Origin of the sequence: Sphingomonas sp. CFBP 13728 (assembly GCF_014841895.1) — a bacterium.
Classification (GTDB): Bacteria; Pseudomonadota; Alphaproteobacteria; order Sphingomonadales; family Sphingomonadaceae; genus Sphingomonas.
Genome location: NZ_JACYUS010000002.1, coordinates 673354 through 729022, shown reverse-complemented (window position 1 = coordinate 729022; position 55669 = coordinate 673354). Strand labels below are relative to the sequence as shown.

General features: G+C 66.2%; 55 protein-coding genes and 1 riboswitch (2 of these 56 running past the window's edge). Of the genes, 29 read left to right on the top strand and 26 right to left on the bottom strand.

The features are described from left to right. Positions 1 to 320: the 5' portion of an NADPH-dependent FMN reductase gene (locus IFT67_RS12325; protein ID WP_192238527.1), read on the bottom strand. The gene continues 304 nt to the left of window position 1, outside the view; 320 of the gene's 624 nt are visible here — the first part of the coding sequence; it begins with the start codon at positions 318 to 320; its stop codon lies beyond the left edge, outside the window. A 202-nt stretch (positions 321 to 522) separates the two neighbouring features. Between IFT67_RS12325 and IFT67_RS12320 the strand changes: the two genes are divergently transcribed. From IFT67_RS12320 to IFT67_RS12310, 3 genes are all read left to right on the top strand, one after another. Continuing rightward, positions 523 to 2676 (top strand): transglycosylase domain-containing protein, encoded by a 2154-nt coding sequence (locus IFT67_RS12320; protein WP_192238526.1) that lies wholly within the window; start codon positions 523 to 525, stop codon positions 2674 to 2676. A gap of 232 nt (positions 2677 to 2908) precedes the next feature. Next, on the top strand, positions 2909 to 3910 hold the full coding sequence (locus IFT67_RS12315) for a threonine aldolase family protein (protein WP_192238525.1): 1002 nt from the start codon (positions 2909 to 2911) through the stop codon (positions 3908 to 3910). Then, positions 3907 to 4827 (top strand): EamA family transporter, encoded by a 921-nt coding sequence (locus IFT67_RS12310; protein ID WP_192238524.1) that lies wholly within the window; start codon positions 3907 to 3909, stop codon positions 4825 to 4827. The genes IFT67_RS12315 and IFT67_RS12310 overlap by 4 nt, the downstream gene beginning before the upstream one ends. On the opposite strand, the gene IFT67_RS12305 is transcribed toward IFT67_RS12310, so the two are convergent. Continuing rightward, a complete protein-coding gene (locus IFT67_RS12305; RefSeq protein ID WP_192238523.1) occupies positions 4740 to 5576 on the bottom strand; it encodes a Rossmann-fold NAD(P)-binding domain-containing protein in 837 nt (278 codons plus the stop codon). The genes IFT67_RS12310 and IFT67_RS12305 overlap by 88 nt on opposite strands. Next, positions 5573 to 7279 (bottom strand): M28 family metallopeptidase, encoded by a 1707-nt coding sequence (locus IFT67_RS12300; protein WP_192238522.1) that lies wholly within the window; start codon positions 7277 to 7279, stop codon positions 5573 to 5575. Before IFT67_RS12300 ends, IFT67_RS12305 begins: the two co-directional genes overlap by 4 nt. 106 nt (positions 7280 to 7385) lie before the next feature. Between IFT67_RS12300 and pepN the strand changes: the two genes are divergently transcribed. After that, positions 7386 to 9974: an aminopeptidase N gene (gene pepN / locus IFT67_RS12295; RefSeq protein ID WP_192238521.1), complete on the top strand. Its 2589-nt coding sequence runs from the start codon at positions 7386 to 7388 to the stop codon at positions 9972 to 9974. A gap of 153 nt (positions 9975 to 10127) precedes the next feature. On the opposite strand, the gene IFT67_RS12290 is transcribed toward pepN, so the two are convergent. Both IFT67_RS12290 and IFT67_RS12285 read right to left on the bottom strand, forming a co-directional pair. Further along, on the bottom strand, positions 10128 to 10556 hold the full coding sequence (locus IFT67_RS12290) for a nucleoside deaminase (protein ID WP_192238691.1): 429 nt from the start codon (positions 10554 to 10556) through the stop codon (positions 10128 to 10130). 60 nt (positions 10557 to 10616) lie between these two features. After that, positions 10617 to 10835, bottom strand: coding sequence for a hypothetical protein (locus IFT67_RS12285; protein ID WP_055874129.1), 219 nt, complete (start codon positions 10833 to 10835; stop codon positions 10617 to 10619). Between the two features lie 182 nt (positions 10836 to 11017). On the opposite strand from IFT67_RS12285, the gene rpmB reads away from it, so the two are divergent. After that, entirely contained in the window at positions 11018 to 11317 is a 300-nt protein-coding gene (gene rpmB, locus IFT67_RS12280) for a 50S ribosomal protein L28 (protein WP_056053386.1), read from the top strand. A 98-nt stretch (positions 11318 to 11415) separates the two neighbouring features. Here rpmB and IFT67_RS12275 read toward each other — a convergent pair whose 3' ends face one another. Next, positions 11416 to 12441, bottom strand: a complete 1026-nt coding sequence (locus tag IFT67_RS12275; protein ID WP_192238520.1) for an esterase-like activity of phytase family protein — start codon at positions 12439 to 12441, stop codon at positions 11416 to 11418. 156 nt (positions 12442 to 12597) lie between these two features. Between IFT67_RS12275 and IFT67_RS12270 the strand changes: the two genes are divergently transcribed. Beyond that, positions 12598 to 13002, top strand: a complete 405-nt coding sequence (locus IFT67_RS12270) for a glycine zipper 2TM domain-containing protein (RefSeq protein WP_107964196.1) — start codon at positions 12598 to 12600, stop codon at positions 13000 to 13002. A 207-nt stretch (positions 13003 to 13209) separates the two neighbouring features. Here IFT67_RS12270 and IFT67_RS12265 read toward each other — a convergent pair whose 3' ends face one another. The 6 genes from IFT67_RS12265 to lgt all read right to left on the bottom strand — a co-directional run bounded on the left by IFT67_RS12265 (position 13210) and on the right by lgt (position 18817). Then, on the bottom strand, positions 13210 to 13728 hold the full coding sequence (locus IFT67_RS12265) for a phosphoribosyltransferase (protein WP_192238519.1): 519 nt from the start codon (positions 13726 to 13728) through the stop codon (positions 13210 to 13212). Between the two features lie 119 nt (positions 13729 to 13847). Further along, positions 13848 to 15194: a cystathionine gamma-synthase family protein gene (locus tag IFT67_RS12260; protein WP_192238518.1), complete on the bottom strand. Its 1347-nt coding sequence runs from the start codon at positions 15192 to 15194 to the stop codon at positions 13848 to 13850. Between the two features lie 77 nt (positions 15195 to 15271). Then, positions 15272 to 16045 (bottom strand): peptidoglycan editing factor PgeF, encoded by a 774-nt coding sequence (gene pgeF, locus IFT67_RS12255; RefSeq protein WP_192238517.1) that lies wholly within the window; start codon positions 16043 to 16045, stop codon positions 15272 to 15274. 151 nt (positions 16046 to 16196) lie between these two features. Then, entirely contained in the window at positions 16197 to 16709 is a 513-nt protein-coding gene (locus IFT67_RS12250) for a GNAT family N-acetyltransferase (protein WP_192238516.1), read from the bottom strand. Continuing rightward, the gene (locus IFT67_RS12245; protein ID WP_244647345.1) at positions 16706 to 17743 is read right to left on the bottom strand and encodes a class I SAM-dependent methyltransferase; all 1038 of its coding nucleotides are present in this window, start codon (positions 17741 to 17743) and stop codon (positions 16706 to 16708) included. The genes IFT67_RS12250 and IFT67_RS12245 overlap by 4 nt, the downstream gene beginning before the upstream one ends. Positions 17744 to 17881: 138 nt before the next feature. Continuing rightward, positions 17882 to 18817, bottom strand: a complete 936-nt coding sequence (gene lgt / locus IFT67_RS12240) for a prolipoprotein diacylglyceryl transferase (RefSeq protein WP_107964191.1) — start codon at positions 18815 to 18817, stop codon at positions 17882 to 17884. Between the two features lie 37 nt (positions 18818 to 18854). On the opposite strand from lgt, the gene IFT67_RS12235 reads away from it, so the two are divergent. From IFT67_RS12235 to phbB, 4 genes are all read left to right on the top strand, one after another. Further along, positions 18855 to 20543: a class I adenylate-forming enzyme family protein gene (locus tag IFT67_RS12235; protein WP_192238515.1), complete on the top strand. Its 1689-nt coding sequence runs from the start codon at positions 18855 to 18857 to the stop codon at positions 20541 to 20543. Between the two features lie 159 nt (positions 20544 to 20702). Continuing rightward, positions 20703 to 22889, top strand: a complete 2187-nt coding sequence (locus IFT67_RS12230; protein ID WP_192238514.1) for a xanthine dehydrogenase family protein molybdopterin-binding subunit — start codon at positions 20703 to 20705, stop codon at positions 22887 to 22889. Further along, positions 22886 to 23893, top strand: coding sequence for a ferrochelatase (hemH, locus tag IFT67_RS12225; RefSeq protein ID WP_192238513.1), 1008 nt, complete (start codon positions 22886 to 22888; stop codon positions 23891 to 23893). Before IFT67_RS12230 ends, hemH begins: the two co-directional genes overlap by 4 nt. Positions 23894 to 23923: 30 nt before the next feature. Next, a complete protein-coding gene (gene phbB, locus IFT67_RS12220; protein WP_056066403.1) occupies positions 23924 to 24646 on the top strand; it encodes an acetoacetyl-CoA reductase in 723 nt (240 codons plus the stop codon). Between the two features lie 401 nt (positions 24647 to 25047). On the opposite strand, the gene murA is transcribed toward phbB, so the two are convergent. Next, positions 25048 to 26331 carry a UDP-N-acetylglucosamine 1-carboxyvinyltransferase gene (gene murA, locus IFT67_RS12215; RefSeq protein WP_056053418.1) on the bottom strand — a complete coding sequence of 428 codons (1284 nt, stop codon included), beginning with the start codon at positions 26329 to 26331 and terminating at the stop codon, positions 25048 to 25050. Positions 26332 to 26582: 251 nt separating this feature from the next. On the opposite strand from murA, the gene IFT67_RS12210 reads away from it, so the two are divergent. After that, positions 26583 to 27266 (top strand): Crp/Fnr family transcriptional regulator, encoded by a 684-nt coding sequence (locus IFT67_RS12210; protein ID WP_243643303.1) that lies wholly within the window; start codon positions 26583 to 26585, stop codon positions 27264 to 27266. A 146-nt stretch (positions 27267 to 27412) separates the two neighbouring features. Here IFT67_RS12210 and clpS read toward each other — a convergent pair whose 3' ends face one another. The 3 genes from clpS to IFT67_RS12195 form a co-directional block, all read right to left on the bottom strand. Beyond that, entirely contained in the window at positions 27413 to 27751 is a 339-nt protein-coding gene (gene clpS / locus IFT67_RS12205) for an ATP-dependent Clp protease adapter ClpS (protein WP_192238689.1), read from the bottom strand. Positions 27752 to 27943: 192 nt separating this feature from the next. After that, positions 27944 to 28648 carry a TIGR01841 family phasin gene (gene phaP / locus IFT67_RS20925; RefSeq protein WP_206757931.1) on the bottom strand — a complete coding sequence of 235 codons (705 nt, stop codon included), beginning with the start codon at positions 28646 to 28648 and terminating at the stop codon, positions 27944 to 27946. Positions 28649 to 28762: 114 nt separating this feature from the next. Continuing rightward, positions 28763 to 30481 (bottom strand): PHA/PHB synthase family protein, encoded by a 1719-nt coding sequence (locus IFT67_RS12195; protein ID WP_192238511.1) that lies wholly within the window; start codon positions 30479 to 30481, stop codon positions 28763 to 28765. Between the two features lie 351 nt (positions 30482 to 30832). On the opposite strand from IFT67_RS12195, the gene IFT67_RS12190 reads away from it, so the two are divergent. From IFT67_RS12190 to IFT67_RS12180, 3 genes are read left to right on the top strand one after another with little or no spacing between them, the layout of a single operon-like run. After that, positions 30833 to 32041: an LL-diaminopimelate aminotransferase gene (locus tag IFT67_RS12190; RefSeq protein WP_060525995.1), complete on the top strand. Its 1209-nt coding sequence runs from the start codon at positions 30833 to 30835 to the stop codon at positions 32039 to 32041. Between the two features lie 11 nt (positions 32042 to 32052). Continuing rightward, positions 32053 to 32829 carry a sulfite exporter TauE/SafE family protein gene (locus IFT67_RS12185; RefSeq protein WP_121886361.1) on the top strand — a complete coding sequence of 259 codons (777 nt, stop codon included), beginning with the start codon at positions 32053 to 32055 and terminating at the stop codon, positions 32827 to 32829. Position 32830: 1 nt separating this feature from the next. Beyond that, positions 32831 to 33256, top strand: coding sequence for a YbgC/FadM family acyl-CoA thioesterase (locus IFT67_RS12180; RefSeq protein ID WP_192238510.1), 426 nt, complete (start codon positions 32831 to 32833; stop codon positions 33254 to 33256). An 89-nt stretch (positions 33257 to 33345) separates the two neighbouring features. On the opposite strand, the gene IFT67_RS12175 is transcribed toward IFT67_RS12180, so the two are convergent. Continuing rightward, on the bottom strand, positions 33346 to 33768 hold the full coding sequence (locus tag IFT67_RS12175) for a winged helix-turn-helix transcriptional regulator (RefSeq protein WP_192238688.1): 423 nt from the start codon (positions 33766 to 33768) through the stop codon (positions 33346 to 33348). Between the two features lie 182 nt (positions 33769 to 33950). Here IFT67_RS12175 and IFT67_RS12170 point away from each other — a divergent pair, with 182 nt between their 5' ends. The 3 genes from IFT67_RS12170 to IFT67_RS12160 are packed head-to-tail and all read left to right on the top strand — an operon-like array spanning position 33951 to position 37503. Beyond that, positions 33951 to 34280, top strand: coding sequence for a CC_3452 family protein (locus IFT67_RS12170; protein WP_192238509.1), 330 nt, complete (start codon positions 33951 to 33953; stop codon positions 34278 to 34280). 47 nt (positions 34281 to 34327) lie between these two features. Then, entirely contained in the window at positions 34328 to 36433 is a 2106-nt protein-coding gene (locus tag IFT67_RS12165; RefSeq protein WP_192238508.1) for a RelA/SpoT family protein, read from the top strand. Positions 36434 to 36480: 47 nt separating this feature from the next. Then, the gene (locus tag IFT67_RS12160) at positions 36481 to 37503 is read left to right on the top strand and encodes a glycosyltransferase family 2 protein (protein WP_192238507.1); all 1023 of its coding nucleotides are present in this window, start codon (positions 36481 to 36483) and stop codon (positions 37501 to 37503) included. Between the two features lie 359 nt (positions 37504 to 37862). On the opposite strand, the gene IFT67_RS12155 is transcribed toward IFT67_RS12160, so the two are convergent. Beyond that, a complete protein-coding gene (locus IFT67_RS12155; protein ID WP_192238506.1) occupies positions 37863 to 38591 on the bottom strand; it encodes a class I SAM-dependent methyltransferase in 729 nt (242 codons plus the stop codon). A gap of 28 nt (positions 38592 to 38619) precedes the next feature. After that, positions 38620 to 39045, bottom strand: coding sequence for a GtrA family protein (locus IFT67_RS12150; protein ID WP_192238505.1), 426 nt, complete (start codon positions 39043 to 39045; stop codon positions 38620 to 38622). A 124-nt stretch (positions 39046 to 39169) separates the two neighbouring features. On the opposite strand from IFT67_RS12150, the gene IFT67_RS12145 reads away from it, so the two are divergent. Further along, the gene (locus IFT67_RS12145; RefSeq protein WP_192238504.1) at positions 39170 to 40972 is read left to right on the top strand and encodes an AcrB/AcrD/AcrF family protein; all 1803 of its coding nucleotides are present in this window, start codon (positions 39170 to 39172) and stop codon (positions 40970 to 40972) included. Positions 40973 to 41014: 42 nt separating this feature from the next. Here the strand turns inward: IFT67_RS12145 and IFT67_RS12140 are convergent, their stop codons facing one another. The 3 genes from IFT67_RS12140 to IFT67_RS12130 form a co-directional block, all read right to left on the bottom strand. Next, positions 41015 to 41635 carry a MarC family protein gene (locus tag IFT67_RS12140; protein ID WP_107964179.1) on the bottom strand — a complete coding sequence of 207 codons (621 nt, stop codon included), beginning with the start codon at positions 41633 to 41635 and terminating at the stop codon, positions 41015 to 41017. Further along, positions 41632 to 42522 carry a bifunctional methylenetetrahydrofolate dehydrogenase/methenyltetrahydrofolate cyclohydrolase FolD gene (gene folD, locus IFT67_RS12135; RefSeq protein WP_192238503.1) on the bottom strand — a complete coding sequence of 297 codons (891 nt, stop codon included), beginning with the start codon at positions 42520 to 42522 and terminating at the stop codon, positions 41632 to 41634. The genes IFT67_RS12140 and folD overlap by 4 nt, the downstream gene beginning before the upstream one ends. Before the next feature lie 134 nt (positions 42523 to 42656). Then, on the bottom strand, positions 42657 to 42836 hold the full coding sequence (locus tag IFT67_RS12130; protein ID WP_192238502.1) for a hypothetical protein: 180 nt from the start codon (positions 42834 to 42836) through the stop codon (positions 42657 to 42659). Between the two features lie 183 nt (positions 42837 to 43019). Here IFT67_RS12130 and IFT67_RS12125 point away from each other — a divergent pair, with 183 nt between their 5' ends. Beyond that, positions 43020 to 43316, top strand: coding sequence for a hypothetical protein (locus IFT67_RS12125; RefSeq protein ID WP_192238501.1), 297 nt, complete (start codon positions 43020 to 43022; stop codon positions 43314 to 43316). A gap of 81 nt (positions 43317 to 43397) precedes the next feature. Here the strand turns inward: IFT67_RS12125 and IFT67_RS12120 are convergent, their stop codons facing one another. Continuing rightward, positions 43398 to 43994 (bottom strand): hypothetical protein, encoded by a 597-nt coding sequence (locus IFT67_RS12120; protein WP_192238500.1) that lies wholly within the window; start codon positions 43992 to 43994, stop codon positions 43398 to 43400. Positions 43995 to 44069: 75 nt separating this feature from the next. Here IFT67_RS12120 and IFT67_RS12115 point away from each other — a divergent pair, with 75 nt between their 5' ends. From IFT67_RS12115 to IFT67_RS12080, 8 genes are all read left to right on the top strand, one after another. Continuing rightward, on the top strand, positions 44070 to 44882 hold the full coding sequence (locus tag IFT67_RS12115; protein ID WP_192238499.1) for a sterol desaturase family protein: 813 nt from the start codon (positions 44070 to 44072) through the stop codon (positions 44880 to 44882). Beyond that, entirely contained in the window at positions 44848 to 45237 is a 390-nt protein-coding gene (locus IFT67_RS12110) for a DUF2141 domain-containing protein (protein WP_107964218.1), read from the top strand. The genes IFT67_RS12115 and IFT67_RS12110 overlap by 35 nt, the downstream gene beginning before the upstream one ends. 69 nt (positions 45238 to 45306) lie before the next feature. After that, complete coding sequence (locus IFT67_RS12105; RefSeq protein ID WP_192238498.1) at positions 45307 to 46170, top strand: MipA/OmpV family protein; 864 nt, start codon at positions 45307 to 45309, stop codon at positions 46168 to 46170. 205 nt (positions 46171 to 46375) lie between these two features. Continuing rightward, positions 46376 to 47395, top strand: a complete 1020-nt coding sequence (locus IFT67_RS12100; RefSeq protein WP_192238497.1) for a ferritin-like domain-containing protein — start codon at positions 46376 to 46378, stop codon at positions 47393 to 47395. 61 nt (positions 47396 to 47456) lie between these two features. After that, the gene (locus tag IFT67_RS12095) at positions 47457 to 48470 is read left to right on the top strand and encodes a ferritin-like domain-containing protein (protein ID WP_192238496.1); all 1014 of its coding nucleotides are present in this window, start codon (positions 47457 to 47459) and stop codon (positions 48468 to 48470) included. A 78-nt stretch (positions 48471 to 48548) separates the two neighbouring features. After that, the gene (locus tag IFT67_RS12090) at positions 48549 to 49427 is read left to right on the top strand and encodes an outer membrane protein (protein WP_244647343.1); all 879 of its coding nucleotides are present in this window, start codon (positions 48549 to 48551) and stop codon (positions 49425 to 49427) included. 397 nt (positions 49428 to 49824) lie between these two features. Then, a riboswitch (TPP riboswitch) is annotated at positions 49825 to 49933 on the top strand. Positions 49934 to 49972: 39 nt separating this feature from the next. Further along, positions 49973 to 51889 (top strand): phosphomethylpyrimidine synthase ThiC, encoded by a 1917-nt coding sequence (thiC, locus tag IFT67_RS12085; RefSeq protein WP_192238495.1) that lies wholly within the window; start codon positions 49973 to 49975, stop codon positions 51887 to 51889. 238 nt (positions 51890 to 52127) lie between these two features. Beyond that, a complete protein-coding gene (locus tag IFT67_RS12080) occupies positions 52128 to 52658 on the top strand; it encodes a UCP032817 domain-containing protein (protein ID WP_107964170.1) in 531 nt (176 codons plus the stop codon). Positions 52659 to 52727: 69 nt separating this feature from the next. Here the strand turns inward: IFT67_RS12080 and IFT67_RS12075 are convergent, their stop codons facing one another. Together IFT67_RS12075 and ung are read right to left on the bottom strand one after the other, a co-directional pair. Beyond that, on the bottom strand, positions 52728 to 53027 hold the full coding sequence (locus tag IFT67_RS12075; RefSeq protein WP_093398329.1) for an alkylphosphonate utilization protein: 300 nt from the start codon (positions 53025 to 53027) through the stop codon (positions 52728 to 52730). Beyond that, a complete protein-coding gene (gene ung, locus IFT67_RS12070; RefSeq protein WP_192238494.1) occupies positions 53024 to 53722 on the bottom strand; it encodes a uracil-DNA glycosylase in 699 nt (232 codons plus the stop codon). The genes IFT67_RS12075 and ung overlap by 4 nt, the downstream gene beginning before the upstream one ends. Positions 53723 to 53899: 177 nt before the next feature. On the opposite strand from ung, the gene aguB reads away from it, so the two are divergent. After that, complete coding sequence (aguB, locus tag IFT67_RS12065; protein ID WP_192238493.1) at positions 53900 to 54748, top strand: N-carbamoylputrescine amidase; 849 nt, start codon at positions 53900 to 53902, stop codon at positions 54746 to 54748. A gap of 30 nt (positions 54749 to 54778) precedes the next feature. Here the strand turns inward: aguB and IFT67_RS12060 are convergent, their stop codons facing one another. After that, positions 54779 to 55354: a DUF4337 domain-containing protein gene (locus IFT67_RS12060; protein ID WP_192238492.1), complete on the bottom strand. Its 576-nt coding sequence runs from the start codon at positions 55352 to 55354 to the stop codon at positions 54779 to 54781. Positions 55355 to 55422: 68 nt separating this feature from the next. Between IFT67_RS12060 and IFT67_RS12055 the strand changes: the two genes are divergently transcribed. Continuing rightward, a protein-coding gene (locus tag IFT67_RS12055) for an MBL fold metallo-hydrolase (RefSeq protein WP_192238491.1) crosses the window boundary here: on the top strand, positions 55423 to 55669 show its start. It continues 791 nt past the right edge of the window; the window shows 247 of its 1038 coding nt (coding positions 1-247); its start codon is at positions 55423 to 55425; its stop codon lies off the right edge, out of view.

The following is a 55669-nucleotide window of genomic DNA, read 5'->3' as shown; positions in this document are numbered from 1 at the left end:
TTCACCACGCCTGAAATGCTCCCGTGATAGCCGGGGCTTGCGATGATCACCGCCGACGCCTCGCGCACCGCCGCGACGAACGCCTGCTCGTCGGGCGTCCGCGTCGTCGCCTTCGGATCGTATAGCGGCAGGCGCGCCATGTCGGCGCCGCCGAACATCTGCGTGCGATAGCCCTGCTTCTCGACCGCATCGAGCGCGATCCGCAGCGCACGCTCGGTCGACGAGACGCCGCCGATCGTGCCGCCGATGCCGACGACCAGCGGCTGAACGGCGGGAGGAGTGTCGGAAGCGGCCACGGTTTTATCCTGTTCGAACGTCATGCGATGCTCTTTCCCGTTTCGCCGCGCGATGACAACAGCTTCGGTCGGTTCTCATCACGCGGACGTCGTGCCGCTGTCGCTAAGCCCCTGTACACGTTAAGCATGCGCAGGAACGAACGGCGCAAGCACAGACTTGCCCGAGCTGTCATAGAACGATAATACACCTGACGTCCGCCGCTTGGCCGACCCGCTGGAACGACCGATGCGCCCCGATCCCTTCGACACCAACCGTTCCGGCTCCAGCGGCGACCGCGAGCCCTATGCCTATGAGCGCGAGCGGTTGATCACCGAGCGCGAACGCCTGCGCCAGAAATACGAAGCGGAGCGGGACGGCGAAGATTCGGCCCCGTACGATCGCGACTTCGGCGCGGCCTACGCCACTCCCAGCGCGCCACGACGCAAGCGTCCGATCGGTCGGTGGATCCTGCGCGGAGCGGGGATCGGCATCGTCCTGCTGGTGATCGCGATCATCTGGCTTGCGATCACCGCGCCGCTGTCGAAGTCGCTCCAGCCGCCGACGCCGCCCTCGATCACGCTGACCGCGGACGACGGCACGCCGATCGCACGACGCGGTGCGATCATCGGCAAGTCGGTCGACGCTTCGAAGCTCCCGCCGCACGTCACGCAGGCGTTTCTCGCGATCGAGGATCGTCGCTTCTATTCGCACTGGGGCGTCGATCCCCGCGGCATCGCGCGCGCCGCATGGGCGAACATGGGCTCGGGCGGCGTCCGTCAGGGTGGCTCGACGATCACCCAACAGCTAGCGAAGAACGCCTTCCTCGATTCGGACCGCACCGCGACGCGGAAAATCCGCGAGGCGATGATCGCGTTCTGGCTCGAGGCATGGCTGTCGAAGAACGAAATCCTCTCGCGCTATCTCTCGAACGTCTATTTCGGCGACAACACTTACGGGATCAGCGCGGCCGCCAAGCATTATTTCGGCCGCACGCCGGACAAGCTCAACGTCGGTCAGGCCGCGATGCTCGCCGGCTTGGTCAAGGCACCGTCGCGTCTCGCCCCCACCTCCAACCTCGAAGGCGCGCGCAAGCGGGAGGCCGTCGTCGTCGGCGCGATGGTCGATGCGGGCTTCCTCACCAAGGCGGAGGGCGACGCGGTCCAGCCGCAGCGCGTGCTCGGCAGCCGCCCGTCGCAGCTCCCCAACGGCACCTATTTCGCCGACTGGATCCTCCCCGAAGCACGCGACCAGGCTGGCGAGATCAAGACCGAGGCGACCGTCCAGACGACACTCGATCCGCGGTTACAGCGCGCAGCAGAACGCACCGTCGCACGCGCCGGGCTTCGGCAGGCGCAGGTCGCGCTGGTAGCGATGCGCCCCGATGGCCGCGTCGTCGCGATGATCGGCGGCAAGAACTACGCGAAAAGCCCGTTCAACCGCGCGACGCAGGCCCGCCGCCAGCCCGGCTCGACCTTCAAGCTGTTCGTCTACCTCGCCGCAATGCGCCAGGGCCTGACCCCCGATTCGACGATCGAGGACCGCCCGGTGACGATCGGCGACTGGACGCCAAAGAACAGCGACGGCCGCTATCAGGGCACGATCACGCTCCGCCAGGCATTCGCGCGCTCGTCCAACGTCGCCGCGGCCCGGCTGACGCAACAGGTCGGCGTCAAGGCGGTGATCAAGGCGGCGCGCGACCTCGGCATCTCGACGCCGATCCCGAGCGAGGCTACCATCGGCCTCGGCACCTCGACGGTGTCGCTGCTCGAACTGACCGCCGCCTATGCCGCGATCGCGCGCGAGCAATATCCGGTCCAGCCGCGCGGCCTCGCCGACGTCCGCGAGAAGGGCTGGTACCAGTCGCTGACCGGCGGCGCGACCGAGATGCCGAGCAAGATCCACGACGAGATGCTCGATCTGCTGGCGGCCTCGATCCGCACCGGCACCGGGCGCGGCGCGAACCTGACCGTGGACGCGTTTGGCAAGACCGGCACGACGTCAGACAACAAAGACGCGCTGTTCGTCGGCTTCGCGCGCGACCTGGTGGTCGGCGTGTGGGTCGGCAACGACGATAATTCCTCCAACCCTGGCCTGTCGGGCGGCGGTATCCCCGCACGGATCTGGCGCGACTTCATGCAGAGCGCGCTGGGGATCGCCCCGATCGCCGCGCCTGCTCCGGTGGTAGAGGAAGTCGATCCGGACGCACTGCCAGCGGACGACGAGGACAATTCGGTTCTGCCCCTCGGCGGCGAGATCGAGGGGCTCGGCTTCAACCTGAAGATGGGAGAGGACGGCACCATCTCCGTCGGCCCCTCCCGCCGCGACCGCCAGGAAAGCCCGCCCCCCCGCGACGATCGCCGGCCTCCGGAGGAAGAACAAGGACCCGACGAAGGACAGTAGTTCGCTAATCGACGGCACCCGCCCACTCAGCACCACCCCGGCTATTGGGCACCACCCCGGCGAAGGCCGGGGCCCAATTGGAAAGGTCGCGGTAACGACGCGCAGCCCTTCGCCACCTACCGCCCCCAATTGGGCCCCGGCCTCCGCCGGGGTGGATGAGTAGGAATAGGGATTCGCAACTCAGCGAGACGCCCCCGTTGACGCCACCACCGCATCGCAGCATGTCTCACCCATGCGCTTCTTCTCCGACAACGCCGCCAGGATCCACCCGCAGGTCATGGCCGCGATCGCCGCCGCCGACACGCTCGACACCGCCTATGCCGGCGACGCGTGGAGCCAGCAGCTCGACGGCCGCCTGTCGGAACTGTTCGAGACCGATGTCGCCGTTCTCTGGGTGCCGACGGGCACCGCCGCCAACTGCCTCGCGCTTGCAGCACTCTGCCCGCCGCACGGCGGCATCGTCTGCCACCGCGACGCGCACATCCAGAACGACGAGGGTGGCGCGCCCGAATTCTACACGCACGGCGCCAAGCTTTTCCTCGCCGATGGCGACGGCGCAAAGCTCACCCCCGACACGATCCGTACCGTCCTCGACGCGATCCCCGACGACGTCCACCGCGTCCAGCCGCACGCGATCTCGATCACCAACGCCACCGAATATGGCCGCGTGTACCAGCCACACGAGGTCGCGGAGATCGGCGCGCTGGCGAAGGAGCGCGGGCTCGGCTTCCACATGGACGGCGCGCGCTTCGCCAACGCGATGGCACGCGTCGGCTGCTCGCCCGCCGAGATGACGTGGCGCGCCGGCGTCGACGCGCTGAGCTTCGGCTTCGTCAAGAACGGCGCAATGAGCGCGGAGGCGCTGGTCTTCTTCAAGCCCGACCTCGCCGCCGTCACGCAATATCGCCGCAAGCGCGCCGGGCTCCTCCTATCGAAGGGGCGGTATCTCGCCGCACAGATCCTCGCGATGCTCGAAGACGACCTCTGGCTCGCCAACGCCAAGGCCGCGAACGACGCCGCCGCCAAGCTCGCCACCGCGGCCAGCGACCGCCTCGTCCACCCGGTCGAAGCCAACGAAGTCTTCCTCCGCGCCACCCCCGAAGAAGCCGCAGCCCTTCGCGCGAAAGGCTTCGACTTCTACGACTGGGCCGCCGGCGAGATCCGCCTCGTCACTGCGTGGGACAGCCCGGCGGACGCAGTCTGCCTGCTCGCCAACGCCCTACGCGAGCTGTGACCGGCCCCACCGACCCACCACAGTCTACGCGGGCCGCGGTGCTGATCCCGTTCGGCATCGTCACGCTGATCTGGGGCTCGACCTGGCTCGTCATCCGCGACCAGATCGCGGTTGTGCCGCCGAGCTGGTCGATCAGCTACCGCTTCCTCGTCGCCGGCATCGCAATGGCGATCTACGCAGGCATCAAGCGCGAGAGCTTCAGGTTCGACGCGCGCGGCTACGCGTTCGCGGCGGTGATCGGCATCGCGCTGTTCACGTTCAACTTCAACTTCGTCTACCGCGCAGAGCATTACGTCACCTCCGGGCTCGTCGCGGTGGTGTTCGCGCTGCTGCTCGTACCCAACGCGATCTTCGGCCGCATCTTCCTCAAGCAGCGCCTTGGACGGCAGCTCATGGTCGGGTGCGCGGTGGCGATGGCCGGCGTCGCGTTGCTGTTCGTCAACGAGGCGCGGGTCGATCCGCACGGGCCGCGCTCGGCGACGATCGGCATCGTCCTGACGCTGTGCGGCGTGATGGCCGCGTCGGTCGCCAACGTCATTCAGGGTAGTGCGTTCGCCAAACGCTATCCGATGGCGCCGACGCTCGCGATGGCGATGCTGATCGGCGCGAGCCTCGACGCGGCCTTTGCCTGGATCACCACTGGTCCGCCGGTGTTCGAGCCGCGCTTCGGCTACGTCGCTGGCATCCTCTATCTCGGCGTGTTCGCGTCCGCGCTCGCCTTCCCGCTCTATTTCAACGTCATCCGCGCGATCGGCCCGGCCAAGGCGGCCTATTCGGGCGTCATCGTGCCGGTGATCGCGATGCTGCTATCGACGATCTTCGAGCACTATCACTGGTCGACGCTGGCCGTCGCCGGCGCGATCCTGTCGGGCATCGGCCTCGTCATCGCACTCAGCGCGCGCAGGCCGGCACGGTAGTCGGGCCACGCGGGCGTCCAGCCGAGCACGCGCTTAGCCTTGCCGTTCGCGACCCGCCGGTTCTCGTTATAAAATCCGCGCCCCATCGCCGAGAGCTCCTCGAGCGTCACGAACGGCGGTGCGGGCATCCCGAGCAGCATCGCCGCGAACGTCACCACGTCGTTCTGCGATGCAGGTACGTCGTCCGCGAGATTATACGCCCCCGCCGGCGCATCGAACCCGGCGATCACACCCGAGACGATATCGTCGACATGCGCGCGGCTGAACACTTGGCCGGGTTGCTCGATCCGGTGAGCCTTGCCCTGCCGCACCCGGTCGAGCGGCGAGCGGCCCGGCCCGTAGATCCCCGGCAGCCGGAACGTCCGCGCGCCAATGGCCAGCCAGTCCGCATCCGCCGCCGCCCGCGCGCTCCGACGACCGCCACCGATCGGCGCCGTCTCGTCCACCCACGCGCCCTGCGCATCGCCGTACACGCCCGTCGACGACAGATAGCCGATCCAGGCTCGAGTCCGCAGCAATAGCGAACCATAGTGACCGAGCACCGGGTCCGCCTCATGCTCGGGCGGCACCGACGACAGGATATGCGTCGCCGCTGCGATCTCCGCGGTCACCGCATCCGTGTCGTCGAACCGAAGCGTACCCTTGCGCCCGTCCCGCGTCGTACCGACGACGTGCCAGCCATCCGCCGCGAGCCGCTCGGCGAGCCGCGACGCGGTGTAGCCGAGACCAAAGACCAGCAGCCGGCTCATGGCGCCACCGCCGCGCCGGCCATCGGCCCCTTGTACAAAGTCCCGAAATAGTCGCCCGCGTTCCACACCGGCCGCTGCGCGCCATCGGCGATCTCGCGCGCGATCCGGTAGTTCGCATCGACGAACCGCACGCCCTGATCCCACAGGATCGGCTGCGTCAGATCGTCCGACGGCTTGTGATAATTGTTCGCCATGAAATACGCGACCGCCGCCTTGCCCGGCCCCTTCTGACCCGGCCACAGGAACACCGACGGAATCCCCTTCTGGACGAAGCGGAAATGATCCGAGCGGACGAAGATGCCCTCCTCCGGCATCGGATCGGGCGACAGGCCGACGCCGATCGCCGCCACCGCCTTCTGCACGATCGGGCCGATCGTCGAGCGCTCGGCACCGAACACGACCATGTCCTCGAACTTGTAGGTCAGGATCGGCATGTCGAGGTTCACGTCCGCGACGATCGAGGTCAGCGGCACGGTCGGGTGGTTGGTGAAGTAATCGCTGCCGACCAACCCCTTCTCCTCGCCGGTGACGGCCAGGAACATGATCGTCCGCTTTGGCGCCTGCCCGCTGGCCGTGAAACGCTTGGCCTCCTCGATCAGGCTGGCGATACCGATCGCATTGTCGAGCGCACCATTGTTGAGCGCGTCGCCCTTCACTGGCTTGGTGATGCCGATGTGATCGAGATGCGCCGACAGCACGACGACCTCCTTGCCGACCACCGGATCGCTGCCGGGGATCACGCCGACCACGTTGCTGCTCGCGGCAGGCACGAAGCTCGTCTTGGTCGCGACGGTCAGCGTACCGACCAGCGGCACCGCCTTGAACTTGGCATTGTCGCGGTCCGCCTGCTTCACGATCCGGCTCCACGGCGTCTTCGCACCCGCGAACAGCTTGGCCGCACCGGCCATGCTGACCGTGCCGAGCGAGGGCGCGCCGGACGCTTCGACCTTGCCGGTGCCGTCGGGGTTCGCCCACGTCATGCGCGGCGTGGCATAGGAGTCGGCCAGTTTGGCGAAGGTCCGCACCTTGGCCGAGCGTGGGCTCTGCAGCGTAATCACGCCGACCGCACCCTTGGCCTGCGCGATCGCAGCCTTCGTGCCGCCCGACCCGAAGAACGCGCGCTCCTCGCCGCCGAACCGCGCGGGCGAGCCGCCGAAATACGCCACGATCTTGCCGCGCACGTCGACGCCCTTGTAATCGTCCTGACCATATTGCGGCGCGTCGATGCCGTAGCCGACGAACACGACGGGCGCCGAAACGCTCGTCTCCGCCTTCGCGCCGTTCGCGGCCGGCACATAGTCCTCACCGAACACGAGCGGCTGCGCAGGCCCGCGACCCGTCCACACGAAATCGCCCTTGCTCGCCGCCTTGTACGACACGAGCGGCACGGTCTGGAGATACCCGCCCTGGTCGCCACCGGGACGAAGCCCCGCGGCGTAGAATTGCGCGGCGACATATTGCGCGGCGATGTCGAACTCGGGGCTGCCGGCCTCGCGACCCTTCATCGCATCCGACGCGAGAAACAGCACGTGCGCCTTCATCGCCGCCTGATCCGCCGGCAGCGGCGCGGCGAGCTTCGCGTTCAACCCGGCCGTATTCGGCGCGGCCACCGGGACCGGCGCGGGGGCAGCTTGGGGCGCAGTCTGAGCAAGGGCAGAGGTAGAAAGCGCGAGCACCGCGAGCGCGCCGATAGGACGATACATCCGGAAATCCTTGCAAAGGGAACGTGTTGCAGCGGCGTAGCATCCACCGTCCCCCGCGCAAGCTTTGGCTGGCGATAGGCGGCCACGGCCCTATATTCGCAAACATATGCTCGATATCCAGAACAGTCTCGCCCACCCGCTCGTCATTCGCCGCGAGGACTATACCCCGCCCGAGTGGCTGGTCCCCGAGACGAAACTGGATTTCGACCTCGATCCCTCCACCACCCGCGTAACGGCAACACTGTCGGTGACGCGCAACGGCGATCACGCCGCACCGCTCCGGCTCGACGGCGCGGGCCAGAAGCCGCTTTCGGTCACGGTCGACGGCCTCGCGATCAACGACTGGCGGATCGACGGCGAACAGCTCGTCATCCCGCTCACCGGCGCCGCGCATGTCGTCGAGACTCAGGTCGAGATCGCCCCCGATCGCAACACGCAGTTGATGGGGCTCTATGCCTCGGGCGGCAATCTCTGCACCCAGTGCGAGGCGGAAGGCTTCCGCCGCATCACCTATTTCCCCGACCGCCCCGACGTGCTCAGCATCTATTCGGTCCGCATGACCGCGGACAGGAAACACTTCCCCGTGCTGCTCGCGAACGGCGATCCGGTCGCACAGGGCGATCTCGAAGACGGCCGCCACTGGGCGACCTGGCACGACCCCTTCCCCAAACCCTCCTATCTGTTCGCACTGGTCGCCGGCGACCTCGCGGTGAACCGCAGCAGCTTCACGACGATGTCGGGCCGCGAGGTGTCGCTCGGCATCTGGGTGCGCGAGGCCGATCTCCCCAAGACCGACCACGCGTTGAAGGCGCTCGAACTCGCGATGGCGTGGGACGAGACGACCTATGGCCGCGAGTATGATCTGGACGTGTTCAACATCGTCGCGGTCGACGACTTCAACTTCGGCGCGATGGAGAACAAGGGGCTCAACATCTTCAACTCGCGCTACATCCTCGCCGACCCGGATACCGCGACCGACTACGATTACGACGCGATCGCCGCGGTCGTCGCGCACGAATATTTCCACAATTGGTCGGGCAACCGGATCACCTGCCGAGACTGGTTCCAGCTCTCGCTGAAGGAAGGCTTCACGGTCTATCGCGACCAGGGCTTCTCCGCCGACCAGGGTTCGCGCGCGGTCAAGCGGATCGAGGACGTCCGCGGCCTGCGTGCGTCGCAATTCCCCGAGGATTCGGGCCCGCTCGCGCATCCGGTACGCCCGGAATCCTACCAGGAGATCTCCAACTTCTACACCGCGACGATCTACAACAAGGGCGCCGAACTGATTCGGATGATGGCCGCGATCCTCGGGCCGCAGGGCTTCCGCGCGGGCACCGACCTGTATTTCGACCGCTACGACGGCACCGCCGCCACCTGCGAGGATTTCGTCACCTCGATGGAGGAAGGCGGCAACGTCGACCTCACCCAGTTCCGCCTCTGGTATTCGCAGGCGGGCACGCCGCGCGTCTCGGCGAGCCTCTCGCACAGCGGTGACCGCGCGACGCTGCGGCTCGCGCAGCAGGTACCCGCGACGCCCGGCCAGCCGGTGAAGTCGCCGATGGTGCTGCCGCTGCGTGTGAAGCTGTTCGGTGCCGAATCGGGTGCGGCGTTGACCGACGAGCGCCTCGTCCTGTTCGACGACACGCTCGACACGATCGAATTCGAAGGCCTGGCCGAGCGCCCGGTGCTGTCGATCAACCGCGGCTTCTCCGCCCCGGTGGTGGTCGAGAGCGACCGTAGCGCTGCCGACCTCGCCTTCCTCAGCGCGCACGACGACGATCCGTTCGCGCGCTACGAGGCAATGCAACAGTTAATGCTCGATACGCTGGTCGCCTCGGCGGGCGGGAATGCGGATCACGAGGGCGTCATCGCCGCGGTCGCGAACACGCTCGCCAATACCGATCTCGACCTCGCGTTCGTCGCCGAGGCGGTGTTGCTGCCGTCGGAGAGCTTCATCGGCGACCAGATGGCCGTCGTCGACCCTGAGACGATCTTCCGCGCGCGGGAGGCGCTGCGGCGCGATCTCGGCACGCGGCTGGAGGCGCAATGGCGGCAGGCATATGCGCGGGGTGAGGGCCAGTCCTACGCCTATACGCCGGAGGGCAAGGGCCTGCGTCGCCTGCGAACCGTCGCACTCGGCTATATAGCGGCAAGCGGCGCGGCGGATGCGGCGGACCTCGCGTTCGCGCAGTTCGATTCGGCGGACAACATGACCGACCGGATGGGCGCGCTGACGACGCTGGTCAGCAGCGAGTCCGAGATCCGCACCACCGCGCTCGACATCTTCTACAGCCAATATTGCGACAACCCGCTGGTGCTCGACAAGTGGTTCCAGGCGCAAGCGCAGTCGTCGCGCGACGATACCGGCGCGATCGTCGCGGGGCTCGCCGAGCATGCCGACTTCACCCTGACCAACCCCAACCGCGCCCGCTCGCTGATCGGCGCGTTCGGCGCGAACCAGCGGGCGTTCAACAATGCCGACGGCAGTGGCTACCGGTTCCTCGCCGACCAGCTGATCGCGCTCGACCGGTTGAACCCACAGACCGCAGCGAAGCTTCTCCCGCCGCTGGGCCGCTGGCGAAGGTTCGATGCGGGTCGGGCTGGGTTGATGCGCGCGGAACTGGAGCGGATCGTGCGGACGCCGGGGTTGTCGAAGGACCTGTTCGAGCAGGCGTCCAAGAGTCTCGAAGGCTAACCCGAATCTGATCCTTCCCCGCAAGGGGGAGGTGTCTGGCTCTCGCCAGACGGAGGGGGAGGACAGCGACCACTGCTGTTGCGACACCCTCCCCCTCCGTCACCTTCGGTGCCACCTCCCCCTTGCGGGGGGAGGATCACGGACGCGCGGCCCCTACCGGCGGCTCGTAAAGAACTCGCGCAGCATCATCGCAGCCTCGGTCTCCGCAATCCCCGCATAAACCTCAGGCCGATGGTGACACGTTGGCTGCCCGAAAAACCGCGGCCCATGCTCGACCGCCCCGCCCTTCGCATCCGCCGCCCCATAATAGAGCCGCGCGATCCGGGCATGAGCGATAGCCCCCGCGCACATCGCACATGGCTCCAGCGTCACCCAAAGATCGCAACCCTCGAGCCGGTCACTCCCCAACACCAAAGCAGCAGCGCGAATCGCCTGGATCTCGGCGTGCGCAGTCGGATCGCACAGCGCCCGCGGCGCATTGGCCGCCACAGCTATAATAACGCCGTCCTTCACGACAACGGCGCCGACCGGGACTTCCCCAGCCAGCGCCGCATCGCGTGCCGCGTCGAGCGCGCGGCGCATAGGGGCGGGGACGGGGAACATGGCCTCAGGCCCTGCCCCGCGCGTGCCCGCCCGTAAAGATCAGTTCGGCGCTTGGCTGTTGGCCGGCTTCTCGACGTTGATCGTCGGCACCGCCACGGTCTTGTTCTCCGTGCCGAGCGTGACCTTGGCGACGTCGGCCTGAAACTTCGGCGCCTGAACGACGCCCTGGCGGGTCTGGTCGATGTTGATGATCCCGAAATACATCAGGCCGACCACGACCAGCACGACGATCGCGACGAGAGACAAGAGCGTACGCATGGGACATCCCCTTTTATTGAACAGTTCGATAGCGTAACAACGTCGTCGATCGCCGTGGGTTGCACAATGCCCATTGCGAACAACCGCGGGCACGTTCGACGTGAATCGGTTGACGAAAGCCGGCGTGCCAGCTATCCGCGCGCCTTTCCGGGGTTCCTCCCGACACTTGAATAGGTAATCACATGTCGCGCATCTGCGAACTGACCGGCAAGGGCCGGATGGTCGGGAACAACGTCTCCCACGCCAACAACAAGACCAAGCGCACGTTCCTGCCGAACCTGCAGAACGTCACGCTGCTTTCTGATTCGCTCGAGAAGGGCGTCAAGCTGCGCGTTTCGACGCACGGCCTGCGCACCGTCGAGCATAACGGTGGCCTCGACAACTGGCTGGTGAAGGTCTCGGACGACAAGCTGTCGCTCCGCGTTCGTCGCCTGAAGCGCGAAGTCGTCAAGAAGATCGCAGCATCGGCGGTCGCCGCCTAACAGCGACGGCTGGCGGTTGTCGCCTAATAGCGACGTCGTACTGCGATCACCGCGGCCCGCCCTGCACCTAGCAGGGCGGGCCGTCGGCGTTTGTAAGGCTAGCGATCCAGCCGGAACTTCAGCAGCAGCGTGCGCTGGAGAAACATCTGGTTGTCGTCCGACACGATCCACACGATCGTCGCGCCGTTCTCGACCGTCGTGTCGATCCCCTCGAAATTGTCGTGGATCAGCGGCGCATCGATCGTCGCGATCAGCCGGCCGCGCGCGATTCGCCCCGCCGCGACGTCGCGCGCGGCGACCCGTGATATCCGCGCCGAGAACGTAAACGGCAGCCGAAAACCACGATCGAGCACTAGCAGGTCGCCATTCGGCAACGCAGTGACGTCCGACGGATCGTATCGCCCGAACGGTTCGTACGCGAATCGCTCAGGCACCCCCGCCACGGTCGGATCGCCCGCGAAGATCAGCGCCTGCCGCGTGCGCAACCGCTCCCCTTCCGACCCGGACCAGTCCGGCCGACGCACATGCGCCTCCTCGCTGATCACGACGAATCGCCCGCCGGGCAACCGCGCCATCGATTCGGCCCCGCCATTCGCCGGCCATCTCCGCATCGCCTCGGGCGCCACCCGCGCCTCGTACCGTGCGAACCCCGCAGCATAGCGCCAGATCGAATTGCCATCCTCGAAGCCGACCCAGATCTTTCCCGTGACCGGATCGATCGCCATCGATTCGCTGTCACGGTCGCGTTTCTCCCAGCCTATGCCGGGGCCCGCGGGCAGGTTTTCGAACGCGACCCGGTGCGGGAGCCAGTCGGCGCCCATGTCGAACTGGACGATATTGCCGCCGTCGCTCAGCATCGTGAAGCGGTTGCCGGTCGACGCCGGCGCGACGTCGAGCGACGAGAATCCCCCGAACGCCGGATCGCGACTGCCGAGCGCCACCCCGCCAAGATAGGTGAGCCCGTCGACGCGCACATGCCGCGGGTTGGTGCGGTCGAGCATCACGCGCGTCGCGGTCAGTTGCGCGCGCTTGCCGAGCAGGTCGAGCCGCGCTTCGCCCGACCAGGTCGGCACGATCGCGCAGACGCTCACGGCGACGAACAGGACAGTGATCAGGCGCCGCATCGCGTCCCTCATAGGGTGTCCGACGATCCGCGGAAGCATGAACAGCGGATAACGGAGGCATTCAGGCTCGGCTCAATGCGAATCACCCATAAGCGTCTCATCGAGGATGGAAGCACGGCCCCCGCCGCCGCCGAAATCCCCAACGGGAGACGCACGATGTTCAAGACTTTTACACTCGCCGCCAGTGCCCTCGCATTGGGTGCGACCGCCCTCGTTCCCGCTGCCGCCGATGCACAGCGCTGGGGCTCGCGCTACGAGCGTGGCTACGATGGCTATCAGGGTGGCGGCTACCGCGACGGTGGCTACGATCGTGGCTATCGCGGCGACGACCGGGGTTACCGCGAGTATCGCGGCAACGACCGCCGCTACAACGCACGCAGCCGTCGCGGGTGCGACAACACCGGCGGCACGATCATCGGCGCACTCGCCGGCGGCCTGCTCGGTCACACCATCGCCGGTCGTGGTGACCGGACGCTAGGCGCAGTCCTCGGTGCAGCCGGTGGCGGCCTGGCCGGCAACGCGATCGATAAGTCGGATAATCCGGGGTACTGCCGGCGCTAGGCCCGGCAAAGCCCGGGCCGGTGCTCGCGAAAGCGAGCAACCGCCGGCACGGACGGCGGGCAGGCTCAGCCTGACCCGACCGACGACGGCTTTGCCGACGTCGCGCGCGTTTGAGCCACCCAACCAGTTTCCCAGTTCCCTCGCGTAGCGTATCGAGGGCGAGGGCCGGCTTCCCGTACGGGAGCCGGCCCTTTGTTCGTTTGCCGCCTAAGCGATGCGCTCAGGCACTTCGGCCGCATCCTCGGCAATCGCAGCCGCCGGCGCGACCGCCTCCCAAGGAAACACGAACCAGTCCTTCGTCACCGCCCGGTCGATCGTCCGCGCACAATACTCGATCCGCTCGGCCGAACTGACGTTGTCGATCAGCATCGCAAACCGCACCGATCCCGCGACAGCACCCGCCGCCGCCAGCGCACCCCGCAGATGCGTGATGGTCCGCCCCGAATCATTGATATCGTCGACGAACAGCAGCCGCTCGCCCTCCCGCGTCCGCGCGGCGAGCTTCACCAACGGTTCGTCGGCGAAGTCCTTCACCTGGCTCGAATAATCGACCGACAGCGTCGGCAGGCCGATCGCGTGGCTGAGGAATACCGCCGGCACCAGCCCACCGCGACCGATGCCGATGATGAAATCGGGTTTCCACTCGGTATCCTCGACCAGCTTGGCGGCGAGGATGTGCACGGCAGCGACGAACTCGTGCTGCGGGATGGGGGTGAAGGTCGGCATTCTCACATGGTACCGGCTTGCAGTTGTGAGAGCTAGACGTTCTCCTGCGAAAACAGGAGCCCAGGGTCGCGCGTGCAGCGTCGCGTCCCCGGACTCCCGCATTCGCGGGAGAGCATTGCTCAGATCGTTTCCAGCGCCTGCTCGAAATCGGCGATCAGATCGTCCGGATCCTCTACCCCGATCGAGATCCGCACCAGGTTGTCCGTGATCCCCAGCGCCTGCTTCCGCGCATCCGGCACCGACAGATGCGTCATCCCCGCAGGATGGCTAGCCAACGTCTCGGTCCCCCCCAGCGACACCGCCAGCTTGGCGATCTTCAGCGCATCGAGGAACGCGAAGCTCTCGCGCTCGCCACCCTTGAGATACAGCGAGAAGGTCGAGCCCCCACCGGTGCAATGGCGACGATAGATATCCGCCTGCCGCTCCATACCCGGCTCGTCCTCAAGGAAGCCCAGATACGCGACCCGCTCCACCTTCGGATGGTGGCGGAGAAAAGCGCAGACCTTCGCGGCATTCTCGCCCGCGCGACTCATCCGCAGTTCGAGAGTCTCCAGCGATCGCAACAGCATCCACGCCGTATTCGGATCGGTGATCGTCCCGATCGTGTTCCGCATCGTCCGGATCGTGTTGATGTGCTCCTTCGAGCCCAGCACGCCGCCCGCGACCAGATCCGAATGCCCGCCGACATATTTGGTCAGCGAGTAGACGACGATATCCGCGCCATGCTTGAGCGGCTGGAACCACAGCGGCCCGAGGAACGTGTTGTCGATCGCGATCGGCGGCTTCTCGCCCTGGAAGATCGCGTCACGGCTGGCCGCGACCGCCTCGACGTCGACCAGCGCGTTGGTCGGGTTCGCCGGGCTTTCCAGATAGATCAAAGCGACGTTGCCGGTCGCCGCCTCGGTCATCACCGCATCGATCTCTTCACGAGTCGCACCCGCCGGAAAGTCGAGCCACTTGACCCCGAACTTGCCGAGCACGCGGCCGATCAGCGTCTCGGTCGCCGCATACAAAGGTCCCGAATGGACGATCGTGTCGCCCGGCTTGACCATCGCCAGGAACAGCGTCGCGATCGCCGACATGCCCGACGAGAAGGCGAGTGCGTCCTCCGCCTCTTCCCACACGCCGAGGCGATCCTCAAGGATCTCCTGGTTTGGGCCGTTGAAGCGCGAATAGACGAGCCCCTCGGCCCCGCCCGGACGCTTGCCCGTAACGCCTTCGAAGTGGCGCTTGCCCGCCGCCGCGTTGGGAAACACGAAGGTCGAGGTGAGGAAGATCGGCGGCTTCAGCGAGCCTTCCGACAGCGCGGGATCGTAACCGTGCCCCATCATCAAGGTCGACGGCTTCAGCTTGCGCCCGCCGATCTTCTCGACCTCGGGCTTCGGCGCGACGCGTGCCGCTACGCCGGTCAGGTCCGCTTCGGTTTCGGCGGGGACTGCGCCGGCGTTTTCGGGGGTATCGGACATCAATATGCTCCTGCGTGGCCCGTCTTGTGCGAGCCGATGTGCGGAGCCTAAACGACCGGCAAGGGCTTTGGGAGCCGTTACAGGCCGATGATGCTGATCTGACGCCCATAGGAGGGCTCGCCGCGATGGGTCGCGCGCCGATAGCTGAAGAAGCGATCGTCGTCGGTGTACGTGTCGAGCCCGAGTGCCTCGATCCGGCCGATCCCGGCGACCGCGAGCCGGCTAACGACATAGGCCTCCAGGTCGAACTGGTAACGATCGCCCCTGTTCTCGACGGCGCGACCGTCCGCGAAGAAGCGCTCGTTCTCCGGATCCGCCTCGCAGAACCGCCGGATGAAGCCGTCGTCGACCTCATAGCTGGCGCGCGCAATGCACGGCCCGACGGCGACGACGATTCGGTCGCGGTGCGCACCGATCGCCTCCATCGCGAGGATCGTTGCATCCGTGACGCCCCCCAGCGCGCCCTTCCAGCCGGCATGGGCTGCCGCAATGACGCCGGCGTGCGCGTCGGCGAACAAGACGGGTGCGCAGTCCGCGGTGAGGATGCCCAGCGCGAGGCCGGGACGGTTGGTGACCAGCGCATCGGCATGCGGACGGATCGCGTCGTCGAACGGCTCGATCACGGTCACCGCGTCGGCGGAATGGACCTGGTACAGACCGACGAGTGTCGCACCGGGTAGAACGGCTTCGGTGGCGCGGCGGCGGTTCTCAGCGATGGCGGCGGGGTCGTCGTCAGACCCGATGCCAACGTTGAGGCTCGCATACGCCCCGGTCGAGACGCCGCCACGCCGGCCGAAAAAGCCATGCGGGATGTCACCAAGTGCTTTCGCGCGGATCGCTTCGATGGTCATAGCGACCGCCCCTCCGATAGCTCCACCCCGGCGAAGGCCGGGGCCCAATTGGGGGACGTTGCCGACAGGGGACTGCGCATCGTTACTGCGACCTTTCCAATTGGGCCCCGGCCTTCGCCGGGGTGGTACCGATTCGATGCACTATCGACCATCACAACACGAGCCGCATGATCCGGTCATCATCAGGCTGCTCCCCAACCATGAACACATACCGCCCGATCTCGACGAAGCCGTAGCGCTGATAGAACCGGTGCGCCCGGTGGTTATCCACATACACGCTCAGAATCATTTCCGTCCGCCCATCGGCGCGCGCAACATCGATCGCCCAGTCCATCAACTCAGGGCCGACACCCGCACCATGCTGGTCGCCCCGCACGTAAAGCTGGTGAAGCTCGATCGCCGTCGCCGGCCAGTCGCCTGGAAACGCCACCGGGCCGATCTTCGCAAACCCTACGATCTCACCGGCCTCGTTCACCGCGACACGCACCGTGAAGGCAGGATCGGACAGTTGCGCCGGCAACCCCGTCTCACCGAACGTCTGGTCGAGGAAGGCGGCAAGGTTTTCAGGCCGGTACAGCGTACCGAACGTGTCGGTAAACGACCGCTTCGCCATCGCGGCGAGTTCTGCGCCATCAGCGGGCACGGCATCGCGATAGGCGATCATGCAAACGCCGCCGGGGTCGGCCAAGTCGGCGCGGTGATCGCCAGCGCTTTGAAAAGCGTACCCATATCGTCCATCAACCTCCTCCGATCCGCCGCCAATGCTTCCGCCCGCGCAGGCGACGCCTTGGCGAGTGCCGACGTCCGCGAATCGATCCCGAGCGCACCGAGCAGGTCGCGCTGCGTCACCGGTCCCCACGCCACCGCGCCCTCGGCCTGTGCCGCGGCGGCCAGCGTGGTGAAGTCGACATGCGCGGTCAGGTCATGCTCGCCGGGCGCTTCGAAAGGATTGGCGAACGCATGCCCGCGCACCGCCTGCAACGTGTCGCCGAGTGCCGGCCCCTCATAGCCATAGTCGACCGCGATCAGCGCACCACCCTGCGCGGCGATCCGCTTGGCGAGACCGCGGATGATGCTCACGGCGGCAGGCGAGGTTTCGAGGATCGAGCCTGCGGGCGCGTCGCGGAACGGCTCAGGGATGACCGCATCCGGGAGCGGCTTCCCGGCGATCGGCAGGAACAGCAGGTCCTGCGCCGCGACCAGGCGTTCGTGCCACTGCTCGCGCTTCACCAACTGCCGGATCGGCAGCGCATCGAAGAACTCATTGGCGACGACGATCAGCGGACGATCGGTCGGCAGCGTGTCGATGGCATCGTGCCACGTGGCAGCGGGCACCCGCTCGGCCTGCGCGGCACGCAGCGCCGGGCTGGTCTCGACGAAATGCACCGCCGGCTCCAGCCCCGCCTTCGCCATCGCCCGCGCGGCATCGGCGGCCAGAGTCCCGCGACCCGGCCCGAGCTCGACCCACGCCACATCCGGGCGGCCAGCGCGGTCCCAAAGATCGGCACACCACAGCCCGATAAGCTCGCCGAACATCTGGCTGATCTCGGGCGCGGTGGTGAAGTCGCCCCCCGCCCCCAATGGATCCCGCGTCGCATAATAGTGGGCGTTCGCCGCCGCCATATACTGCGCGACCGGGATAGGACCCGCGAGCGCGATCGCGCGGGCGAGGCGTTCGGGGAGGGCGGTGTCCATCATCTAAAACTCTTTACCACCCCGGCGGAGGCCGGGGCCCAATTGGGAAGGTCGATGTAACGACGCGCAACGCATGTCACTATGGACGTTCCACTTGGGCCCCGGCCTCCGCCGGGGTGGTGCTTCTATTCGAAGGAAGGGTCAGGCGACGCTTGCCGTCCCCGCGATCGACTCCACCCGCACGCGCCGCTTCGCAGACGTAGCAACCAGATACGCGCCACCGACGATCATCGGCACGCACAGCCACTGCCCCATGTGCAGCCCGGTATGCTCGGCAAACGCCCGCAGCTGCGAATCTGGCTCGCGGAAGAACTCGACGGTAAACCGCGCGATCCCGTACCCCAGCACGAACAACCCGACGAGCTTGCCCGGGTCATACCGCGCCTTGGTCTTCCAGAACGCGAACCACAGCAGCGCGAACAGGAGGATCCCCTCCAGCCCCGCCTCGTACAGCTGGCTCGGGTGCCGCGCCGGCTCGACCATCCCGAACGGCACGGTGCGCTCGAAGATGATCCCCCACGCGACGTCGGTCGGCTTGCCCCAGAGCTCGCCATTCACGAAGTTCGCCAGCCGTCCGAAGAACAGCCCGAACGGTACGCAGCACGCGATATAATCGTGTACGCGCAACCAGTTGAGCTGGTGCTTCCGCGCAAACAGGATCAGCCCGATCGACGTGCCGATCACCCCGCCGTGGAACGACATGCCGCCGTCCCACAGCCGGAAGATACGCAGCGGATGCAGGAACATCTCCGGCGCGTAGAAGATTACATAGCCGAGCCGCCCGCCGAGGATGATGCCGAGCGTCGCGTAGAACACCAGGTCGTCGGCATGCCGCCGCGCCATCGGTGCGCCGGGCTGGGCAAGCAGCTTCAGCAGATACCACCAGCCGAGCAGGATCCCGCCGATATAGGCAAGGCTGTACCAACGCAGCGTGAAGAACCCGATCGAGAAGACGTCGGGGTGGAGCCCCAAATCCTCGAAGCGGATGTGACTGCCGACGGCAGGCGCTACGGCACCCGCAGCGGCGGTGATGGTCGACAGGATCAAAGGCTTTTCCCCACGCGTTCGCCCCTGCATAAAGGCCGATAACGATAAGACCAAGTAGGAGAGCGATATGCGGACCGAGCTAGACCTAGCTATGGATTCGACGATGGCCGCGCTGACCGTGCCTGACGGCATGCTGGCGCTCGGATCGGTCGAGCGGTTCGGCGTCACGCTGCCGACGATCGCCGCCGCCCCGCCCGCGCTCAGCTATTATTTCGCGCACTACGCCAACGAGCACCGCGACGCCGTCTTCCTCGTCTCCGGCGCCGAACGGCTGACCTTCGGCGAGGTCTACGCCGCCGCCGAGCGCACCGCCCGCGCCCTCATCGGCGGCTACGGTCTCGCCAAGGGCGACCGCATCGGCATTGCGATGCGCAACTCGCCGTCGTGGGTCGTCCTCTACATGGGCATCATCATGGCCGGCGGCGTCGCGACCCTGCTCAACGGCTGGTGGCAGTCGGAGGAACTGGAGACAGCGATCGGCGAGGTCGATTGCGCACTCGTGTTCGCCGATCCGCCGCGCGTGAAGCGCTTGGCGCAGATCGGGGGCCTACGCGCGCCGGTGGTCGAGATCGACGATTCGCGCGAACTCGACGCCGCGCTTGGAGCCGTGTTCGCAAAGGACGATCACACCGCCGACCTCCCGCTGCTCGGACCGGAGGATCATGCGACGATCCTGTTCACATCGGGTTCGACCGGCCAATCGAAGGGTGCGCTCTCCGAACACCGTGCGGTCGTGCAGGGCATCTTCAACTATCTCGGCCAGGTCATGATGATGGTCGGCATCGCCACCGCGCAAGGCAATCCGCCGGTCGGCCAGCCGGTCGCGCTGCTGACGATCCCGCTGTTCCACATCACCGGGGAAGTGCCGGTCTTCCTCCAGAGCTTCGCGATGGGGCGCAAACTCGTGCTGATGCCGAAATGGGATGCAGGCGAGGCAATGCGGCTGATCGAAGCGGAAGGCGTCACCTATTTCGTCGGTGTGCCCTTGATGAGCTTCGAGATCCTCAACCACCCCGATCGCGCGAAGTACGACCTGTCGACCGTCACCGATTTCGCCGCGGGGGGCGCACCCCGCCCGATCGATCACGTCCGCCGCATCGACGAGGAAATGGGGGGAAGCGCACCGCTGATCGGCTACGGCCTGACCGAGACCAACGCGGTCGGCACCGGCAACTGGCGAACCAACTACCTCGCCAAACCCAATTCGGCCGGCCGCCCCGGCGCGCCGTTGGTCGATCTCTCGATCCTCGACGATGCCGGTCACCCGGTCGACCAGGGTCAGCGCGGCGAGGTCTGCATCCGCACGATCTGCAACTTCAAGGAATATTGGAACCGTCCGGATGCGACCGCCGCGGCGTTCACGTCGGACGGCTATTTCCGTACCGGCGATATCGGTTACCTCGACGAGGACGGCTATCTGTTCATCGTCGATCGCAAGAAAGACATCATCATCCGCGGCGGTGAGAACATCTCGTGCCAGGAGGTCGAGGCCGCACTGTACGAACATCCGGCGGTGGCGGAGGCCGCGGTGTTCGGGCTGGCGGACGAACGCTTCGGCGAGGTCCCCGGTGCGGTGGTCGTGCCACAGGACGGCGAGACGCTGACCGCGGACGACCTGACCGCGTTCCTCCACCAGCACATCGCCGCGTTCAAGATACCGCAGCGGATCTGGATTTCGGAGGAACCGTTGCCGAGACTGGGGACGGAGAAGATCGACAAGGTGTCGCTGAAAGCCACGTATAGAGCGCTGGCCTAATATCCCTCGCCCCTCCGGGGAGAGGGAGGGAGGAGCCACTTGGCGACGGAAGGGAGAGGGGCGATGAGGCTCCCGGCACGGCCCCGGAGACCCACTCCCCCTCATCCGACGCTACCGCGCCACCTTCTCCCCGTGGGGGAGAAGGATTAGAGCGCCCCCATGATTAGCAGGCGTGAGATTTTAGTCGGCGGCGGCGCAGGGATCGGCCTTGTCGTCGCCTGGGGTCTCTGGCCGCGCAGCTACGCCCCAAACCTCGTCGCCAACCCCGGCGAGACCCCATTCGGCGCGTGGCTCAAGATCGGCACCGACGGCCACGTCACCGTCGCCGTCCCACAGGTCGAACACGGCCAGGGCGTCTACACGACCCTCCCCCAGATCGTCGCGGACGAGCTTGGCGCGGACTGGCGCACGATCGGCGTCGAGCCCGCCCCCCTCAACCCGCTCTACGCCAACCCGATCGGCACGCACAACCTGTTCGAAGGCCTGTTCGACCGCCTCGCAGCCGGTACCCCGCAACCACCGATGCTCACCGGCGGATCGAGCTCGATCCGGATGTTCGAGCAAGCCTGCCGCCAGGCTGGCGCAGGCGCCCGCGCGCTGCTCTGCATGGCGGCGGCCAAGCGCTGGGACGCCGACTGGACCCAGGTCAATGTCGACGCCGGCTTCTGCACCTACCAAACCAAGCGCATCCGCTTCGCCGAACTCGCCGAGGAGGCCGCGAAGTTCACCCTTCCCGATCCCCTTCCGCTCGGCATCCAGGGCGCGGGCAAGCTGGTCGGCAAATCCGTCCCCCGCCTCGACACCCCGTCGAAAGTCGACGGCTCGGCCAATTTCGCGAGCGATGTCCGCCTCGCCGACATGGTCCACGCCGCGATCCGTCAGGGCCCGGTCGGCGGTCGCCTGACAAGGGTCGACCGCGCCGCCGCCGACCGCATCCGCGGCGTGCTGTCGGTGGTCGAGAACCCGCGCTGGGTGGCGGCCGTGGCTACGACAGGATGGGCCGCACAAAAGGCGCTCGACGCCCTCGCCCCGCGATTCGAGAACGACGCCCCCCTCCCCGATACCAGGTCGATCGACGCAGCACTCGGCGCCGCACTATCCCGTCCCGGCACGCAGATGGCGTCCGCGGGGGATGTCGCCACGACCTTCCAAGGCGCCAAGCTCGTTACCGCAACCTACCGCGCTGGCCTCGGCCTGCACGCAGCGATCGAGACCCGCAGCGCGACCGCCTCCTTCTCCAACGGCCGCCTCGAACTCTGGCTCGCAACGCAAGCGCCGGGGCTCGCCCGATCGGCTGCAGCGCGCGCAGCGAACATCAGCGAAGACGCCGTCGTCGTCCATCCGATGCTGATCGGCGGATCGTTCGGCGCCGCGATCGAGCACGACGTCGCCGAACAGGCCGCCGTGCTCGCGGTAAAGCTAAGACGCCCGGTCAGCCTCGTCTGGTCGCGCGGCGAGGATTCGCTCCACGATCACTACCGCCCACCCGCCGTCGCGAAGATGGCCGCACGGCTCGCCCCCAACGGCGCGATCATGGGCTGGAGCGCGAACATCGCAGCCCCCTCGACCGGCGCCGAGACGGCACGCCGGATGATGCCGGGCCTCGCGACCGAAGCCGCGCTGATCGGCGTCAAAGGCGATCGCTACGCCGTGGCAGGGGCCACGCCCGTCTATCGCATCCCCGCCTATGCGATCGAGCACCACCCCGCCGAAATCGGCATCCCTACCGGCCACCTCCGCGGCGGCGCGCATGGCTACACCGCGTTCTTCACCGAATGCTTCCTCGACGAACTCGCGCGCACCGCGCAGTCCGAACCGATGTCGTTCCGCATCGCCATGCTCGGCGGCGAACCGCGACTCGCGCGCTGTCTCTCGACCGCCGCAGCGCTCGGCGGCTGGGACGGCGGCGTCGCCGGCAGCGGCCAGGGCATCGCCGCCCACGCCTTCCGCGGCAGCTACATCGCCGTCATGGCGGAGGCGCGTATGGGCTCCGACCAGCGCGCGGTGGTCGACCGCCTCGTCGCCGCGGTCGATTGCGGTGCGCAGATCAATCCCGACATCGTTCGCCAGCAGATCGAGGGCGGGCTGATCTTCGGTATGGCCGCCGCGCTCGGCGCATCGACCGGTTTCACCCGCGGCCTCGCCGACACGCGCGGGTTCGACACGATCGGCCTGCCCCGCCTCGCCGACACGCCCGACATCACCATCGAGGTCATCCGCAGCGACGAAGCGCCCGGCGGCGTCGGCGAACTCGGCGTCCCCGCAGTCGCGCCCGCGATCGCCAACGCGCTCTATGCGTCAACGGGCTTCCGCATCCGCAATTTGCCTTTAAGACCAGCGCCATGACCCTGCCCCCCGATCACCCGCCGATTCCGAAACCCAAGATCGGCGTGCTGCTGATGAACCTCGGCACCCCCGATGGCCCCGATGCGAAATCGGTGAAGCGCTATCTCGGCGAGTTCCTGTCCGATTCGCGTGTCGTCGAGATCCCGCAGATCGCATGGCAGCCGATCCTTCGCGGCATCATCCTCAACACGCGGCCGAAAAAGTCCGCGCATGCCTATTCGCAGGTCTGGCGCGAGGACGGCTCGCCGCTTGCCGCGATCACGCGGTTGCAGGCGGCTGCGCTGAAGGATGCGTTCGGGCCGGAAGTACTCGTCGACTGGGCGATGCGCTACGGCAATCCGTCGATTTCGGACCGGCTGACCGCGATGAAGGCGGCGGGCTGCGAACGCATCCTGCTCGCGCCGCTCTACCCGCAATATTGCGCAGCAACGACCGCGACCGCGAACGACAAGGCGTTCAAGCACCTCGCCGGGCTTCGTTGGCAGCCAGCGATCCGTACGCTGCCGCCTTATTACGACGACACGCTCTATATCGACGCGCTGAAGGACTCGCTCGAAGAAGGGCTCTCCGCGCTCGATTTCACGCCGGACGCGATCGTGGCCAGCTTCCACGGGATGCCGAAGCGGACGTTGCAGCAGGGCGATCCGTATCACTGCCACTGCCAGAAGACCGCGCGACTGCTCTGCGAGCGCATGGGGCGCGAGTTGACGATCGCGTTCCAGTCGCGGTTCGGGCCGCAGAAGTGGCTGGGGCCGGCGACCGACGAGACGCTCGTCGAATTGGCGAAGGCGGGCAAGACCAAGGTCGCGATCTTCGCGCCGGGCTTCTCCGCCGATTGCCTGGAGACGCTGGAGGAACTGTCGATCCGCGGGCGCGAGAGCTTCGAAGAGGCTGGCGGGACGCACTTCGCCTATCTCCCCTGCCTCAACGACAGCCCGGTCGGCGTGGAAATGTTGCGCAGCATTTTGGCACGCGAGCTTGAAGGATGGGTGCGGGCTGGCTAGCCTTTGGCAAAACACTGAGGAGAGAGACTGATGGCACGCGTCGCAATTGTAACCGGTGGTACGCGCGGAATCGGCGAAGCGATCAGTCTCGCGCTACAGGACATGGGCCTGACTGTAGCGGCCACCTATGCCGGCAACGACGACCGCGCGCGCGAATTCACTGAGCGCACCGGGATCAAGGCGTACAAGTGGGACGTCGCCGACTATGATGCGTGCCAGGCCGGCTGCGCGCAGGTCGCCGCCGATCTGGGCGACGTGGACATCGTCGTGAACAACGCCGGCATCACCCGCGATGGCACCATCCTGAAGATGACGTACCAGGATTGGAAAGAGGTGATGGACACCAATCTTGGCGGTTGTTTCAACATGGCCAAAGCCGTCTTCCCCGGCATGCGCACACGCAAATGGGGGCGGATCGTCAACATCGGCTCGATCAACGGCCAAGCCGGTCAGTACGGCCAGGTGAACTATGCTGCGGCCAAGTCCGGCATCCACGGCTTCACGAAAGCCTTGGCGCAAGAGGGTGCGCGCGCGGGCGTGACGGTCAACGCGATCGCACCCGGGTATATCGATACGGACATGGTGGCGGCGGTGCCGGCCGACGTGCTGGAGAAGATCGTCGCGAAAATCCCGGTCGGACGCCTAGGCCAGGCCACCGAGATCGCGCGCGGCGTGGCGTTCCTGTGCTCGGAGGAGGGCGGGTTCGTTACCGGGTCGACGTTGAGCATCAATGGCGGGCAGCACATGTACTGACGGGCGCAGGTGCGGCAACGCCCGCGCCGTTGACCGCGAGCAAAGCGAAGCGGGCAGCGCCCGGCACGGCCGGCGGGTCGGCTAGCCGAACCCGTCCGACGGCGGCTTTGCCGGCGGCGCTGAGTAGATGTCTGCCGGATTACCGAGGACAGCATTGCCTGATCCTGGGCCCCCGCCTTCGCGGGGGAACTGGGGAGTGTAGCCCTGCTTAGACCGAACCCGCAGCGTCCCCGACGAACAAGCATGCCACCGCCAAACGCCCGGCACTCTACTCCCTCCCCTCCGGGGAGAGGGTCGGGGTGAGGGGCAGTTCCAGGCGCAGCATTGCTTGGCTGCCCCTCACCCAACCCTCTTCCCGAAGGGGAGAGGGCTACCCCGGCTCAAACTAGGACGGCAAACCCTCACCCGTCGCTAGCACGCTCGATATCCGCACCCACCGCGCTCAGCTTCTCCTCAAGCCGCTCATACCCGCGATCCAAGTGATACACCCGTCCCACAGACGTCTCGCCATCCGCCGCCAACCCGGCCAGGATCAAGCTCATCGAAGCCCGCAGGTCGGTCGCCATAACCTGCGCCCCGACCAGCTTGTCGACGCCGCGGACCATCGCGGTGCGGCCGTGGACTTGGATGTCCGCGCCCATCCGTGCCAGTTCGGGCACGTGCATGTAGCGGTTCTCGAAGATCGTTTCGGTCAGCATGCTGGCGCCGTCGGCCATGCAAAGCATTGCCATAAATTGGGCCTGCATGTCGGTCGCGAACCCGGGGTAGGGCGCGGTCGAGAGCGTCAGGGGTTGCAGCTTGCCGTCCGAGGCCACGCGCACGCCGTCCTTGGTCGGCGTCACCGACACGCCCGCTTCGACCAGCGCATCGATCGTCGCGCCCATGTCCGGGATCGACACGCCGACCAGCTCCAGGTCGCCGCCGGTGATCGCCGCCGCGCACGCATAGCTGCCCGCCTCGATCCGGTCGGGCATCACCGCATAGGTCGCGCCGTGCAGCCGGTCGCGGCCTTCGATCGTCAGCGTCTCGGTGCCGATCCCGTCGATCGACGCGCCCATCGCGACGAGACAGTTGCACAGATCGACGATCTCCGGCTCGCGCGCGGCGTTCTCGATCACCGAGGTACCCTTGGCGAGCACCGCCGCCATCACGACGTTCTCGGTCGCACCCACGGACACGATCGGGAAGCGGAAGCGGCCGCCCGGCAGGCGTCCACCCGGCGCGATCGCCTTCACATAGCCCGCGGCCATCTCAAGTTCGGCACCGATCGCTTCCAGAGCGCGCAGGTGGAGATCGATCGGGCGATTGCCGATCGCGCAGCCGCCCGGCAGCGACACCGTCGCCTCGCCGCCGCGCCCGAGCAGCGGCCCGAGCACCAGGATCGAGGCGCGCATCTTGCGTACGATGTCGTAGGGCGCCTCGGTCGAGGTGAGGTTACCCGCGCGGATCGTCATCACCCGGCCGAAATCCTCGGGCCGCGTGCCCTGGATCGCTGTCGACGCGCCAAGCTGGTTGAGCAGATGGCCAAAGCCGTCGACATCCGCCAGTCGCGGCAGATTGCGCAGCGTCAGCGGCTCTTCGGTCAGCAGCGCGCACGGCATCAGCGTGAGCGCGGCGTTCTTCGCGCCGGAGATGGGCAAGCGCCCGGACAGGCGATTGCCGCCGCGAATGAGAATACGGTCCATCCCGGGTGTCTATCGCGGCTGGCGTTCTGCGCAAGGGCCGCGCATCGATCGGGCGACAGGCGGACGTTGCCCGGGGATAAGTCCCGCGCTGGGATCGGTGCGCGTCCCCCGTAGCGCTAACACCCCCCGCTTGATCGACTTTAATGCGCGGAAATCCTAGCTTTGCTCTGTGGTTCTTGAACATTGGGGACCATTACAGAGTGCCGGACAGCTGCTTCGCCGACCGCGTCGGCGATCTCATCGACCTGTCGATGAACGAAAAGGCTGCGTTAGCGCGGTTGGAGGAGCGCCCGCGGGACTTGCGTCGCGGTGCCGTCCTCGTGCGCGAGAATGATCCGCAGGCCGAACTCTTCATCCTGCAACGTGGCATGGCGATGAGCTATGTGCTGCTCGACGACGGCAGCCGCCAGATTTTGCGCTTTCTATATGCCGGCGACATGCTGGCGGTCTCGGCGCTGGTCTACCGCGATTCGCCCGAGACGGTGGTCGCGCTGACCGACTGCACGGTGTGCTCGTTCGATCGCTCGGCGATGACCGGGCTCGTCACCGATCATCCGCGACTGTCGGCGCTGATCATGGTGATGAACCAGATGGAGAAGGTCGCGCTGACCGACCGGCTCGCCGCACTCGGTCGCACCTCGGCGAAGGCGCGGATCGCGGCGTTGCTGCTCGAGATGCGCAATCGGATGCGGATGCGCGACCGTGCGATGGGCAACAGCTTCACGCTCGGCCTGACGCAGGAGGAGATCGGCGACGCCACCGGCCTCACCGCGGTCCACGTCAACCGGATGCTGCGGCAGTTGGAAGAGGATGGCCTGATCCGCCGCGAGACGGGCCGGGTTACGCTGCTCAACGAGGTGCAACTCGCGCAGGCGGCAAATTACATCGACCGGTTCGAAGGGCTTGACCTCCGCTGGTTGCCACCGGCGCGGTAACTCTCAATCCTCCCCCGCAAGGGGGAGGTGGCTGGCTCTTGCCAGACGGAGGGGGCGGATGAGGAACGTCGGGTGGCGCGTGCCTCCCCCTCCGTCACCTTCGGTGCCACCTCCCCCTGGCGGGGGAGGATCAGCAGACGGTTAGCTCAAGCCTTCTCGAGCGTGCACTGTAGCGGGTGCTGGTTCTGCTTGGCGAAATCCATCACCTGGCTCACCTTCGTCTCCGCCACCTCGTAGCTGAACGTACCACACACCCCGACGCCCTTCTGGTGGACGTGGAGCATCACGCGAGTCGCGGCCTCCATGTCCATGCGGAAGAAGCGCTGGAGACACAGCACGACGAATTCCATCGGCGTATAATCGTCGTTGAGCATCAGCACGCGGTACGGCGTCGGCTGTTTGGTCTTCGCGCGCGTCTTGGTCGCGATGCCGGCGCCGGTGCCGACGTTACCGTCCTCACCACCATCGTCGCGGCGCTCGGCCATCTGCTCGCCCGTCCGCTGGGGAGTCGTCATTTCAGGGGTCAAAAGCATGCTGCCAAAATATGGCATGCCGGGGGGCAAGAGCAAGGGGGCGCCCGCAAACCTCACGCGAAAACCGCAAACGCAAAAGGGGCGACCGTCGCACGACGGCCGCCCCTTTCGTAACGCACTGCCCGAAGGCGGCGCGCTGTCGACTTAGGCCGAGATCTTCATCTTGTCGGTCGCGACCGCAACGCGGTTCGAGATCGGCTGTGCGAACTCACCGAACATCTTGAGCATCCGCTCGGTCGAGCGCGAGCCCTCGGCGATCATCGTGTCGAACGCGGTGCGCGCATAATCGCCCTGGAGCTTCATGAACTCGGTCGGCGACTTGGCGGCGGCGAGCGTCTTGGCGGCTTCGGTAGCGCTCTCGAACGAGGTCTTGGCGTAGTCGGCCGCTTCCTGGCCGAGCGCCTCGACGTTCTTCGCGGCGATCTTCGACGACTCGACGAGCGCCTCGATGTTGCCCTTGCCGAATGCGACGAAATCTTCCGCCATCTTCGCCGACTTCTCCATCGCGCCCTTGGCCTGCTCGTTGAATTCGGCGGTGTTCGCGCCGCTGAAGAGGGCCTTGGTCTTCTCGGTGATGCTCTGGATCGTGTCCATCGTGGCGTCCTTTGTTTCGCTAGCAGGGATCCCCAACGGCGCGGCGGCCTGAATCGGGGCGGGAATGTCCGTGTGCGGCGATACAAAAGCAGCCGCGAGAGGTTGAGGTGCCGGCGTCTTGGCGATCGGCTCGGGTGCCGGTTTCGCCGGCTTGGCGACAGTCCGGGCGGAGGCTTTAGCAGTCGCGGCCTTGACGGCAGCGACCGGCTTCGCAGCGGCGGCAAGCTTCGAACCGACCTTGGCCGTCCGTTTCACGATATCCACCATCCACGCACCTCTCTTCGGAGTTATGTCGCGGTCTTCATACACGAATTTTCGCAGCGCACAATTTAATTGTGCAGCGCACCATGACGTTCACGTAAGGTAGCGCTACCTGCTTTTCACATACTTGCCGGGCGCGTCGCCGATCGCTTCGAGCGTCCCCTCGCCCGGCAGCCGCGCACCGTCCGCGGCCACCGTCTCGGCACCAAGCGCGCGCAACCATTCGACCCAATCCGGCCACCAGCTGCCCTTCGTCTCGGTCGCACCGGCAACGAAGTCGGCGAGCGTCGTGTGCGCCCCCGGATTGGTCCAGTATTGATATTTCCCCGCAGCCGGCGGATTGACCACGCCCGCGATATGCCCCGAGCCCGCGAGCACGAACTTCAGGGGCCCGGCGAACAATTGCGTGAGTTTCCAGACGCTTTCGGCCGGCGCGATATGATCCTCGCGCCCCGCCTGGACATAGCTCGGCGTCGAGACCTTGGTCAGGTCGATCGGCGTACCGTCCACCGTCATCGTGCCCGTCACCAGCAGATTGTCGCGGTACAGGTCGGTCAGATAGCTCAGATGCCATTTCGCGGGCAGGTTGGTGGTGTCGCCGTTCCAGTGGAGCAGGTCGAACGGCACGTAGTCCTGCCCCAGCAGGTAATTCTGCGTGACGTAGTTCCAGATCAGGTCGCGCCCGCGCAACAGGTTGAACGTCGTCGCCATGTAGCGCCCGTCGAGGAACCCCTCGGGCGACAGCGACGCGACCATCTTCAACTGCTCGTCGTCGATGAAATGCTGCAGCTCGCCAGCCTGCGCGAAATCGACCTGCGCGGTGAAGAACGTCGCGCTAGCCACCTTCGCCGCCTCACCCCGCGCCGCCAGCAGCGCCAGCGTCGCGGCCAGCGTCGTCCCCGCCACGCAGTACCCGATCGTATGCACCGCCGGCACGTCGAGCGCGGCGCGAACCGTGTCGATCGCCTCGACCTGCGCGCCGACATAGTCGTCCCAGACCACGTCCTTCATGCTCGAATCGGCCGACTTCCACGACACCATGCACACGGTGATGCCCTGCTCGACCGCCCAGCGGATGAAGCTCTTCTCGGGCGTCAGGTCGAGGATGTAGAACCGGTTGATCCACGGCGGAAAGATGACGAGCGGCGTCGCCAGCACGCTCTCGGTGGTCGGACTGTACTGGATCAGTTCGTAGAGCGGTGTGCGTTTCACTACCTTGCCCGGCGTCATCGCCAGGTTGCGGCCGAGCTCGAACGCGCCGTCTGGCGTATGCGTCACCTGCCCGCGGGCAAGATCCGCCATCATGTTCTGCAGGCCTTTCAGCAGGTTCTCGCCCCGCGTTTCGATCGTCTTCTCGATCACCTGCGGGTTGGTCAGCGCGAAATTCGTCGGGCTCATCGCATCGACGAACCCCTTGGTCGCGAACCGCAACTGCTCCTTCTGCTTGGGGTCGAGCCCGTCCACCGCCTCGACGCCGCGCAGCATGTGGTCGCCGATCAGCTGATAGCTCTGCCGGATCAGGTCGAACACCGGCTCGCGCCACTGCGGCGCCTTGAAGCGCTTGTCGGTCACCGGCGCGGCCTCGGGCGCCTTGGCCGGATCGAGAAACCGCTGCCACAGCGTCAGGCTCTCGGCCCAGAAATCGCGTGCGCGTTCCAGCGTCGCGGGGTCGGTGAAGCCTGGAATCGCGGGAATACCCTCGGGCTTGGCCTGCATCGCCGCGAGCCCCTGCTCCATCATCATCTGCTGCGCACGCCCCATCACCCACGTCCAATGCTGGAGATCGGGGAGGGTCGGCGTGGAGGCGTCGGGAGGAGTATCGGCCATGGCATCCTCTGCTTTTTCGGGAGCTTAACGCAGACGCCGGCTCGGCGGAAGCATGAGGCACAAACGATCGACACGGTCGCTGCCGCCGTTCCCCGGCCCCCAATCCGTCACCCCAGCGAAAGCTGGGGTATCCCTGTTGTCGAAGCGGGCGACCCCAACGGAAATACCCCAGCTTTCGCTGGGGTGACGGAGTTTTGGCGGGGCGGAGTTGGTAAGATGGCGAATTAGGCGGAAGCGCAGATAACGCAGCGAAGTCCCCACAGTCGAACCGTCCTGCCCTCCAAGCTTTAGTTGGATGACGCCCCCGCTCGCCTGCGGTACAGCATCCGCTCCTCCAGCTAGAGGCTGATCATGTCCGAAGACTTCTACCGCATCAAACGCTTACCCCCCTATGTCATCGCCGAAGTGAACGCGATGCGGGCGGCGGCGCGCGCGGGCGGGGAGGACATCATCGATCTCGGCATGGGCAATCCCGACCTGCCGCCGCCCGAGCACGTGATCGAGAAGCTCGTCGAAGTCGCGCGCAAGCCCAGCGCGCACGGCTATTCGCAGTCGAAGGGCATCCCCGGGCTCCGGAAAGCGCAGGCGAACTATTACGGCCGCCGCTTCGGGGTCGACGTCGATCCCGAGACCGAGGTCGTCGTGACGATGGGCTCGAAGGAAGGCCTTGCGAGTCTGGCCACCGCGATCACCGCGCCCGGCGACGTCGTGCTCGCGCCGAACCCGTCCTATCCGATCCACACCTTCGGCTTCATCATCGCCGGCGCGACGATCCGCGCGGTGCCGACAACGCCCGACGAGGCGTATTTCGAGAGCCTCGAGCGCGCGATGGCGTTCACCGTCCCCGCGCCGTCGGTGCTAGTGATGGGCTATCCGTCGAATCCGACCGCCGAAGTCGTCGACCTCGCCTTTTACGAGCGCGTCGTCGAATTCGCGAAGAAGCACAAGCTGTGGGTGATCTCCGACCTCGCCTATTCGGAGCTGTATTTCGACGGCAAGCCGACCCCCTCGATCCTTCAGGTACCGGGCGCGAAGGACGTGGCGATCGAGTTCACCTCGCTCAGCAAGACCTATTCGATGGCCGGTTGGCGGATGGGCTTCGGGGTCGGCAACAAGACGTTGATCGCGGCGATGACTCGCGTGAAGTCGTACCTCGATTACGGCGCGTTCACACCGATCCAGGCCGCCGCCTGCGCCGCGCTCAACGGCCCCCAGGACATCGTCGAGCGCAACCGCCAGCTCTATCACAAGCGCCGCGACGTGCTGGTCGAGAGCTTCGGCCGGGCCGGCTGGGATATCCCAAGCCCCCGCGCGAGCATGTTCGCCTGGGCACCGCTGCCACCCGCGCTCGCGCATTTAGGTAGCCTTGAGTTCACCAAACAATTGCTGACTCACGCGCACGTCGCAGTGGCCCCAGGGGTTGGCTACGGCGAAAACGGCGAGGGCTATGTGAGGATCGCGATGGTCGAGAACGAACAGCGGCTCCGCCAAGCGGCGCGCAACGTGAAGAAATATCTCCAGTCGATGGGCGTCAACACGCCCGCGCGTGGCGCTGGCTGACCTTCGCCAGCGTGGATATCAATCTGCTGTATTCGGTGGCCGGCGTGCTCGTCGGCCTCATCGTCGGGCTGACGGGTGTCGGCGGCGGGTCGCTGATGACGCCGCTGCTGGTGCTCGTCTTCGGCTTCCACCCCGCCACCGCGGTCGGCACCGACCTGCTCTACGCGTCCGCGACCAAGACGGTCGGGACGACGGTGCATGGCTGGCGCGGCACGGTCGACTGGCAGGTCGTGCGCCGGCTCGCGACCGGCAGCGTCCCCGCGGCGATCGCGACGTTGCTCGTGCTCAACCATCTCGGCGAGAAATCGTCCGATACGGGCCACGCGATCACTGTCGTGCTTGGCGTGACGCTGATCCTGTCGGCGGTCGCGACCTTCTTCCGCGGCAAGATCGTCGCGTGGCTGACCCCGCGCATCGGCACGGTCGGCGGTGAGCGCCAGGCGATGCTGACGATCCTGCTCGGCGCAGTTCTCGGCGTCCTCGTCTCGCTGACCTCGGTCGGCGCCGGTGCGCTGGGCATGACTGCCCTCCTCATTCTCTACCCGACGTTGCCGATCAACCGGCTAGTCGGCTCGGACATCGCGCACGCCGTGCCGCTGACACTGCTCGGCGGGATCGGGCACTGGATCCTCGGCTCGGTCGACGTCGACCTGCTCGTGTCGCTGCTGATCGGCTCGATCCCCGGCATCATCGTCGGCAGCCTGATCGCGACGCGCGTCTCGGACCGCGTGCTGGTCCCGGTGCTCGCGACCGTGCTGGCGCTGGTCGGCGTGAAGCTGATCTTCTGACGTGCGGCCGGGTTTCGCCTTCTCGACGCGGTTCCGCGTGCGCTATGCCGAGATCGACGGCCAGCGCATCGTCTTCAACTCGCGCTATCTCGAATATGCCGACGTCGCGGTCACCGAATTCTGGGAATGGACCGGGATCGCGGAGGCCCTGCCGGACGTCTGGCCGACCACCGAGTTCAACGTGCGGCGGACGGAGATCGACTACCTAAAGCCGTTCCGCCTGGGAGATACGATCGAGGCGTTCGTGCGGATCGAGAAGCTCGGCACGACGAGCCTGACGAAGCGGTTCGAGCTCGCGCATGCAGAGACCGGGGAGTTGCACACGGTGATTACGATGGTCAGCGTGCACGTCGATCTGGAGACCGGCCGCCCGGTAGCCCTACCGGATGCGATCCGCACCGTGCTGGAAGCGCTACCGACCCAATAACACGAAGAAAGCATGTTCCCCCGCGAAGGCGGGGGTCCAGACTGGGCTCCCGCCTTCGCGGGAGAACAAGGAAGAGAAGGAGAAGGCAGTTACTCCGCCGCCTCAGCCTCCACCCCATCCCCGGCAACCTCCCCCGGAAGCGCCCAGATCAGGTCGCCCTTCCCCAGCACGCGCCCGTCATGCGACCGCACCGACACCGGCTGCAACGGCCGCCGATCGCGCGCGTCGACCAGGATCGGGAACGCCGGCACGCACGTTTCCCACCGCTCGCCCCATTGCCGCAGCGCAATCATGGTCGGCAGCAGCGCGAACCCCTTGTCGGTCAGACCGTAGGCGATCTTGCGCCGATCCTCCGGAATGGGCTGCCGCTCCAGGATCCCATGCTCGACCAGCCGCGCCAGCCGGTTCGCCAGGATATTGCGCGCAATGCCCAGTTCCGACTGGAACTCCTCGAAATGGTGCAGGCCATTGAACGACGCGCGCAGGATCAGGAACGACCATCGCTCGCCCATCGCCTCCAGCGCGGCGGGCAGGCTGCATTCGAGCAGGGGTTCGCGCAATTTTCCCACGGCGTCTTCCTTATTGGACAGCAACGGTACCGCATAAACGGCCGAAGCGAAATGCCTCGGTTTTCAGTTGCAACTCAAAACGCATCGAGATAAGTAGCAATTAGAAACCTTTTAGGAGTCGACCGATGTCTCGCATCACCCGCGCCCTTCTGACCGCCGTTCCCGCTCTGGCGACGGGGTTCGCCGCACTGATCGCGACACCGGCATCGGCGCAGACCCCGATCAACTATTACGTTGCCGTCCCCGCCGCGGCGCCCACCTCCACGCGGCTGATCACCAACGGCACGCCGTGGCGCTGGGAGAATGCGGCATTCGTCTCCAGCAAGGCGCCCCAACGCGACGTGATCCTCTGCGCCGCGGTCGCCAAGCGCGTGGGGCCGCTCGCCAGTTTTACGGTCGCGGGCAAGGCCTATGACGCCGAAGCGCTGGCCGCGTGCAACAACCACGCGAAATAACGAGGATTTTGTTGCAAAAGGGCGCGGCCCGGCCCCATCTACGGTCCGTGCTGCGCCAATATGAACTGGTCGATCGCGTCCTCGACTACGATCCCGACGCCGACGAGGCGATGCTGAACCGCGCCTATGTCTTCTCCATGCAGGCGCATGGGAGCCAGAAGCGCGCGTCCGGCGATCCGTATTTCAGCCACCCGATCGAGGTGGCAGGAATCCTGACCGACCTCCACCTCGATGCCGAGACGATCGCCACCGCGATCCTCCACGACACGATCGAAGACACCGTCGCCACGCCCGAGGAGATCGAGCGGCTGTTCGGTGCCTCCGTCGCGCGGCTGGTCGATGGCGTGACCAAGCTCAGCAAGATCGAAGCGCAGACCGAGAACGAACGCGCCGCGGAGAACCTGCGAAAATTCCTGCTCGCGATGTCCGACGACATCCGCGTGCTGCTGGTGAAGCTCGCCGACCGCCTCCACAACATGCGGACGCTGCATCACATCTCGAAGCCCGAGAAGCGCCGTCGCATCGCCAAGGAGACGATGGACATCTACGCGCCGCTCGCCGAGCGGATCGGCATGTACGAGTTCATGCGCGAGATGCAGTCGCTGGCGTTCGAACAGCTCGAGCCCGAAGCCTCCGAATCGATCAACCGCCGCCTCGAACAGCTCAAGCAGGGCGATGGCGACCGCATCGCCAAGATCGCGTCGGGCCTGAAACTGGTCCTGTCACGCGCCGGGGTCGAGGCGGATATCTCGGGACGCGAGAAGCATCCCTATTCGATCTTCCGGAAGATGTCGGAGCGCCATATCAGCTTCGAACAGCTGTCCGACGTGATGGCGTTCCGCGCGATCGTGCCGACCGAGGAGGATTGCTACCGCGTGCTCTGGATCATCCACCAGCGCTGGCCGATGGTCCCGGGCCGGTTCAAGGATTACATCTCGACGCCCAAGCGCAACGGTTATCGGTCGCTGCACACCTCGGTAATCCACGCCGACAGCGCGCGGATCGAGATCCAGATCCGTACCGCCGACATGCACGCACAGGCCGAATTCGGCCTCGCGGCGCACTGGGCATACAAGCAGCAGATCAACGGCAGCGACCGGCAGGTCAGCTGGATCCGCGACTTGGTCGAGATCCTCGATACCGCCGAGAGCCCCGAAGAGCTGCTCGAACACACGCGGATGGCGATGTACACCGATCGCATCTTCGCGTTCACGCCGAAGGGCGAGCTGATCCAGCTCCCCAAGGGCGCGACCTCGATCGACTTCGCGTACGCGGTGCACACCGATCTCGGCGACCAGGCGGTCGGCGCGAAGGTCAACGGCCGCGTCGTGCCGCTGTCGACGGTGATCGAGAACGGGGATCAGGTGCAGATCCTGCGCTCGAAGGGCCAATCGCCGCAGCCGCAATGGCTGAATGTCGCGACCACCGGCAAGGCGCTTGCCGCGATCCGCCGGCACCTGCGTCAGAAGGAGCGCGTCGAGCAGATCGCGCTCGGCCAGACCCTGTACGAGGATATCGTCACCCGCCTGCCCGCGCAGATCGGCACCGATGCACTCAGCCACGCGCTGAAGCGGCTGAAGCTGCCCGACGATTCGTCGCTGATGGTCGCGATCGCGCGGCGGACGCTGTCCGATGCCGCGGTGATGGAGGCGCTGATGCCGGGCTCGGCCGGCGCAGACGTGACGCATGCACTCGCGCCGCAATCGAGCGCGATCTCGATCAAGGGCCTCACCCCCGGCGTCGCCTATGATCTTGCGACATGCTGCCACCCCGTACCGGGCGACCGGATTGTCGGGCTGCGCCGGCCCGATGCCGGGATCGAGGTCCACGCGATCGACTGCAAGGTTCTCGCCGAACTCGCCGAGCGATCGGAAAACGAGACAGACTGGGTCGACGTGGCCTGGGGCGACGAGACCGAGGGCGCCGTCGCGCGCATATCGGTGATGGTGAAGAACGAACCGGGCTCGCTCGGCATCGTCTCGACGATCATCGGCGGGCACAAGGCGAACATCATCAACCTGCGGCTCGATACGCGCGACAAGAGCTTCCACACCAACGAGATCGACGTCGAGGTGCATGACGTGCAGCAACTCATGCGGCTGATGGCGGGCTTGCGCGCGGCGGATGCGGTGCACACCGTGGAGCGCGTGTAGAAACATCCGACGATGACGGCGGGCGCGACGGACGCTAGACGGGGGCGATGAACCGTCCGTCCCTTTCGATCGTCGTCCCCTGCTATAACGAGGCAGCGTGCCTCGACATCCTGCACGCGCGCATTTCCGGCGCGGCCAAGGTCGCGGTCGGCGACGATTATGAGATCGTCCTGATCAACGACGGCTCGCGCGACGACAGCTGGCCGGTGATGCAGCGCCTCGCCGCCGCCGACCCGCGGTTGGTCGCGATCAACCTTTCGCGCAACCACGGCCACCAGCTCGCACTCACCGCCGGCCTGGACCTGTGCGCGGGTGAGCAGATCCTGATCATCGACGCCGATCTCCAGGATCCGCCCGAACTCCTGTCCGACATGCGCGCGGCGATGGCGGCAAGCCAGGCCGACGTCGTCTACGCGGTGCGCCGCCAGCGCGCCGGCGAAACGGTCTTCAAGAAAGCCACCGCCGCCGCCTTCTACCGCCTGCTGACGCGGATGACGGAAACGCCGATCCCGCTCGACACCGGCGACTTCCGCCTGATGAGCCGGCGGGCGCTGGATGCGTTCCTGTCGCTTCCCGAACAGGCCCGCTTCATCCGCGGCATGGTCGCCTGGATCGGCTTCAAGCAGGTCCCCTTCCCGTATGATCGCGCCGAGCGACTGGCGGGCGAGACGAACTACCCGCTGGCGAAGATGATCCGCCTCGCGTTCGACGCCGTCACCGGCTTCTCGACCGCGCCGCTGCGTTTCGCCAGCCATGCGGGGCTCGCGCTGACCGGCGTGTCGCTGCTGCTGTTCGTCTATATCGCGATTGGTTGGCTATCGGGGAGCGCGGTGCAGGGCTGGACCTCGACGATGCTGGTCACCGTTTTCCTCGGCGCGGTGCAGATGTTCGTGCTCGGGATGATCGGCGAGTATCTCGGGCGGCTGTACGTCGAGTCCAAACGCCGGCCGTTGTATATCGTCGCCGACGTCGCGGGCCCGATTCAGGGCAAGGCGACGCTCGGGTTTCGTGCGGAGCCGGTGGACGTAGTACGGTTGCCTGACACGTCCCTACCAATCCGCGTAGACTGACGAACACCGCCTACCCCGATCCTCACACCACCCCGGCGAAGGCCGGGGCCCAGTTGGTAAGGTCGCAGTAACGAAGCGCGCCCGAAGTTAGCAACGTTCCCCAACTGGGCCCCGGCCTCCGCCGGGGTGGTGGTTGCGTGGTGCTTGCTTGCCAATTCGGGGAGGTGCACCACGCCCCTATTCCGTTCGTGCCGAGTAGAGACCGAGTAGCTCCGTGAGGAGCGTATCGAGGGCTCGTATCGAGGTATGGGGCCCGCGCGCCAACTTATCCCTCGATACGCCATCTCGATACGTGGCTTCGCCACTACTCGACGGCTACTCGGGACGAACGGAAGTAGAACGCGCAGGTCCCTTGTTCATTACCGCGGCACCGCCAACGTCACGATCGAAACCCCCGGCGTCATCGGCACGCGCCCGACCAGATGGCGTTCCAGGCGGAAGATCTTCTCGAACAGCGCATTCACCAGCTTCGGCGGCGGTGAATCGTCGCTGTCGTCGCGCCCGGTCATCCGCCCGGCGATCCGCGCCGCCGCCGCCAGCGGGAACAGCAGCGAGTTGAAATAGCCGAGCTTCTCCGACTTCAACCCGGCGGTCTCGATCGCGGCCTGCAACGTCGCCTTCGAATAGCGGCGGTGGTGATGGTTCACCACGTCGTGTGCGCTCCACAGCCACGCATGCGCCGGCACTGCAATCAAGATCTTGCCGCCCGGTGCCAGGCAATCGGCCATCGCCTTCAACGCCGCGACGTCGTCCTCGATATGCTCGACCACATCGAGCACCGCGATCAGGTCATAGTGCGCGCGGGGCACACCCGGCAGTTCGGGCAGGGGCGCCGCGCCGACCGGCTTGCCGAGCCGCTCGCTTGCGATCTCGCGTGCGGCGGGGTCGATCTCGATCGCGTCGATCTCGCCGAACTCGGCCAGCATCGGCAGGTTGTGCCCGGTGCCGCAGCCGATCTCGAGGATCTTCGCGTCCTTCGGCAATGCGCCGTAGCGGGTCAGGTAATCGGCCAGGATGTCGCGGCGCGCGCGATACCACCAGTGGGTGGAATCGTGGGCGGCCATCCGGTCGTAGACGATGCGGTCCATCAGTAAGTCGCCCAATTCATTGGAAGCATCAGTTGAAAACCCAGAAACGGTTGAGCACGAACGTCACGATCGCGGCAAGAAAGACGGCGGGGACCAGCGGGATCCATGGGTGCAGATGCAACAACGCCGTGCCGATCCACGTGATGACGGCGTTGAGACTCAGCCCCGCGGCCTGGACGATCACGAACTTGAAATGCCGCCCTGCCCCCGGTTTCTTCGCGTGCCCCTTGAAGCTCCAGCGGCTGTGCAGGAAGAACCCGACGACCACCGCGACCGCAAACGCGAACGGCACCGCCGCCACCGCCTGGCGTGGGGGGAAGACATACGCCGTCAGCGGCAGGTAGACGAGCGAATAGACGACGCTGGAGATACCGCCGGCGATGCCGAAGCGCACGAGCTGGCCGAGCACGCCGCTCGCCCGCATCTGCTCCATCTGTCGCCAAATCGCCTGCATGCCCGCCTTGTTCTTTACCCTCCGGCGATCGCGCCGGTGCCTTGTTCTTTACGGGCACCGCGATAGAGCGGCCGCGAAGACAAGCCCGCGCATCTAGAGCGCGTGCGGGCTGGAGGAAAGCGTTTTGGATCAGGCACCCCCCCCCGAGCAGTCGACGCCGCGGACCACGCTGCTCGACGAACTCGATCGGCATTGGATCAAGCTGACGCTGCTCGCCTGGGTGGCGGTGGCGGCGTGGTCGATGTTCGATCGCTGGGGCCAGATCCGCTGGCTGTCGCTCGGCGATACCGACGACAACATGCGGCTGATGCAGGTCCGCGCGCTGCTCGACGGGCAGGGCTGGTACGATCTGCGCAACTACCGGCTGAACCCGCCGGTCGGCTTCGACATCCACTGGAGCCGGATCGTCGACCTGCCGATCGCCGGGCTGATCCTGTTCTTCCGGCTGTTCACCACCAACAGCTGGGCGGAGCGGCTCGCCTGCGGGATCGCACCGTTGCTGCCGCTGTCGATCGCGATGCTCGGCATCGGCGCGACCGTGCGGCGGTTGATCAGCCCCTATGCGTGGCCGCTGGCGATCGTGTTCCTCATCGGCGCGGTCGGCACGATGCTGATGTTCATGCCCGAGCGGATCGATCATCACGGCTGGCAGCTGGCGATGCTGAGCCTCACGGTCGCGGGGCTCTGCGATCCGAACGGCCGCCGTGGTGGCGCGATGGTCGGCATCGCGAGCGCCGTGTCGCTGTCGATCGGGCTCGAACTGCTGCCCTATGCGGCGATGGCGGGGGCGATCATCGCGCTGCGCTGGGTGTGGGACCGGTCGGAAGCCGAACGCCTGTCGATCTATGCGTTGACGCTCGGCGGCGGCAGCACGCTCGGGTTCGCGCTGTTCGCGTCGAATGCCAACCAGGTGATGCGGTGCGATGCGCTGACGCCCGTGTGGTTGAGCGTGATGATCGCGGCGGGGATGCTGCTGTTCCTGCTCGCGCGGTTCGGCCCTTCGTCGCGCGGGATGCGGCTGGCGCTGGCGGTCGCGGCCGGGGCGGCGATCGTCGTCGGGTTCGCGCTTGTCTTCCCGCAATGCCTTGGGCGGCCCGAGGGGATTTCGCCCGAGCTGCAACGCAACTGGCTGGACAATGTCCGCGAGGCCAAACCGATCTACAAGCACAGCTTCCGGGTCGGCTTCTCGCTGGCGACGCTGCCGATCATCGGCCTGATCGGCGCGATCCTCGCGGCGTGGCGCGCGCGTCGCGACACCCGCGCGGTCGGTTGGGCGGCGGTCGCGCTGTTCACCGCGTTCGCCTGCGCGATGCTGTTGTGGCAGGTCCGTGCAGGCCCCGCCGCGCAGTTGCTGGCCGTTCCCGGTGCGACCGCGCTGGGCTGGCTGATCCTGCCACGGCTGCTCGGCAACCGATCGATTGCCGTCCGCGTGCTGGGGACGGTGAGCGCGTTCCTGATCGTTTCCGGGTTGTTCGCCGGGATGGTGATCCGATACCTGCCGATCGACCGGCCGAAGCCCTATGAGAAGCGCGTCAATTCGGCGACCGGCAATTGTCTGCGCACCACCGTGCTGCTCGCGCTGAACAAATACCCCGCGCAGACCGTGTTCACCTTCGTCGACATGGGCCCGCGGCTGATCACGATCACGCATCACGACGCGATCGCGGGGCCGTACCACCGCAACGGCGACGCGATCCTCGACGTCCAGCACGCGTTCGGCGGCACCGCGGACCAGGCGCATGCGATCATCAGGCGCCACGGCGCGACGATGCTCCTGCTCTGCCCCAACGCGGCGGAATCGACCAACTACAAAGCGCGCAGCCCGAAGGGGTTCTATGCCGAGCTGGCGAAGAACGAGGTGCCGGCATGGCTGACGCCGCTACCGCTGCCCGCAAAGTCGCCGCTGCGACTGTTCAAGGTGGACTGAGCCCCCGTCATCCCGGGTCGAGCCCGGGATGACGGACGGTCCTTAGCGCAGCACCACCGACAAGCCGTCGAGCACGAACTGCACCGCCAGCGCGGCCAGCAGCACGCCGAGCAGCCGCGTGATCACCGCCTCAATCTTCGCACCCAGGATCCGCATGATCGGCCCCGCCGCGAGCAGCGCGACCAGCGTCAGCAGCAGGATCGTCACCATCGCGGCCAGCACGACCGCCGAGCGCTCGATCCCGCTGTTGCGGCTCATCAACAGCATCACCGACGCGATCGAGCCCGGCCCTGCGATCATCGGCATCGCCATCGGGAAGATCGAGACGTCCTCGACCTCAGGATCGCTCGCCACCTTCGCGGCACGGTCCTCGCGGCGTTCGGTGCGCTTTTCGAACACCATTTCGAGCGCGATCAGGAACAGCATGATGCCGCCGGCGATGCGGAAGCTCGCGAGACTGATCCCGAGGCCTTTCAGCAACGCCTCGCCGAACAGCGCGAACACGAACAGGATCGCCGCGGCGACTCCGACCGCACGCATCGCCATCGCGCGCTTCTGCAACGTCGACGCGCCCGCCGACAGCCCGGCATAGATCGGCGCGCAGCCCGGCGGATCGATCACCACGAAGAAGGTGATCAGCGACGAGATATAGAGTTCGATCACAGGCCCGTCCGATCCAGCGCAGCCTCATCGATCGCCACGCCTTCGCGGCGCCCTGCCGAGACTAGGGTGTTGCGCAGCAGGCAGGCGATCGTCATCGGCCCGACGCCCCCCGGCACCGGCGTGATCGCGCCCGCGACTTCGACCGCGCTCGCAAAATCGACGTCGCCGACGAGGCCGGCATCGGTCCGGTTGATACCGACGTCGATGACGGTCGCGCCGGGCTTCAGCCAGTCGCCCTCGATCATCTCGGGGATACCGACTGCGGCGACGACGATATCGGCGCGGCGGATATGCGCAGGGACATCCTTGGTACGGCTATGCACGACGGTCACGGTGCAGCTCTCGCGGAGCAGCAACTGCGCCATCGGCTTGCCGACGATGTTCGAGCGACCGACGACCACCGCCTCGAGCCCGCTCAGGCTCGGCCGCACGCTCTTCAACAGCATCACGCAGCCAAGCGGCGTGCACGGCACGAACCCGGCCAAGCCCGTCGCGAGTCGTCCCGCATTGATCGGATGGAAGCCGTCGACGTCCTTGTCGGGATCGATCGCGGCAATGACCGCCTGCTCGTCGATGTGCTTCGGCAAGGGCAACTGGACCAGGATCCCGTCGATCGTCGGATCGGCGTTCAGCGTCGCGACCAGCGCGAGCAGGTCTTCTTCCGGCACGTCGGCGGGCAGCCGGTGCTCGATGCTCTCCATTCCCGCCTCGCGCGTCGCCTTGCCCTTCGACCGGACATAGACGTTGGAGGCCGGATCCTCGCCGACCAGCACCACGGCGAGGCCGGGCGCACGGCCCGCCTCGGCGCGAAAGGCGGTGACGCCGTCTGCGATACGGGCCCGGAGGCCGGCGGCGAAGGCCTTGCCGTCGATGATGGTCGCGCTCATGCCCGCGGCCATAGAGCGCGGACGCGATTTCCGCCAGCACAGCGACGTCGCTCGCGACTCGACGATGATCGACCGCCTACACCCTCATCGACATTCCCGACAGGTACGCTGCCGGTCCTAGCGCTGGGCCGGTCCTAGCGCTGGGCGGTGACGATCGCCTTCTGCGTGGACGCGAGCGGCAGGGGGTCGCCGCCACGATCGTAGAACGCCATCATCAGAACCCCTGCCGCGAGGATCACGCCGGTGATCGCGTAGATCAGGGGCTTACGGTCCCTGGTATGATCCCTGGGCGCAACATCGATGCGGTTTGCCATTCATCACTCTCCGAAGTCCGGCAGGTCGTCCTGCTCTGATGTCGAGGCTAACAGCTTTCATCGCACTGCATAGGGGCTATCGCGATCCGACCGTCACCGACGGATCCGTCGACGATACGCCACCGTTCGACGGGTAGCGTCTGGCCGCCGCGCCTGCTTTTCCGTTAGCATCGCCGCATGATCTTGATCGCAATCGCGTTGGCGCAGGCTTCGGCACCGTTCGGTGGCGAATTTCCTGTGGAAGCTCTCGATATCTGCGCGGCCAACCGTGCGTTGAGCGGCAAGGAGCTGGACAAGGCGCTGCGCGACGCCGCCAGGCAACGCGGATGGACCGATGTCGAGACGGCCATGCTGATCCAGGGATGCGCCTCCTATGCGGAGGGCATGGAGGAGGGGCGCAAGAGCGTCGAGGCACGGATCAAGGCCGAACAACGCCAGAAGCAGATGGCCCGGCAGCAGCAGCTGAACCAGCAGCAATGACATAGCCGCGACCTGCGGCTCCCCGTTCTCCCATGATGCGTTCTCGCACCCCGCGTTCTCCCAAGACGCGACCGCGACACGTCAGCCCTTCCACTCCGCCAGCGCATCGTCGTAGCGCTGCTTCTCGTCTTCTACCGCCGCCCGCGCCTTTTCCACGGCCCTGTCCCGCGATCGCTCCAGCTCGCGGCGTTCGCGCGCCAACGCCGCCTCGCGATCGGCGATCTTCCGCAACGTGCGGCGAAACTCGGATTCGCACGCCTCGAATGCTTCCTCAGCGGCCTCCAGCGCACGACGGCTCGGTTTGGGCTTGGGTTTGGGTTTGGGTTTCGGAGCCGCCGCTGGAGTTGGCGTTGGAGCCACCTTCGCCCGCGAGCGCCGTGGTCCACCCTCATCCTCGTCAGGCGCATCGACCTTGCGCGACGTCGCCGGAGCACGCGCCGGCAGTGCCGCAATCTGTTCGGCGGTCGTGCCGCGCGATCGCTTGATCACCACGCCGGGCGACGCCAGCGGCTCCGCGGACAGATCCGCATCGGTCACCAGTTCGGCGATCCCGCGCGCGAACAGGTCGTGGTCGCTGCCCCACGCCGCCAGCGCTGCCTTCTGGCTCGGCGCCGCGACATAGGCGTCGTGGAAGCCCGCCGCCGTCCGATATACTTTCAGCTTGCCCGCGCGTGCCATGCATCATGGCTAGCGTGGCCATTTCCGTGGCGCCACCCCATTACGTCTCACGGCAAACCTCCCTATAAGCGCCTCATGTGGCTTGCGATCCTCCTGTCCGCTTTGGCGATGACCGCGATCGTCGGCGTCCGCTATCTCATCGTCTCGGGCGCGTTCGCCGCCGCGACGCGCGCGCGCCATCCCGGCCTGTACCGCGGGCTCGACAGCCAGATGCAGCGAGAGATCGGCTGGAGCATCGCCTCGGCCGCGATCTACGGCGTGCCCGCGGGCATCCTCGCCTGGGGCTGGCAGAATCGCGGCTGGACGCAGGTCTATGCCGACGTCCATGCCTACCCGCTCTGGTACCTGCCGGTCTCGGTGCTGCTGTACCTGTTCGCGCACGATACCTGGTTCTACTGGACTCACCGCTGGATGCACTGGCCACGGCCGTTCAAGCTCGCGCATGCGGTGCATCACGCCAGCCGCCCGCCGACCGCATGGGCGGCGATGGCGTTCCACCCGATCGAGGCGATCACCGGCGCTGTGATAATTCCGCTACTGGTGCTCCTGATTCCGATCCATGTCGGCGCACTCGGTTTGGTCCTGACCATCATGACGGTTATGGGAGTGACCAATCACATGGGATGGGAGATATTCCCCAGGTTCATGTGGCGGGGAGCATTGGGGGGATGGCTGATAACGGCCAGCCACCATCAGCGACATCATGAACAATACGGATGCAATTATGGGCTATATTTCCGAGTCTGGGACCGGCTCTGCGGCACCGACCGAGGCCTTGGCGATTTCGCCAAATCGCATGCCAAGGCGCGCGCGAAAGCCGCAGCTGGTGGCGGCGGCCGCGATCGCGTGGGCGATGCTGGCAGCGACGGCGCCGGTCACGCGGCTTGACGTAGAGGTCGACAATCTCCGCTCGGCAAAGGGCATGATCCGGATCTGCCTGACCGCCGATCCCGACAATTTCCCCGCCTGCGTCGACGATGCCAACGCGCTGACGCGTTCGATCCCGGCAAGCGTCCACACCACCAGCTTCCCCGGCCTGCCGCAGCGCGGCTATGCGCTCGCGATCATCCACGACGAGAACAGCAACGCGAAGCTCGATACGATCGCGGGCATCCCGCGCGAGGGCTATGGCTTCTCGCGCAATGCCGCGGTGCGGTTCGGTCCGCCGCGCTTTTCCGCCGCCCGGTTCATGCTGGCGGGTGATGCCGAATTGCAACAGGTGAAAATGCGTTACATCTTCTGACCGATCGTGACGGACCGAAAACGGTTTTACCGCGTTTGGCCGTGGAACCTTTTTGTCCGGAGCATTTCCTTGCGCGCATTCACTCTCTTCACGTCTGCCGCAACCGCGGCGCTCGCCATCGCCACGCCGGCTTTTGCCCAGACCGATCCGAACCCGTCGCCGACGATTACCGACCCTCGCGACAACAACCGTATCACCATTGCGCTCGGTGCGGTGTCGATGCCCGATTACGAGGGTGCGGACAGCAATTCCTTCACCCCCGCCGGCGCCATCGTCGGCTCGGTGCGCGGGCATGACTTCTTCCTCCGCGGTACGCAGCTCTATTTCAACCTGATCCCGAACACGGGTGAAGTCGGCATCAACTACGAAATCGGCGTCATCGGCGGTATCCGCCGCGATCGCACCGGCGATATCGACAACCGCCAGGTCCGCGCACTCGGCAAGATCGATACCGCGTATGAGCTCGGCGGCTATGTCGGCATCGGCAAGACCGGCGTCATCACCAGCGACTACGACACGATCACCGCGCGTGTCGCGTACGTCCACGACGTGTCGGGCACCTACGACAGCTACGTCATCACCCCGCAGGTGAACTACACCACGCCGCTGTCGGTCCGTACGCTCGTCTCGCTCGGCGTGTCGGCGGATTATGCCGGCAAGGGCTTCGGCCGCACCTACGCGGCCGTGACGCCGATCGGCTCGCTGAACAGCGGCCTGCGCACCTACGACGTCAACGACAGCGGCTTCCGTCGCGCGAACGCCTCGCTGTTCGTCGTGCAGAGCCTGTCGGGCGATCTTCGCCACGGCTTCGGCGTCGGTGCCGGCGTGCTCTACGGTCGCATGCTCGGCAAGTACAAGAACACCCCGATCGTCGCCGACGTCGGCGATGCGGACCAGTGGCTCTATGCCCTTGGATTGACCTACACTTTCTGATCTGAATTATTTTTTCGGCAGGTCTTGAAACCCTGCATCCAAAAGCCGTCTGCAGTCGTTACTCGACGCGGACGGCTTTTTTTATGTCCGTAACAGAGCGGGTTACGAATGAGTTCCGGTAAACGGGACCGGTCGGAGACTGGAATGTTGCGCCATCGCCGCAGACGATTTCGACGTCCGAAACAACAAGGGGAGGACCCTGAATATGACCGAGAGCGTGCACCTGATCGAAGCCCTCGATGCCCGCGTGGAGCGGCGCAACGACCGACGTGATTTCTTCAAGAACGCGCTGGGCGCAGCCGCCATCACCGCCGCCGGTGCGACCGCGCTGTCGATGTCCAGCGCCGCCGCCGCGCAGTCGGTCAGCGAAGCCGACATCCTGAACTTCGCGCTCAACCTCGAATATCTCGAAGCGCAGTTCTACTCCTACGCCGCTTACGGCACCGGCCTCGACAACGCGCTGCTCACCGGCACCGGTACGCAGGGTGCGGTTCGTGGTGGCCGTCGCGTCAACTTCACCGATCCGATCGTCGCACAATATGCGCGTGAGATCGCCCAGGACGAGATCGCGCACGTTCGCTTCCTGCGCACCGCGCTCGGCACCTCCGCCGTGTCGCAGCCGGTGATCGACGTCAGCGTCTCGCCGACCAGCGCCTTCTCGGTCGCCGCACAGGCTGCAGGGCTCGTCCCCGCCGGCACCGCGTTCGATCCCTATGCCACCGACGAGGCATTCCTGCTCGGCGCGTTCATCTTCGAAGACGTCGGCGTGACCGCGTACAAGGGTGCAGCGCGCTTCCTCAGCACCCCTGCTACGCTCGAAGCCGCTGCCGGCCTGCTCGCGGTCGAGGCGTATCACGCCGCGATCGTCCGCACGACGCTGTACGGCAAGGGTATCGACACCCCGTCGCTGCGGACCTCGGCCGACGCCATTTCGCGTGCGCGCGACAGCCTCGACGGCGGCGGTGCCAACACGACGATCTTCGGCACGAACGATATCGATCAGGGCATCTCGTCGTACCAGGCAACGCCGATCAACCTTTCGGCCACGCAGGCGGCCGTCACCGTGTCGAACATCGTCCCGCTCGACGCGGACGGTGTCGCCTACAGCCGCTCGGCGAGCCAGGTGCTCAACATCGTGTACCTCAACGGCGGCGCCGCATCGGCAGGCGGTTTCTACCCGTCGGGCATGAACGGCAACATCAGGACGAGCGTGGCGGCAGGCTGATCCGCCAGCCCTACCCACAGCCCGACCTTACGCCTTCATCGATATTCAGGGGATTCACCCAATGACCGATATCAATACCAAGCTGGAAGTATTCGACGCGATCGCCAGCCGTCGCAACGAACGTCGTAGCTTCCTCCGCTTCGCCGGCGGTTCCGCGCTCGCCATCGGTGGCGCTTCGCTGTTGTCGGCATGCGGCAGCGACGACGAGGATCTTGCTCCGACGCCGACCCCCGGCCCGACGCCGACCCCGGCGCTGAACGACGCCGACGTCCTCAACTTCGCGCTCAACCTCGAATATCTCGAAGCGCAGTTCTATGCGTTCGCGGCATTCGGCGTCGGCCTTAACGCCAACCTGCTGACCGGTACCGGTACGCAGGGCGCGGTCACCGGCGGCGCGCAGGTGCCGTTCCAGGATGCCGTAGTGCGTGAATATGCCCGCGAGATCGCGATCGACGAAGTCGCGCACGTCGCGTTCCTGCGTCGCGCGCTCGGCAACGCCGCCGTCGCACAGCCCGCGATCAACATCTCGGGCGGTACCGCAGCAGCACCAGGTGCCTTCACCGCGGCGGCGCGTGCGGCCGGCGTCATCCCGGCAACCGGCGTGTTCAATCCCTATGCGGACGACAACAGCTTCCTGCTCGGCGCGTTCATCTTCGAGGACGTCGGCGTCTCGGCCTATAAGGGCGCAGCACCGCTGATCTCGAACCCGACCTATCTCGAGGCGGCAGCGGGCATCCTCGCGGCAGAGGCCTACCATGCCGGTCTCGTCCGCACGGTCCTCTACCGCAAGGGTCTCGACGTCCGGAACCCGACCCCGGCGCTGATCACCGGTGCGAACCAGATCAGCAACGCCCGCGACAGCCTCGATGGCGCGAGCGATATCGATCAGGGCATCACCGGTACCGATGCGACGGTCTCGAACATCGTGCCGACCGATGCCAACGGCCTCGCCTACAGCCGCTCGACCGGCCAGGTGCTCAACATCGTCTATCTCAACAGCGCAGCCGTCGCGATGGGCGGGTTCTTCCCGGCCGGCGTCAACGGCAACATCCGGACCAGCGCCGCGAGCGCATGAGGCCCATCGCCGATTGAACATGAAACCTTGGCCGCGGCGAATACAGGGATCGCCGCGGCCCTTGTTTGGGGAATGACCATGACCAACTTCACGAAGCTCACCATGCTCGCCGGCCTTGCCGCTGCGGGCATTTTTGCCGTTCCGGCCGCCGCGCAGGACATGACCACCGACGAAGATCGTAATCCGTTCTCGGGCGTCTATATCGGTGCGGCCGGTGGCTACGACGTCCAGCCCAACGACATCGGCTCGTCGATCCTGTTCGACCGCAACGGCGACGGCAATTTCAACGACAGCGTGAACACGATCCGCGGCGCTAACGCGTTCTCGCCGGGCTTCTGCAACGGTTCCGCTCGCACCGCGGTGCCCGCCTATGGCTGCCGCAACGATGACGACGGCTGGTCGTATTACGGCCGCGCGGGCTTCGACGTGCAGCGCGGCGCGTTCGTGGTCGGCATCGTCGGCGAATTCGGCAAGTCCGAGATCACCGACAGCGTCGCCGCCTTCTCGACCACGCCCGCCAGCTACACGATGGCACGCAAGCTGAAGTGGGAAGGCTCGGCCCGCCTCCGCGCCGGTCTCGCCGCCAACAAGACCTTGTTCTACGCCACCGGCGGCGCCGGCTATGCCAAGATCGACAATCTGTTCTTCACCACCAACACCGCCAACGCGTTCGCAGCCACCGGCTCGGACAAGCGCTGGGGCTATGTCGGCGGCGGCGGCATCGAGCAGAAGCTGACCAAGAACATCTCGATCGGCATGGAATACACCTATCACCAGTACAAGGACGACGACGCCCGCGTCCTGGTCACCGCCGGCACCGCGCTCGCCGGCAGCCCAGTCCTGCTCGCGAACAACCCGTTCGTCCTCGCCCCCAACACCGCGGGCACCACCTTCCGCCGCAGCGACGAGAACTTCCGCTGGCACTCGCTGCGCGGCACGGTGAACTTCCGGTTCTAAGGCGAAGGGCGGCCTGCACCACCCTGGTGCAGGACTCGCCCAAGCCCGGCCAGCGCAGCAAAACACGCCACAAGGCGTAGCTTTGCTACGACTGACGGCGCGCGGAGTAAGGAAAAGGCCGCTGCCCCAAACCGGGCAGCGGCCTTTTCTCGGTTCAGCAAGCGTGCGCTCGCCGTCAAAAAACCAACATCCACATTGCCACCACCCCGGCGAAGGCCGGGGCCCAATTGGAAAGGTGGACATAATGAAGCACATCGCGTCGTTATCGCCGTCCCCCAATTGGGCCCCGGCCTTCGCCGGGGTGGAGCCTTATCGATCACGCAATGATCACTGAACCTCGCCCCCGCTCAGGACCGGCAAATTCCCCATTGCACCCCACCCCAAGCCCCCTATGCTCACCTCACCCCGGGGGAGCGCTTATCCGCGCTTGAGAGGAAGGCAGGAGCCTTCGACCCGCTGAACCTGATCCGGTTGATACCGGCGGAGGGAGGGAGCGGTCGCCACAGAACCGCAATCCTTGCTCCGAGACCCGTAGGAGCAAGCGCATGGCCATCGATACGCAATCCAAGACTGCAGACATCGGCGTAACCACCGGCCCGATCCGAGGCTCCCGGAAAATCCACGTAGCAGTCCCGACCAGTCCCGACGTCCGCGTAGCCATGCGCGAAATCGTCCTCGACCCAAGTTGCAGCGAACCCCCGTTACGCGTTTACGACACCAGCGGCCCCTACACGGACCCCCGCGCGACAATCGACATCAACGCCGGCCTCCCCCAACTCCGCCGCGCCTGGATCGAAGCCCGAGGCGACGTGGAATCCTACGAAGCCCGAGAACTCCGCCCCGAAGACAACGGCCAGCTAGGCCCCGACCGTTCCGGCGGCGTCCCCCAATTCCCCGCCACCATCAAGCGCCCCCTCCGCGCCAAACCCGGCCACAACGTCAGCCAGATGCACTACGCCCGCCGCGGCATCATCACCCCAGAAATGGAATACGTCGCCACTCGAGAAAATCTCGGCCGCGCCATGCTGAAAGACTACAAGCGCGACGGCGAATCCTTCGGTGCACAGATCCCCGACTTCGTAACCCCCGAATTCGTCCGCGACGAGATCGCCCGTGGCCGCGCGATCATCCCCAACAACATCAACCACCCCGAATCCGAACCGATGGCGATCGGCCGCAACTTCCTCGTCAAGATCAACGCCAACATCGGCAACTCCGCGGTCGCCAGCAACGTCGCCGCCGAAGTCGACAAGCTCGTCTGGTCGATCCGCTGGGGCGCCGACACGGTGATGGACCTCAGCACCGGCCGCAACATCCACGACACCCGCGAATGGATCCTGCGCAACTCGCCGGTCCCGATCGGCACCGTCCCCATCTACCAGGCGCTCGAAAAGGTCGGCGGCGTCGCCGAAGACCTCACCTGGGAGATCTTCCGCGACACGCTCATCGAGCAGGCCGAACAGGGCGTCGATTACTTCACGATCCACGCCGGCGTCCGCCTCGCCTACATTCCGATGACCGCGAAACGCGTCACCGGCATCGTCTCGCGCGGCGGCTCGATCATGGCGAAATGGTGCCTCAGCCACCACAAGGAGAGCTTCCTCTACGAGCGCTTCGACGAGATCACCGAGATCATGAAGGCGTACGACATCGCCTACAGCCTCGGCGACGGCCTGCGCCCCGGCAGCATCGCCGACGCCAACGACGAAGCGCAGTTCAGCGAACTCTACACGCTCGGCGAACTCACCCACCGCGCGTGGAAGAGCGACGTCCAGGTCATGATCGAAGGCCCCGGCCACGTGCCGATGCACAAGATCAAGGAGAACATGGACAAGCAACTCGAAGTGTGTGGAGAGGCACCTTTCTACACCCTAGGGCCGCTCACGACGGACATAGCCCCCGGCTACGACCACATCACCAGCGGCATCGGCGCCGCGATGATCGGCTGGTACGGCACCGCGATGCTCTGCTACGTCACGCCGAAGGAGCACTTGGGCCTCCCCGACCGCGACGACGTGAAGGTCGGCGTAGTAACCTACAAACTAGCCGCCCACGCCGCCGACCTCGCCAAAGGCCACCCCGCCGCCCAGATGCGCGACGACGCCCTCTCCCGCGCCCGCTTCGAGTTCCGCTGGAGAGACCAGTTCAACCTCTCCCTCGACCCCGACACCGCCGAGCAATACCACGACCAGACGCTGCCTGCAGAGGGCGCCAAGACCGCACATTTTTGTAGCATGTGCGGCCCGAAATTCTGCTCGATGAAGATCACTCAGGAAGTCCGGGACTTCGCAGCGAAGCAGAACGCGCCGGCGGATACGTTCTTAGCGGCCGACGTAGATCAAACCGACACAGACCGAGCGATTTTCGCCAAGGGCAGCCATGCCGATGCGGAAAAGGGCATGGCCGACATGAGCGAGCGCTTCCGCGAAAAGGGCAGCGAAATCTACCTGCCAGCGGAGTGACCCATGCGGGGCGCCGAGCTTAAGACCCGGCGTCCCGGTCATAGCGATCATGCCCCCTTAAAGCCGCGTTGCGCAAAACGGTCCGCCATCGAACTGGACATATCTTCATCCCCCGGTCGCCATATCGGAGCAGCTTGATCACGTGCCTGTTCCGGTCGGGGCTATGTTCCAGCTACTGTATCGGTCTGGGGAGCATTCATCCCGCCGAGCAGCGACACGATAACGGAGGGATGGCGACATGGCATTAATCGACAATATTGCGGTCGAAGTGAACGACTTTCAGCGCACACGAATTCAGGCGATCGACGATTTCGATTACTCGAAGGTCAGCATGAAAGTGGCTAACGATCTCGATGGTGTGACGTCGAACTACCTGGCCGCAGGCATCGAAAATCTCAAGATGTACTATGTGGTCGCGCTGCTTGATCCATTAAACGCGCATGCCGTGTCGCGGTCGGTCGATCCGTTCTGGCACGCCCATGTCTTGTTCACGCGCGACTACGGCAAATTCTGTCGTGACGTTTACGACCAATATGTCCACCACGAACCGCTCGACGAAGAGGACACGGGGAAGGTCGAGACGGTCAAGGCACTCTATTCCTACACGCTCACGCAATATGACAGTATTTTCAAATCGGTGGATCGCGATTGGTGGGGAAGTCAAACCCCGCTGGCTTCTCGGCCTATCTGCTTCCACTATCTGATCAGCGATCCGGAAGTGTCGAAGCATGCACTGTTCGAGCGCAATCCGGCCTATCAGGTTCACTGAGGCAGAACGATCATGGGGTGCGTCGAAACCGCATCCCATGATCTCCGTTCCGTGCGATCCCCCCGCGACTCACCGCTTCCGAACGAACTCCGCGCGCAGCACCAGTCCCTTGATCCCCTCGTACCGGCAGTCGATCTCCTGCGCGTCGCCGGTCAGCCGGATCGACTTGATCAGCGTCCCGCGCTTCAAGGTCTGTCCCGCGCCCTTCACGGTCAGATCCTTGATCAGCGTCACCTGGTCGCCGTCCGCGAGCACGTTGCCGACCGAATCCCGCACCACGACCGCGCCGTCGTCCGCCGCAACAGCCGTCGCCGCACCACCCGCAACCCACTCGCCAGTCGCTTCGTCGTACACATATTCGTCGCTCATCGGTCGGTCTCCGGCAGCGCCCAGTCGATCGGAGCGCGCCCATGGGTTTCGAGAAAGTCGTTGGCCCGGCTGAACGGCCGCGATCCGAAGAACCCGGTCCGAGCGGCCAGCGGCGACGGGTGCGCGGACTGGATCACCAGATGCCGCCCGCCCTTGCTCACATCGTCGACGAACGCCGCCTTCTTCTGCGCATACGCCCCCCACAGCAGGAAGACGACCGGTTTGTCCTGCGCGTTCACCGCCGCGATGACGGCGTCGGTAAACCGCTCCCATCCACGCTTCTGGTGCGACGCCGCCTCGCCCATCCGCACGCTCAGCACCGCGTTGAGCAACAGCACGCCCTGCGCCGCCCAATGATCGAGCATGCCGTGGCGCGCACGCGGGATCCCGAGATCCGCCTCCAGCTCCTTGTAGATATTCACCAGGCTAGGCGGCGTCCGCACGCCCTTCCGCACCGAGAAGCTGAGGCCGTGTGCCTGCCCCTCGCCATGATACGGATCCTGCCCCAGGATTACGACCCGCACCTGGTCGAGCGGCGTCAGTTCGAGCGCCCGAAACCGATCCGCGTCGTCGGGAAACACCCGGGCCCCCGCCGCCCGCTCGGCCTCCAGATACGCATCGAGCGCGCGCATGTACGGCGCCTCGAACTCGGCGGCGAGCGACTGCCAGCTTGGCGGGAGCGTATGATAGATCATCCCCGCCGCATGTCGGACAGGGCAGGGCAGTGTCAATTGCCGTTCCTAGTTCCCCCGCGGAGGCGGGGGCCCAGGATCACAAACGATGCCCCCCGTTACCCTGGCCCCCCGCCTCCGCGGGGGAACCGGATCACCAAAGGCTCGCACATCGCGTCCCCCCTCATTATATGCGCCGCCATGACCAGGATCACCGTCGCCGCGCTGCAGCTGGGCTTCACGCCCAACATCGACCGCAACATCGCCAACGTGTCGCGCCTCGTCCACGAGGCCGCCGCGAAAGGTGCGCAGGTCATCCTCCCCCCCGAGCTGTTCGAGGGAGAGTATTTCTGCCGCGTCGAGGACGAGGGCCTCTTCGCCAACGCCGCCCCGGTCGGCGAGCACAAGGCGGTGCTCGCGATGCAGGCGCTCGCCGAGGCGCTCAAGGTGACGATCCCGACCAGCTTCTTCGAGGCGGACGGCCCGCATCATTACAACAGCCTCGCCATGATCGGCCCCGACGGCAACATCCAGGGCGTCTACCGGAAAAGCCACATCCCCGACGGCCCCGGCTACGAGGAGAAGTTCTACTTCCGCCCCGGCAACACTGGCTTCAAGGTTTGGCCCCACCCCGCCGGCAAGCTCGGCGTCGGCGTCTGCTGGGACCAATGGTACCCAGAAACTGCCCGCGCGATGATGCTGATGGGCGCCGAAGTGTTGTTCTACCCGACCGCGATCGGCAGCGAGCCGCACGATACCTCGCTCGACACCGCCCGCCTGTGGCGCCGCGCCATGGTCGGCCACGCGGTCTCGAACGTCGTCCCGATCGTCGCCGCCAACCGCGTCGGTGTCGAGCACGGCCAGACCTTCTACGGCACCAGCTTCATCGCCGACGAGCGCGGCGACATCCTGGCCGAGCTAGGCCGCGACGACGAGGGCGTGATCACCGCGACGATCGACCTCGACATCGTCAAGCGCCACCGCGCCGCCTTCGGCTTCTTCCGCGATCGCCGGCCCGACCTGTACGGCCGCCTGGTCCAGGACATCTGACGCTCCGATCCTCCCCCTGGCGGGGGAGGATTAGAACCAAGCCAGCCCAGCCAACAACGCCCCCACCAGCGCAGCCGCGCCCGCAACCCAAAGGAGCCACCGCCGCCCGGTTAGCGCGGTAATCGACGCCAGCGCGATCGCCACCTGGATCGCGGTCACCGCCAACGCCAGCTTCGTATGCGGCCGCAGCGCCTCGTCCGACTCACCATCCGCCGCCGCCGAGCGCCGATCGAGCGTCTCCGCCTCCCGCTTCAGTGCCGTCCCGCGCGCCTTGTACCGCGCGATATCCGCCCGGTGCGCAGCCATCTGCGTCGCACCGAACCCAGGCGGCGCAAGGTCGACCTCCATCTGCGCGATGTGCCGCTTCAAATCCTCCGCCTGGTAATAGCCCCACGCATCCGACGCCTGCGCCTTGATCAGCACCGCCTCGTTCTTGTGGAGCAACGCCTCGTTCTGCGTATGCCCGCCGAGGAAACTGGTCACCGCCGCCAGCGTCGCCAGGATCGCAGTGAACAGCGCGATCCGCTGGTCGAACGCCTCCCCGCCGGCCGCGCGTTCCTCCGACAGTTGCTCATGCAACCCGCGCACTTCGAAATCATCGTCCATGCGATCTGCTCTGGTCCTCTGGGCGTGACTGGACCCTGATGATCGGGTGACATATTCGTCAGCGCGCCATGATCCGCCCCCGCTCGATATTGCCCGTTCTCGCGATCCTCGTTGGCTGCACGACGCCGTCGGTGAAGACCACCCCACCGAGCGATCATTTCAACGGCACGCGCTTCTTCAACCCCGACGGGGTGCAGGGCAGTACCGGCGAGCAAAAGCAGGGCCCGGTCGCGCTGCTCCGCAATCTCGTAAAGCCCCCCTATCGGAGCTGGCCCAAGGTGCCCGTCACCCCAACGCGCCCGCCCGCCCGCGTCG

What these genes read in the sequence shown, in the direction of transcription:
- IFT67_RS12320 (WP_192238526.1), top strand. Translation starts at nt 523, where the DNA reads ATGCGCCCCGATCCCTTCGACACCAACCGTTCCGGCTCCAGCGGCGAC.
- IFT67_RS12315 (WP_192238525.1), top strand. Translation starts at nt 2,909, where the DNA reads ATGCGCTTCTTCTCCGACAACGCCGCCAGGATCCACCCGCAGGTCATG.
- IFT67_RS12305 (WP_192238523.1), bottom strand. Translation starts at nt 5,576, where the DNA reads ATGAGCCGGCTGCTGGTCTTTGGTCTCGGCTACACCGCGTCGCGGCTC.
- IFT67_RS12300 (WP_192238522.1), bottom strand. Translation starts at nt 7,279, where the DNA reads ATGTATCGTCCTATCGGCGCGCTCGCGGTGCTCGCGCTTTCTACCTCT.
- pepN (WP_192238521.1), top strand. Translation starts at nt 7,386, where the DNA reads ATGCTCGATATCCAGAACAGTCTCGCCCACCCGCTCGTCATTCGCCGC.
- IFT67_RS12290 (WP_192238691.1), bottom strand. Translation starts at nt 10,556, where the DNA reads ATGCGCCGCGCGCTCGACGCGGCACGCGATGCGGCGCTGGCTGGGGAA.
- IFT67_RS12285 (WP_055874129.1), bottom strand. Translation starts at nt 10,835, where the DNA reads ATGCGTACGCTCTTGTCTCTCGTCGCGATCGTCGTGCTGGTCGTGGTC.
- rpmB (WP_056053386.1), top strand. Translation starts at nt 11,018, where the DNA reads ATGTCGCGCATCTGCGAACTGACCGGCAAGGGCCGGATGGTCGGGAAC.
- IFT67_RS12275 (WP_192238520.1), bottom strand. Translation starts at nt 12,441, where the DNA reads ATGCGGCGCCTGATCACTGTCCTGTTCGTCGCCGTGAGCGTCTGCGCG.
- IFT67_RS12270 (WP_107964196.1), top strand. Translation starts at nt 12,598, where the DNA reads ATGTTCAAGACTTTTACACTCGCCGCCAGTGCCCTCGCATTGGGTGCG.
- IFT67_RS12265 (WP_192238519.1), bottom strand. Translation starts at nt 13,728, where the DNA reads ATGCCGACCTTCACCCCCATCCCGCAGCACGAGTTCGTCGCTGCCGTG.
- IFT67_RS12260 (WP_192238518.1), bottom strand. Translation starts at nt 15,194, where the DNA reads ATGTCCGATACCCCCGAAAACGCCGGCGCAGTCCCCGCCGAAACCGAA.
- pgeF (WP_192238517.1), bottom strand. Translation starts at nt 16,045, where the DNA reads ATGACCATCGAAGCGATCCGCGCGAAAGCACTTGGTGACATCCCGCAT.
- IFT67_RS12250 (WP_192238516.1), bottom strand. Translation starts at nt 16,709, where the DNA reads ATGATCGCCTATCGCGATGCCGTGCCCGCTGATGGCGCAGAACTCGCC.
- IFT67_RS12245 (WP_244647345.1), bottom strand. Translation starts at nt 17,743, where the DNA reads ATGATGGACACCGCCCTCCCCGAACGCCTCGCCCGCGCGATCGCGCTC.
- lgt (WP_107964191.1), bottom strand. Translation starts at nt 18,817, where the DNA reads ATGCAGGGGCGAACGCGTGGGGAAAAGCCTTTGATCCTGTCGACCATC.
- IFT67_RS12235 (WP_192238515.1), top strand. Translation starts at nt 18,855, where the DNA reads ATGCGGACCGAGCTAGACCTAGCTATGGATTCGACGATGGCCGCGCTG.
- IFT67_RS12230 (WP_192238514.1), top strand. Translation starts at nt 20,703, where the DNA reads ATGATTAGCAGGCGTGAGATTTTAGTCGGCGGCGGCGCAGGGATCGGC.
- hemH (WP_192238513.1), top strand. Translation starts at nt 22,886, where the DNA reads ATGACCCTGCCCCCCGATCACCCGCCGATTCCGAAACCCAAGATCGGC.
- phbB (WP_056066403.1), top strand. Translation starts at nt 23,924, where the DNA reads ATGGCACGCGTCGCAATTGTAACCGGTGGTACGCGCGGAATCGGCGAA.
- murA (WP_056053418.1), bottom strand. Translation starts at nt 26,331, where the DNA reads ATGGACCGTATTCTCATTCGCGGCGGCAATCGCCTGTCCGGGCGCTTG.
- IFT67_RS12210 (WP_243643303.1), top strand. Translation starts at nt 26,583, where the DNA reads ATGAACGAAAAGGCTGCGTTAGCGCGGTTGGAGGAGCGCCCGCGGGAC.
- clpS (WP_192238689.1), bottom strand. Translation starts at nt 27,751, where the DNA reads ATGGCCGAGCGCCGCGACGATGGTGGTGAGGACGGTAACGTCGGCACC.
- IFT67_RS12195 (WP_192238511.1), bottom strand. Translation starts at nt 30,481, where the DNA reads ATGGCCGATACTCCTCCCGACGCCTCCACGCCGACCCTCCCCGATCTC.
- IFT67_RS12190 (WP_060525995.1), top strand. Translation starts at nt 30,833, where the DNA reads ATGTCCGAAGACTTCTACCGCATCAAACGCTTACCCCCCTATGTCATC.
- IFT67_RS12175 (WP_192238688.1), bottom strand. Translation starts at nt 33,768, where the DNA reads ATGGGCGAGCGATGGTCGTTCCTGATCCTGCGCGCGTCGTTCAATGGC.
- IFT67_RS12170 (WP_192238509.1), top strand. Translation starts at nt 33,951, where the DNA reads ATGTCTCGCATCACCCGCGCCCTTCTGACCGCCGTTCCCGCTCTGGCG.
- IFT67_RS12160 (WP_192238507.1), top strand. Translation starts at nt 36,481, where the DNA reads ATGAACCGTCCGTCCCTTTCGATCGTCGTCCCCTGCTATAACGAGGCA.
- IFT67_RS12155 (WP_192238506.1), bottom strand. Translation starts at nt 38,591, where the DNA reads ATGGACCGCATCGTCTACGACCGGATGGCCGCCCACGATTCCACCCAC.
- IFT67_RS12150 (WP_192238505.1), bottom strand. Translation starts at nt 39,045, where the DNA reads ATGCAGGCGATTTGGCGACAGATGGAGCAGATGCGGGCGAGCGGCGTG.
- folD (WP_192238503.1), bottom strand. Translation starts at nt 42,522, where the DNA reads ATGAGCGCGACCATCATCGACGGCAAGGCCTTCGCCGCCGGCCTCCGG.
- IFT67_RS12130 (WP_192238502.1), bottom strand. Translation starts at nt 42,836, where the DNA reads ATGGCAAACCGCATCGATGTTGCGCCCAGGGATCATACCAGGGACCGT.
- IFT67_RS12120 (WP_192238500.1), bottom strand. Translation starts at nt 43,994, where the DNA reads ATGGCACGCGCGGGCAAGCTGAAAGTATATCGGACGGCGGCGGGCTTC.
- IFT67_RS12115 (WP_192238499.1), top strand. Translation starts at nt 44,070, where the DNA reads ATGTGGCTTGCGATCCTCCTGTCCGCTTTGGCGATGACCGCGATCGTC.
- IFT67_RS12110 (WP_107964218.1), top strand. Translation starts at nt 44,848, where the DNA reads ATGCTGGCAGCGACGGCGCCGGTCACGCGGCTTGACGTAGAGGTCGAC.
- IFT67_RS12100 (WP_192238497.1), top strand. Translation starts at nt 46,376, where the DNA reads ATGACCGAGAGCGTGCACCTGATCGAAGCCCTCGATGCCCGCGTGGAG.
- IFT67_RS12095 (WP_192238496.1), top strand. Translation starts at nt 47,457, where the DNA reads ATGACCGATATCAATACCAAGCTGGAAGTATTCGACGCGATCGCCAGC.
- IFT67_RS12090 (WP_244647343.1), top strand. Translation starts at nt 48,549, where the DNA reads ATGACCAACTTCACGAAGCTCACCATGCTCGCCGGCCTTGCCGCTGCG.
- thiC (WP_192238495.1), top strand. Translation starts at nt 49,973, where the DNA reads ATGGCCATCGATACGCAATCCAAGACTGCAGACATCGGCGTAACCACC.
- IFT67_RS12080 (WP_107964170.1), top strand. Translation starts at nt 52,128, where the DNA reads ATGGCATTAATCGACAATATTGCGGTCGAAGTGAACGACTTTCAGCGC.
- IFT67_RS12075 (WP_093398329.1), bottom strand. Translation starts at nt 53,027, where the DNA reads ATGAGCGACGAATATGTGTACGACGAAGCGACTGGCGAGTGGGTTGCG.
- ung (WP_192238494.1), bottom strand. Translation starts at nt 53,722, where the DNA reads ATGATCTATCATACGCTCCCGCCAAGCTGGCAGTCGCTCGCCGCCGAG.
- aguB (WP_192238493.1), top strand. Translation starts at nt 53,900, where the DNA reads ATGACCAGGATCACCGTCGCCGCGCTGCAGCTGGGCTTCACGCCCAAC.
- IFT67_RS12060 (WP_192238492.1), bottom strand. Translation starts at nt 55,354, where the DNA reads ATGGACGATGATTTCGAAGTGCGCGGGTTGCATGAGCAACTGTCGGAG.